Genomic DNA, 51,137 nt, shown 5'->3' with positions numbered 1-51,137 from the left:
AGCCGCGGGCGCCTCGGCGGCCGGGGCAGCCTTGGCTGCGGGCGCGGCCTTCACTTCGGGCGCAGGCGCGGCCGGGCGCGCCGGACCGGGCTTGGCAGCCGGACCGGGCTTGACCGCGGGGCCAGGCTTGGCAGCCGCGGCGCCGGGCGTCGCGGTGGGCCGCGCCGCACCGGGCTTGGCAGCCGGAGCGGCCGGAGCCGCAGCGGACGCGCCGCCGTCGGCTTCGAGCGCCGCGCGCAGCTTGCGCGCGACGGGGGGTTCGATGGTGGACGAGGGGCTCTTGACGTATTCGCCGAGCTCCTTCAGCTTCTCGAGCGCGACCTTGCTGTCGACGCCGAGCTCGGAAGCGATCTCGTGCACGCGTGGTTTGGCAGCCACAAATTCTCCTGTCTGGGGTCTGCCCAGACAGGGCAGACCGTTATCGGCGGACGGGTCTCATTTCGAGCCGTTCACTTTGTTTCCATAGCCGTTCAGCCTTTTCGCTGGATGTGCTCTTCGATGGTCTGCGTGTCAAGCGGGCCTGACACACGCAATGCCCGCACGAAGGCGCGGCGCCGGATGGCGGCATCCACGCACTCGGGCGTCTCGTGCACCCACGCGCCTCTTCCGGGCAACGACGCGCGCTCGTCGACGACGAGGGCGGAATCGATGGAGACCACCCTGAGGAGGGCGGACCGGGGAGCACGCGTGCGGCATCCGACGCACGTTCGTACAGGGACCATCTTACACCGACGTTTCGTCTCGCTCGTTCCTCGTTCGCGGGGCGACCGGGGGCCGAGGCTCAGCTGTCCTCGAGGATCGAGTCAGGCTGGATGTCGATCTTGGCACCCGTGAGCTTCGCCGCGAGGCGGGCGTTCTGCCCCTCTTTGCCGATCGCGAGCGACAGCTGGTAGTCGGGCACGAGCGCGCGCACGGCCTTGTTCGAGGCATCCAGGACGAAGCTCGACGTCACCTTGGCCGGCGACAGCGCGTTCGCGACGAACTTCGCGAGCTCGGGGTCGTAGTCGACGATGTCGATCTTCTCGCCGCCGAGCTCTTCGGTGACGGCGCGCACGCGCCGGCCGAGCTCGCCGATGCACGCCCCCTTGGCGTTGATCGACGGATCGTTGGCCTTCACCGCGATCTTGGTGCGGTGGCCGGCCTCGCGCGCGAGCGAGACGATCTCGACGAGGCCCGCCGGGATCTCGGGGACCTCGAGTGCGAACAGCTTGCGGACCAGCCCCGGGTGGGTGCGCGAGACGGTGATCTGCGGCCCCTTCGTGCCCTTCGCGACCGAGGTCACGTACACGCGCAGTCGGGCGCCGTGGGCGTAGTCCTCGCTCGGCACCTGCTCTTCCGGAGGCAGGATCGCCTCGACCGAGCCGAGGTCGACGTGCACCATGCGCGGGTTCGGGCCCTGCTGCACGATGCCGGCGACGATGTCGCCCTCCTTGCCGCGGAACTCGCCCAGCACGGCGTCGTCGGCGATGTCACGCAGACGCTGGCTGATGACCTGCTTCGCGGCGAACGCGGCGATGCGGCCGAAGTCCTCGGGCGTCGACTCCTCTTCGCCGATGACCGCGCCCTCTTCGTCCAGCAGCGGGATGAACACCGCGACGTGACCGGTCTTGCGGTCGAGCTCTGCGCGCGCGCCCTCGGGCAGCTCGCCGGTGGGCGAGGTGTGCTTGGCGTAGGCGGTCAGGATCGCCTGTTCGATGATGTGCACGAGCTCGTCGAAGGGGATCTCCTTCTCGCGCTCGACGGTCCGCAGAAGTCCGAGATCGATGTCCACAACAGCCTCCGTATTCAGCTCTCACCGGCGCGTCGCGCGCGCCGGAACCCTACAACGTTACCCGATGCCGGAATCGTCCGCCCTGGGAGTCCCCTGACGCGGCACGCGGCCCGCGCTCAGCCGCGGCAGTCGTCCACATGCGTGTCGGCATGACGGAATCGCGCGTCGGTCCAGGTGATCAGCACGGGGACGAAGGCGGACCCCGGCAGGAGCGTGCCGAGATGGTCGTAGCCGACGTACTCCAGGCTGCGCACCTGTTCGCCCTGGCCGCACAGGGTGGCGACGAACTCACGCTGCAGGTGCGGCGGGATGACCTCGTCCTCGCTCCCCCACGCGACGAGGATCGGCGTGCCCCACGGGCCGTTCGGGGTGTTGTCGTCGAGACGCTTGCCGAGCGCTCCCGAGGTCAGGTCGCCGACGTAGAGCGGGCGGTCCTCCGACACGCCCAGCGCGGCGGCGACCGAGACGATCACGCCCGGCTCGGTCGGGCAGCGCTGGGTCATCTCGCGCACGATCGACTCGGCCCCCGGCGCCACATAGTCGCTGAGGTCGATGTCGGAGTACGTCTCGGAGTACGGCACCAGCACCCACGAGATGAGGATCGACAGCAGCGCGTTCGCGTCGCCGGTCATGAGCTCGTGCGCCAGCTTCACCGGCTCGGCGGCGGGCGCGAGCACCGCCGTGCCGCGGATGTCGATGTCGGGGGCGTAGTCGGGGGCGATCTGCGTGGTCCACAGCGCCGCGTGACCGCCCTGCGAGTGCCCCCAGACGACGGTGTGCGCCGAGAGGGTCAGCCCCTCGAGCTCGCGGGCGGCGATGACCGCGTCGAGAGAGGACCGTGCCTCGCCTCGACCGATCAGATACGGGAAGTCGCCCGGTGCGCCCTGACCCGAGTAGTCCGACGCCACGACGACCCAGCCCTTCGCGATCGCCTGGTCGAGTCCCGGGATCGCCCATTTCGTCGCCGACGCGTCGCGCAGGCTCGGTGCGCAGCCGCGCGCGACGCCGGTCGTGCCGTGGTTCCAGACGACCACCGGGCGCGGCCCCGGCGGAAGGTCGTGCGGCGTGATGACGAGGCCGCTCGCGACCGCGGGTTGCCCGTTGGCATCGCGCGTCGTGTAAAGGATGCGCGACACATCGGCATTCGCGGGCTTCTGCCCCGTGAACTCGTCGGAGCGGATCAGCGCGCCGTGCTCGTACGGCACCACGGTGGGCGGGTCGTAGAACGAGTCCACCACCTGCGCGCCGTCCTCGAACCACGAGTTCGCCCACCATCCGCCGGCCACCAGCACCACCAGCAGCATCGACAGCGCGTAGCGTCCCGCAGCGAGCCATGCGGCGCGTGCCCGGCCGTGCCGGGCGGGGAGGACCTCGGTGGATGCCGGCGGCCGGGGTGCGGCATCCCTCTCCGCCTCCTCGCCCGCCGCTTCATCGCCCGGAGCCGGCTCCGCCCTGGCCGGCACCGAGCGGCGGCCCTCGACGAATGCGCGCACGGCCCGGATCAGCAGCGTCAGTCCGAACACGATGGTGCGCAGCCCGAACACCAGGGCGGCGAGCAGCACGGTGACGTCGGGCCATGCGTACGACAGCACGCCGAACGCGAGCTGGGCGCCGCCCCACACCGCCGACAGCACGCGCTGGCTGACGCGGCCGCGGGCGAGCGCGTCGTACAGCGACGCCAGTCCTCCGAGCACCAGCAGCACGGCGATCAGCTCGGGCAGCAGATCGAGGCGGCGTCCGAGACCGACCAGGATCGCGATGCCGAACGCGATCCACACCGAGCCGATCGTGATGCGCGACCACAGCGGGGTCTCGGGCGCCGACAACATGCGCGCGATGCCGGAGAGGATCGCGCTGATCCCGACGTAGATCGTCAGCACGACCAGCGAGGTCAGCGGCCGCGTGACGATCAGCAGGCCGATCAGCAGCGAGAGGGCGCCCACGGCGACGAGCACGACCGGCGGTGCTCCGCGGACCAGCCGCGGCATGATGCTCCATCCGGTCGTGGGCTGGGGCCTGCCCTCACGGATCATCCGCCCCATGCTAGGCGGGGAATCCGAGCGTTCGGTCCGAGCGCGGCGGCGTGTGCGACGAGCTCCGCCTCGGCCGGTGCGCCCGCCGGCGCCGACGAGTCCTCACAGCACAGCGAAGCGGTACCGCGCAAGCCCTCACGACCGCGCCGCACGAGGTCATACCGTGGAGACCATGTCGACTGGGGCTGACTCCGGGGCGCGCGCCGAGGTGCGCCACGCCGCGCACCGCGCGGAGGCGAATCCGGTGTTCGAGACGATCGCGCGCGCCGGGTTCGTCGCGGATGGGATCGTGCACGTGCTGATCGGCGTGCTCGCGGTCGTGGTGGCGTTCGGCGGCGACGGCGAGACCGATCAGTCGGGGGCGCTGCTGACCATCGCCGGCGCGCCCCTGGGGTTCGTCGTGCTCTGGCTCGCGGCGCTCGCGCTCACCGCGCTCGGGGTGTGGCAGCTCCTCGACGGCATTCTGGTGCGACGGGAATCGGCTGCGCAGAAGTGGGGGGCGCGGCTGATCGAGTGGGCCAAGGCGGCCGTCTTCTTCGCCCTGGCACTGGTCGCGGCGGCGGTCGCCGTCGGCGCGCGTCCCGACCCCGACGGCAGCGTGCAGGACGCGAGCCGCGGCGTGCTGTTCGTCCCGGGCGGACCGATCGTGCTCGGACTGATCGGCGTGGCCGTCGGCGCGGGCGGCGTGGGGTTCGCGGTCGTCGGCATCAGGCGCCGATTCGTCCGGCTGCTCTCGCTCCCCTCCGGGCGGGCAGGCGCCGTCGTGACCGGCATCGCCGTCTTCGGCTATATCGCGAAGGGACTCGCCCTGGTGACCGTCGGCGTGCTGCTCGTGGTCGCGGCGGTCAAGGTCGATCCGGAAGACGCCGGCGGGCTCGATGCGGCGCTCGACGGGCTCATCGCGCTCCCCCTCGGCCCTGCGGTGTGCGGCGCGATCGGGGGCGGACTGATCGCGTACGGCGTCTACCTGGTCCTCTCGGCGCGCTACCGCCGGCTCTGACGGCCGACGCGCGGTGCGGCATCCCCCCGCTCTTCACTCCCGCGGGGCGGACTCCAGGGCGTTCACGGCGCGGATGAGGCGGTAGAGCTCGCCCACGCGGAACTGGTTCAGCCGGAGCACGAGGCGGGGCAGGTCGACGACGTCGTCGTCCTCGCGCTCAACGGTCAGCGCGCCGCGGCGCTCGATGCGGCCCTCGGCGACCAGGTGGGCGAAGCGCACGTTGAGCTCGTCGACCTCGGCGTCGGTGGGCTCGGCCTTGAGACGCAGCACGAGCCGCTTGCCGACCCACCGCAGCGAGTCGTAGTTGCGGTAGAACCCCGTGATCTCGTCGACCGCCGCGTCGACCGAGTCGGTCACGAGCACGCGATCGAAGTCGCCCTGCGAGATGACGCCCGACGGCAGCAGGTGGTCGTCGACGAACCGCTGCAGCCCGGCCCAGAACGTGCCGCCCGGCGCGTCGAGCAGGACGATCGGCGTCGGGTCGGCCTTGCCGGTCTGCTGCAGGGTCAGCAGCTCGAACATCTCGTCCAGCGTGCCGAAGCCACCGGGCACGCACACGAATCCGGCGGACTCCTTGACCAGCATGAGCTTGCGCGTGAAGAAGTACTTCATGGCGACGTTGCGGGCGTTCCCGCCGACGATCGCGTTCGGCTTCTCTTCGAAGGGCAGCCGGATCGAGACGCCGAGCGAGTGGTGCGGGCCGGCGCCCTCGGCGGCGGCCTCCATGATCCCGGGCCCGGCGCCGGTCACGACCATCCAGCCGCGTTCGGCGAGGACCGCCGCGGTCTCGGACGCCTGCCGGTACAGCTCATCCTCGGAGCGCGTGCGCGCGGACCCGAAGATCGTGACCTTGGGGATGCCGCGATACGGCGCGAACAGCCGGAACGCGGCACGCATCTCGCTGAGCGCCGCGGAGGTGATCTTGAGATCGAGCCGGTCGGTGTCGTCGAGCCCCAGTCCGATGCCGGTGGCGAGGATCCGCGAGACGAGATCGGCGTCGTGCGTGATGCCCGCGGCGGCCATCGTGGCGCGCAGCTCTTCGGTGACGGGGTGCGGGATGGTTCCGGTGTCGCTCTGGCCCATGACGCCAGCGTGCCACGTCCGGCCGTTGTCCGGTGACCGGAGCGTGAACAGTGGATGCCGCGTCCCTCGCGTCCGCGACGCACCGGCTTGCGGCATCCACCCCATCCTCTGCGCTGTCGAAATCGGCATGCGCGGCACGAACATGCAGCAGCGGATGCCGGAAACGACAGCGCGGGTGTCAGAGCACGCCCTCGAGGAGCTCCGCGGCGCGGGCGGCGCCGCCGAGCGAACGCAGCTGAGCGCCCACCCGCGCCGACGCCTCGCGGAACGACGGCTCTGCAAGCACGCGGTCGACAGCGGCCCCGACGGCCGTGGCCTTCGGCGTGCCGGTGCGCAGATTCACTCCCGCGCCGCTCCAGGCAACCCGCGCGGCCACCTCGGGCTTGTCGAGGTCGCCGCCCGCGACGACGAGCGGGATCCCCTGACCGAGCATCGCGATGGTGCCGCCCCACCCGCCGTTCGTGATCGCGAGGTCGACTTGCGGCAGGAGTGCACCGAACGGGGCGACTCCCGTCACGCGGACGTTCGACGGCACCGCGAACGGGAACGCCTCGCGGCCGGGCACGCCGGTGGTCGCGACGACGAGGAGGTCGCGGTCGGCGAGCGCCGTCAGCGCCGGCCGCACCAGGTCGTCGGGGTCGATGTTCTGCGTGCCCTGCGTCACCAGCACGACCCGGCGCCCGTCGAGGTCGCCCCACCACGGCGGCAGCGCGTCCGGCGAGGCCGGCGCGGACTGCACCGTGAGCTCGCCGACGAAGTGCAGGTGCGCCGGGCGGTCGTCGCGGCCGTAGTCGAGCAGCGGAGAACCGCTCGCGACGATCAGCGTCGAAGAGAACACGATCCCGTCCATGCTGCGACCGCGAGTGGTCAGCCCCACCGCGGCCTGCGCCTCGTCAAGGGCCGCCACGAGAGGCCGCGAGATGAGCGGCACGAGACCGCGCAGCGCCGCGTCCCGCGCGCGGGTGACGGGGTTGGTGCCCGGGCGGATGCCCATGCCGCTCGGCGGACCCGCCGGGCCGAGGAGCTGCAGCGGGATCACTGCCACCGTCGCCCACGGCGTCCCGTTCCGCTCGCTGAACAGCGCGGCGCCGACCGACGTCTCATCGGAGGCGAGCAGGTCCCACGGATCCCGCTCCCACTCCGCGGCCAGATCGGTCACCTGTGCCGGCGCGGTGCGGATGAAGCAGTCGACGACGTTGACGAGCATCTGCTGCATGCCCTTCTTGCCGACCAGGCGCGGGAACGTCGCGGGCAGGTCGTTCTCGTCGAAGTCCGGCGCGTCGTGCCACGGAACGTGCCGTGCGCCGACGGCCTCGACGCGAGACCGGAACCGCGACCCCGTGTAGAAGCGCACGTCGTGGCCGCGACGCACGAGCTCGCGGGCGACCGCGGTCAGCGGCGCGACGTGACCCGTGAACGGCATCGCCGTCAGCAGGAATCGGCCCATGTCCGTCATCCTCCCGTTGTGGGACCCCGGGAATCCAGAGATCGGCGATCCCGGATGGGATACATCCCCTCAACAGGCAGTCTGCTCGGCTTCGCGGCAGCTCCGCATCGGTGCCACCACGGATCCGCTCACCTCGCGCGACGGTGCCGCGATCAGCCGGCGTTGAGGCGCGCGACGACCTCGGCCACCGGCACGGCCTCGCGGTCGCCGGTGCGGCGGTCCCACAGCTCGACCTGGCCGTCGGCGGCACCCCGCCCGACGATCACGATCTTCGGCACGCCGATGAGCTCGGCGTCGCCGAACTTGACGCCCGGCGAGACCTTCGGCCGATCGTCGTAGAGCACGTCGAATCCGGCGGACTCCAGGTCGGCCGACAGCTGCGCGGCCACGTCGAACGCGACGGCGTCGCGGCCGGCGGCCACGACGTGCACGTCGAACGGCGCCACCGAGGCGGGCCAGATGAGCCCCTTGTCGTCGTTGTTGAGCTCGGCGATGTTGGCGAGGATGCGGGTCACGCCGATGCCGTACGAGCCCATCGTGACCGTCACGAGCTTGCCGTTCTCATCGAGCACCTTGAGACCCAGGGTCTCGGCGAAGAAGCGGCCGAGCTGGAAGACGTGGCCGATCTCCATGCCGCGGGCGAGCTCGACCGGGCCCGAGCCGTCCGGAGCCGGGTCGCCCTCGCGCACGTTCGCGACCTCGACGAAGCCGTCGCCCGCGAAGTCGCGCCCGGCGACGAGCGTGTGCACGTGCTTCTGATCGATGTTGGCGCCGGTGACCCATGATGTGCCGTCCACGACGCGCGGGTCGAGCAGGTACCGGATGCCGGTGGCCGACTCCTCGCCGAGGATCGCTCCGGTCTCGGACCAGGGTCCGATGTAGCCCTTGACGAGCAGCGGGTTCTTCTCGAAGTCCTCGGCGGTGGCTGCCTCGACGGCGGCGGGCGCGAACGCGACCTCGGCGCGCTTGTCGTCGACGTCGCGGTCGCCGGGGATGCCGACGACCACGAGCTCGCGCGTGCCGTCGAGGTGCGTGAGGGCGAGCACGACGTTCTTGAGCGTGTGCGCCGCGGTCCACTCCCCCGCGCCGGCGGTCGCGGGACCCGCGATGCCCGGCGCCGGGGCGTCGAGGTGCGCGTTGGCGTGGTCGACGAGCGTCTGGATGGTGGGCGTGTTCGGCGAGTCGAAGATCACCGGGGCTCCGAGGCCGTCGAACGGCAGCGCATCGGGCGCCACGGTCGTGAACGCCTCGACGTTGGCGGCGTAGCCGCCGGCCGAGCGCACGAAGGTGTCTTCGCCGACGGGGGTCGGGTGCAGGAACTCCTCGCTGCGCGCACCGCCCATGAGGCCGTTGTCGGCCGCGACGATGACGTACTCGAGGCCGAGGCGCTGGTAGATGCGCTCATAGGCGTCGCGCTGCGCCTGGTACGAGGCATCCTGCCCCTCGTCCGTGTAGTCGAACGAGTAGGCGTCCTTCATCGTGAACTCGCGGCCGCGCAGCAGGCCGGCGCGCGGACGCGCCTCGTCGCGGTACTTGTCCTGGATCTGGTAGATCGTCAGGGGCAGGTCCTTGTACGACGAGTAGAGGTCCTTGACGAGGAGCGTGAACATCTCTTCGTGCGTCGGCGCGAGCAGGTAGTCGGCGCCGCGGCGGTCCTGCAGGCGGAAGATGCCGTCGCCGTACGACGTCCAGCGGCCGGACTGCTCGTACGGATCGCGGGGCAGCAGCGCCGGGAAGTGCACCTCGAACGCCCCGGCGTTCGCCATCTCGTCGCGGATGATCGCCTCGATCTTCGCCTTGACCCTCAGCCCCAGCGGCAGCCACGTGAAGATACCTGGCGCGGCGCGCCGGATGTAGCCGGCGCGCACGAGGAGCCTGTGGCTCGTGACTTCGGCGTCGGCGGGGTCTTCACGAAGGGTGCGGAGGAAGAAGTTCGACAGACGGGTGACCACGATCGTCAAGTCTAGGGCCCGTGCCTACACTGATCGGGTGCCCGCACGCCGTCCTCGACTCGCCCCTGCCCGGGCCCATGACGAGCTGATCGAGTCGCTGGCGCAGCTGCGCGTCGAGCTCGAGCTTCCGGCGGGCTTTGCGGAAGAGGTGGATGCCGCGGCCCGCGCTGCAGCCAGGTCGGTGCCGACCGATCCGGTGGGGGCAGGGCTCGACGATCTGCGCGAGCTGGAGTTCCTGACGATCGACCCGGCGGGGTCCACGGACCTCGATCAGGCGATGCACCTCGAACGGACCGCCACCGGCGCCACGCTGCACTACGCGATCGCCGACGTCCCCGCGTACGTCGAGCCGGGCGGCCCGGTCGACGACGAGGCCCGCGAGCGCGGGCAGACACTGTACGCGGCGGACGGCCGCATCCCGCTGCATCCGGTCGAGATCAGTGAGGATGCGGCTTCCCTGCTCCCAGATCGCGACCGGCGCGCCTACGTGTGGCGGTTCGAGCTCGACGAGGGCGCCCGGCCGGTCAGCACGACGCTGCGGCGCGCAGTGATCCGTTCGCGTCGGCAGTGGACCTACGTCGACGCGCAAGAGGCGATCGACGCGGGCACGGCGCCGGTCACGCTGCAGGCGCTCGCCTGGTTCGGCACCCAGCGTCTCGCGCGAGAGAGCGAGCGCGGCGGCGCCAGCCTCAACGTGCCCGAGGCGCGCATCGTGCCCGACGACGACGGCGACGGCTACCGGCTGGAGCGCGACGCGCCGCTGCCGGTCGAGGACTGGAACGCGCAGGTGTCGCTGCTGACCGGCATGGCCGCCGCCGAGCTCATGCTGCGCGGCGGCGTCGGCGTCCTGCGCACGATGCCGGCCGCCGACGCCGACGACATCACCGCGTTCCGCGCCCAGACCGTCGCGCTCGGCCTGCCGTGGCGCGAGGACATCGCCTACGGTGACTACCTGCGCGATCTCGACCGCACCGACCCGGCGGCGCTGGCGATCCTGGACGCCGCGACCGGCCTGTTCCGCGGCGCCGGCTACGTCGCGTTCGACGGCACGCCTCCTGCCGACCCGATCCAGTCCGCGATCGGGGCGCCGTACGCGCACACCACGGCGCCGCTGCGGCGACTCGTGGACCGCTGGTCGCTCGTGGTGTGCGACGCGATCGCGAACGGGCACGACGTGCCGCCGTGGGCGCGTGAGAGCCTCGCCGCACTGCCGAAGATCATGGGCCGCAGCGACGCGCTCGCGAACCGGCTCGAAGCCGGCACCCTCGACCGCGTCGAGGCGGCGCAGCTGTCCGGCCGCGAAGGGCACACGTTCGACGCGGTCGTGCTGGGTCGGCGCAACGGCGGCGCACGCGTGCAGTTGGTCGATCCACCGGTCGCGGCGAAGGTGGCCGGCCTGGACGCGCCGGCCGGAACCACCGTGCGGCTGCGGCTGCGGTCGGCCGACATCGCCACCGGCGAGGTCGTGCTCGAGCCCACTGCATAGGCTGGACCGCATGACGACCGTGCTGCTCACCGGATTCGAGCCGTTCGGCGGCGACCCCGCCAACCCCTCCGGCGAGGCGGTGCACCTGGTCGCCTCACGGTGGAACGGCCCCGAGGTGCTGATCACCGACGTGCTGCCGGTCACGTTCGCCGGCGCCGCCGCACGCCTGCGCGAACTGATCGCCGAGCACCGCCCGGATGTCGTGATCGCCGTGGGCCTCGCGGGCGGTCGCGCGGCCGTCGGCGTCGAGCGCGTCGCGGTGAACCTCATCGACGCACGCATCCCCGACAACGACGGCGATCAGCCGGTCGACGTCCCGAGCGTGGCTGGTGCCCCGGCCGCACGGTTCGCGACGCTCCCCGCGAAAGAGATCGCTCGCCGCATCGCCGAGGCCGGCATCCCGGCCGAGGTGTCGTACTCGGCGGGCACGTTCGTGTGCAATCACGTGTTCTTCACGGCGCTCGAGGCTGCGGCATCCACCACCCGCGCCGGATTCATCCACGTCCCCTGGTCAGCGGAGCACGCGCCGTCGGCCGATGCCGCGGCGCTGCCGCTGCGGAAGATCGTCGAGGCGCTCGAGCTCGCGGTGCGCGCCAGCCTCGACGTCGCCGAGGATGCCGCCGTTCCCGCCGGAACCCTGCACTGAGTCCGTCGGTCAGTCCGCGACCGACGCCATCGCGGCAGTCGCGGCGGCCGTCACGGTCGCGACGATCGATGCCCGTCGAGCCGCGATGCGCGCGTCGCGATCGCCGGCGTCGGGGACGATGAGGGCGTCGAGCTGCGGCAGCACCGGCCAGGCGTTGACGAGGCTCACGAGGGTCAGCAGCAACTCCCCCGCCTCGACGCGCCCGATACCCGGCAGCATGCGCTGCATGCGGTCGACCTTCTCCGCGTGGAACGCGGCGCGCACCGGGCTGTCGGCCGCGGCCACGCCGCGTTCCAGTCCCTCCCAGTACACGAGCCGCGGGATCTCGCCGTGCGCGATGTGGTGGTCGAACAGCCGCGCGGCGTAATCGCCCACGGCGGCAGGGCCGGTGCCCTCGGCGTTGACGGCCTGCAGGGCCGCCTGCAGCGCTTCGGCAAGCACGGTGGCGAACAGCTCGTCCTTCTTGCCGAAGTACTGGTAGATGCGCTCCTTGTTCACCCCGGCCGCCGCGGCGATGCGATCGACCCGGGCACCGGCGAGACCGTGCTCGCTGAACTCGGCGGTCGCGGCATCCAGCAGCAGACGTTTGGTGCGTTCGGTGTCCCACGCCATGTCGCCATGATACGCACGTATCCAACTGAACGGTTGCGGAATAGATCGAGCGGTGGTTCACTTGCAACCAGTCAGTTGCAACCGTTCCGTTGGAATATTCGAAGGATGCCGCACATGACCGCTCCCGCCGCCCCTGACTCCCTCTCCGCCGACACATCGGCACCCGCCGCCGACACACCGACGCCGCTCGCCGCCCCACCGTCACCGCCGTCGATCCACGTCCGAGCCGTCATCACGTGGCTCGCGATCTTCCCGCTCGTCTCGGTCGGGATGCTGCTGCTCGCCCCGGTCTCGGAGTCGTGGCACCCCATCCTCCGCGCCCTCGTGCTGACCGCCGTGGTCGTCCCGCTCGCGGTGTACGTGGTCGTCCCGCGCCTGCTGCGGGTGCACGCGGCCATCGTGCGTCGTCGAGCCCGCTGACCGCGTCGGCCCGCCCTCGATTGAGGAGCGGTGGATGCCGCATCCCGGCCCCGTGCGCCGGCTCAGAGCCGCCGGCGCCCGAGATGCAGCACTTCGCGCACCACGAGCCCGGCCACCAGCGCCCAGAAGGCGGCACTGACACCCGCGATCGCGACGCCCGACGCGGCCACGAGGAACGTCACGACGGCCGGCAGCCGCTCGCCCGGATCGTCGATCGCCTGCTGCACCGCGGACCCGAACGCCGCGAACAGCGCGATGCCCGCGACCGCGGGGATGACCGCCTCCGGAGCCACCACCACCAGCGCCACGAGCGCCGCCGACAGCCCGCCGAGCACGATGCCGCTCCCGCCGGTCGAGACGCCTGCCACCCAGCGTCTCTTCGGATCGGGGTCCGCATCGGGCGCCGCGGCGAGCGCGGCGCTGATCGCGGCGAGGTTGATGGCATGGCCGCCCGCGGTCGCACCGAGCGCGGTGCCGATGCCGGTCACGAGCATCGCCGGACGCCACGGCACCTCGTAGCCGAAGCTGCGCATGATCGCGACGCCCGGCACGTTCTGCGACGCCATCGTCACCAGGAACAGCGGCAGCGCGAGCCCGACGACGGCACCGAACGTCAGCGTCGGCGCCGTGAACTCCAGCCGTGGGATCAGCACGGCCGGATCGATCGTCGCGCCGGTGACCGCCAGATCGACGCCGACGACGACGGATGCCGCCACGAACGCCAGCGGCACGGCCCAGCGTGGGGCGAACCGCACGGCGACGAGCCACACGATGACGACCGGTACGACACCCCACGGGTTGGCCACGACACCGGTGACGGGGGCGAGGCACAGCGGCAGCAGGACGCCGGCGAGCATCGCCTGCGCGATCGACGGCGGGATGCGGGCGATCAGTCGTCCGAGCTGCGGCCACAGCGCGGTCAGCAGGATCAGCCCCGCCGTCACCAGGAACGCCCCGACCGCCGCCGGCCAGCCGCCCTCGACGGCGCCCGTCGCGGCGAGCACCGCAGCGCCCGGCGTCGACCACGCCACCGTGATCGGCATGCGGTACCGCCACGCGAGCAGGATCGCCGACGCACCCATCGTGACGCACAGCACGAGCAGGCCGCTCGCGGCCTGGGCGGGCGTCGCGCCCACCGCATCGAGACCCGTCAGCACGACCGCGAACGAGCTGGTCACGCCGACGAGTGCCGTGACGACCCCGGCCACGATCGGACGCGAGAGCGGTGCCCGCGCAACGGGCGCGGCGTCGCCCCCGCCCGGCACCGCGTGCGGTTCCGGCCCGGTCGCCGGTTGCGGCGTCTCCGCGGTCACGACGTCTGCCGTCCGCGGTAGACGGCGGTGCGCAGCTCGACGGCCCACACGCCGGCTTGCGGCATCCCGAGTCCCTCGGCGACGGCGATCTCGGCCTCGACGTCGTAGGGCACGCGTACGAAGCGCACCTCGAACGGCGCGGGACCGTCGGCATCCGGCACGCCTTCGAGGATCACGTAGCTCGGCGTCGGCTCGTCGAGCGGGTTGCCGACGCTGCCGATGTTGAAGAGCGTCCGCCCGTCGCGCGACTCGATGTACGCGTCGTGGATGTCGGCATACCCGACCACAGTGGGCTCAGGTCCGTCGCCGGTCATCGCGGTCGCGCGGAACATGTCGTCGAACTGCGCCTCGGTGTGGTGGAAGTGCACGCGCACGTGCGGGCTCTCGGCCGATGCGTGGAACAGTCGCACACGCCGCCCGCTGAGGGTCAGGTCGTGGCTCAGCGGCAGCGCGCGCAGCCACGCGCGCTGCGGGGGCGACAGCTCGTCGCGCCACCACCGCATCTCTTCGGCGTCGTCGTCGCCGATACCCTCGAGGAAGTCGTCCCAATTGCCGCGGATGTTCACCTCGCACACCTCGCGCACGCGTTCGACGACGGCCGCGCCGCGAGGACCCTTGCCGGCGTTGTCGCCGAGATTGATGATGCGATGGATGCCGCGCCCCGCGATGTCCGCGAGCACCGCTTCGAGCGCGGTCAGGTTGCCGTGGACGTCGGAGATGAGGGCGATCCGTTCGAGGGGCACCCTCGTGATCCTGCCACGTCCCGGGAGCGGGACGCTGCGGAGCCCGCTCCTCTAGGGTCGGGGTGTGCGTCGCGTGCTGCCTGCCCTGGTCTCGATGACGGCGGCCTCCGCCGCCGGTCTGCTGGTGTGGGCAGAGATCGTGCATCGGCGGACGTCGCGTCAGGCGCTCGGCACGTCCACGACATCGCCCGGCGGCTCGGAGGCGGTCGTCGTGCTCGGGTACCGCGACGCGGGTCCGCGCGCGAACTTCGTCAACCGCTACCGCGTGCGCGTGGGACTGCGCTCGCAGGACCCGCGGGCGACAGAGAGCGTGCTGGTGCTGTGCGGCGGCGCCGTCGGCGGCGAGGTGCCCGAGGCCGAGCTGATGGCCCGCTACGCGCGCGAGCGCGGATACACCGGCCCGATCCGGCTCGACGTCGAGAGCCGCACCACGGCGGAGAACATCCGCAACGCCATCCACCTCATCGAGGGCGCCGACGCGATCAAGATCGTGTCGCACGCGCCGCACGCCGTGGTCGGCCGCGAGTACCTGTGGCAGCTGCGCCCCGACCTCGCCGCGCGCCTCGTCCGCGGCGACGACGACCGCATCGGCGAGGCGCCCGTGCTCAAGGTCGCCGCCGCGTTCATCGCGTGGCGGCACGGGGTGCGGCGCAGGCGGGCGTGACCCGGGCCCTGCGCTCGCGCTGTCGTTCCCGGCATCCGCTGTCGAAAGAGGCTGGCGCGCATGCCGGTTTCGACAGCGCGGACGATCGGGGCCGTACCAGAACGACAGCGGACGCCGATGTCGACAGCGCGAAGGGATGCCGGGGGTCGCGACCGCGGCGGCGGGCTCAGCGGGCGTCGAACTCGGCGAGCGCGTCGGCGATCATGCGGTGGCCCTGCGCCTCGAACGCCTCATCGCCGACCTGGTGCGCCCAGCACGCGGTTCCGATCGCCTCGCGCATGCGCATCAGAAGCCAGTGATCGGGATGCCGGGGGTCATCGCCGTAGCCGTCCAGGAACGCCGCCTCGCACGCGGGATTCTCGCGCCACTCCTGTACGGCCAGTCGCACGAAGTCCGACGCCGCGGGCCGGAACGCGAACCGCCCGAAGTCGATGACCCTCACTTCGTCCGAGGCCGCGGGGTCGACGAGCCAGTTGCGCGGCTGCCAGTCGCCGTGCGTGGGCACGAGGTCCGCCTCCCACGGCCCGAGCGCGGCGAGCGCGGCCCGCAGCCGCGCCTCGACGTCGGGCACGATGGCGTGCGGTGAGTCGAGCCACACCAGCGAGCGAGCGGAGGCAGCGGCATCCACTCCGTCCGAGGGGCGCGCCGCCTGCGCGTGCAAGACACGCAGCAGCGCACCGGCGCGACGGTGCACGGCGGGGTCGACGCCCCACGGCGTGCGGTAGGCGAGCTCGCCGGGCAGCCACTGCGTCACGAGCACACGCGCGTCGCGGTCGTGATGACGCATCACCGGCGCATTCCCGCCGTCCGCCCAGACCGACAGCAGCCCGCCGAGGTGCGCATCGAGCTCGCGCGCGAAGTGGTGCCCGTCCGGTCCCGCCGCCTTCACGACGAACTCGTCGCCGTCGTGCCGCACCCGAAGCACGACGGTGTCGACCAGGTTCCAGCTGAGGTCGGCGACGACCTCGGCCGCCGGCATCCATTCCCCGACGAGGGCGCGCTGCGCGGCCGACAGCCGGTCGAAGCCGGGGCCCGCCGAGGGCATCAGGACGTGACGACCTGCGCGGTGCCGACGGGGGCTTCAGGCCCCATCTCGTCGGCGATGCGGTTCGCCTCTTCGATCAGCGTCGCGACGATCTCGGCCTCGGGCACGGTCTTGATGACCTGGCCCTTCACGAAGATCTGTCCTTTGCCATTGCCCGAGGCGACGCCGAGGTCGGCCTCGCGCGCCTCGCCCGGTCCGTTGACGACGCAGCCCATGACGGCGACGCGCAGCGGCACGGTCATGTCTTTCAGGCCCTCGGTCACCGAGTCGGCCAGCGAGTACACGTCGACCTGCGCGCGCCCGCAGGACGGGCACGAGACGATCTCGAGCTTGCGCTCACGGAGGTTCAGCGACTGCAGGATCTGGTGGCCGACCTTGACCTCTTCGGCCGGCGGCGCCGACAGCGACACGCGGATCGTGTCGCCGATGCCTTCGGCGAGCAGGATGCCGAACGCCGTCGCCGACTTGATCGTGCCCTGGAACGCCGGTCCGGCTTCCGTCACGCCGAGGTGCAGGGGCCAGTCGCCCCGCTCGGCGAGCAGGCGGTACGCCTTGACCATGACGATCGGGTCGTTGTGCTTGACCGAGATCTTGAAGTCGTGGAAGTCGTGCTCCTCGAAGAGGGATGCCTCCCACACCGCGCTCTCGACGAGCGCCTCGGGCGTCGCCTTGCCGTACTTCTCGAGCAGGCGCTTGTCGAGCGACCCGGCGTTGACGCCGATGCGCAGCGACACCCCGGCATCCTTCGCGGCTTTCGCGATGGCGCCGACCTGGTCGTCGAACTTGCGGATGTTGCCCGGGTTCACGCGCACCGCGCCGCAGCCGGCGTCGATGGCCTGGAACACGTACTTCGGCTGGAAGTGGATGTCGGCGATCACCGGGATCTGGCTCTTCGCCGCGATGATGTGCAGCACATCGGCGTCGTCCTGCGACGGCACGGCGACGCGCACGATCTCGCAGCCCGAGGCGGTGAGCTCGGCGATCTGCTGCAGGGTCGCGTTGATGTTCGTCGTCGGCGTCGTCGTCATCGACTGCACGCTGACGGGCGCGTCCCCTCCGACCAGCACCTTGCCCACCTTTATCTGGCGGCTCCTGCGGCGGGGGGCGAGCGTTTCGGGGACCTTGGGCATCCCGAGATTCACGGCTGGCACCCGTCCAGCCTACGCGCAGCGAGTGCGGCCCGGCCGCTTGCGGTAACCGGGCACGGGCGGTGGCGCAGTCTCTGCTATCGTGACCGCATGTCCGCGCGACTTCTCTGGTGGCCCACCGCATAGGCGGTGGGTTCGCGCGACCGACGACCGCCCCCGTGGCGGTCTTCTTTTTCGTGAGGGATGCCGCCCCCCGACGAAAGAACTCAGCCATGACCGGCCTAGCCCGACGCTCCCTTCGCGAGATCGCCCAGAGCGGCATCCCGTTCGCCCTCATCGCCCGCGACGGCACCACCGTCGAGGTGCTGACCGGAGACGTGGTCGACGTCGAACTGCTCGGCGACATCCCGCTCGTCGACGCCGCAGGCGCCGCCCGCGAGGTGCTCGCGCTCGTGCCGTTCCGCCAGGTGCGCGAGCGCGGCTTCGAGTGCCACGACGACGGCGCGCCGCTGCGCTGCCTCGTCGTCGCCGAACGGGTCTCGATCCCGCGAGAGGACGCGCTCGCTCAGCTGCCCGCCGAGCCCGTCGCACTCGACGACCCCGGGTTCGACATCGCCGACGAGGACTACGCCGACATCGTCCGCCGCGTGATCGCCGACGAGATCGGCCGCGGCGAGGGCGCGAACTTCGTCATCCGCCGCGACTTCACGGCGGGAGTGTCCACGGATGCCGCCACCGCCGCCCTCACGTGGTTCCGGGCGCTGCTCGAGCACGAGCGGGGCGCCTACTGGACGTTCGCGGTCGTCACGCCCGGCCACGTGGCCGTCGGCGCGAGCCCCGAGGCCCATGTCAGCGCCCGCGACGGCGTCGTCACCATGAACCCGATCTCGGGAACGTTCCGTCACCCGGCCGGCGGGGCGACCGTCGAGACGCTCACGGAGTTCCTGCGCTCGACGAAAGAGACCGAAGAGCTCTTCATGGTCGTCGACGAGGAGCTCAAGATGATGAGCGCCGTGTGCTCCGACGGCGGCCGCATCACCGGCCCTCATCTGAAGGAGATGTCGCGGCTGACCCACACCGAGTACGTGCTGCGCGGCCGCAGCCGCCTCGACCCGCGCGACATCCTGCGCGAGACGATGTTCGCCCCGACGGTCACCGGATCGCCGATGCAGAACGCGTGCACGGTCATCACGCGCCACGAGAGCACGCCGCGCGGGTACTACTCGGGCGTCGCGGCGCTGTTCACGCCGCGCGAGACGCTCGCGGCCGACGAGCCGACGCACGACCTCGACGCCCCCATCCTGATCCGCACGGCCTACCTCGCGGAAGGACGGCTGCGCGTGCCCGTCGGCGCGACGCTCGTCCGCCACTCCGACCCGTACGGCGAGGTCGGCGAGACCCACGGCAAGGCGGCGGGCGTCCTCGGTGCGATCGGCGCCGTCCCCCGTGACGTCGCGGCCGAGCAGGCGGCCGGTGACGCCCCCGAGGCAGGGGGTGCGGCGGTGCTCGACGCCGTCGCCGGCGACGCCGCGGCGATCGACGAGGACGCGGTGATCGACGAGGACGCGCCCGCGGCCGCTCCACGGCGCCTGGCCGACGACCCGGCGGTCGCCGAGCTGCTGGCCTCGCGCAACGCCCGCCTCGCCGAGTTCTGGCTGAAGCCGCAGGGCACCACCGGGCCGGCGCCGTTCGCCGGCCGGTCGGCGCTCGTGGTCGACGCCGAGGACCGCTTCACCACCATGCTCGCCCACCAGCTGCGCCACCTCGGCCTCGACGTCGCGATCACGCCGTGGAACGAGGTCACCGACGCGCAGATCGACGCCGCGGAACTGCTCGTGTCGGGGCCGGGGCCGGGTGACCCGCGGGATGCCGCGAACCCCCGCATCCGTCGCATGCGAGAGGTCGTCGCGCGGCGCCGGGCGGCCGGCGCACCGCTGCTCGCGGTGTGCCTCAGCCACCAGATCCTCGCGGACTCGCTCGGCATCGGACTGGCGCCGCTGGATGCCCCGCACCAGGGCCTGCAGAAGACCGTCGACGTGTTCGGCACTGCGGCCTCCATCGGGTTCTACAACACGTTCACGGCCCGTGTGCCCGCCGGCACGACGCGGGCCGGCGAAGCCGATGTGGCCGCCGACGCCGCCGGGGACGTGTACGCGCTGCGGGGTCCGGCGTTCGCGTCGGTGCAGGGACACCTGGAGTCGATCCTGTCGCGCGACGGCATGACGACGCTGCAGAGGCTGGTGGAGCAGGCGTTCACCTGACGCTGGTCGTCGGGTTCAGCGACCGGGTGCGGCTCCCGCGCGCGACGCGAGGAGGCGGCGCTCGGCCTCGTTGGCGGTGAGCTCCAGGGCCCGCAGATCCGCGGCGAGGGCCTCCTCGTCCCGGCCGAGGTCCCGCAGCAACGACGCCCGCACGGCGTGCCACAGGTGCGAGCGCGAGAGCGAGTCGGCAAGGGCGTCCACCTCGGTCAGCGCGATGTCGGCGCCCTCGACCCGGGCGAGGGCGACGGCGCGGTTCAGGCGCACGACGGGCGTGCGGTCGTAAGCGAGCAGCATGTCGTACAGCGTGAGCACCTGCAGCCAGTCCGTCGTCGCGACATCGGGCGCGTCGGCATGGCAGGCGGCGATCGCGGCATGCAGCTGCCAGCGCCCGGGGCGGCGCAGTCGGGCCGCCCGTTCGAGCTCGTCGCGTGCACCCGCGAGCAGCGCAGGGTCCCAGCGCGAGCGGTCCTGATCGGCGAGCAGCACGAGCTCGCCGTCGACAGCGCGCGCCGACTCCCGCGCCCTGTGGAACCGCAGCAGCGCCAGCAGCCCGTGCGCTTCCGCAGCCCGCGGCAGCGCCTCGGCGATCACCTGGGCCAGCCACAGCGCATCGTCGGCGAGGTCGCGGTCGGCTGAGGCATCCGCCCCCGCGACGAAATGCGCCTCGCTGTACATGACCGACACGATCGCGAGCACGAGGTCGAGTCGCGCTGCGGCGTCCGCGCCGGTGGGGACGCGGAGCGGGATGCCGCTGTCGGCGATCTTGCGTTTCGCGCGCGAGATGCGCTGGCCGGTCGCGGACTCGGTCGAGAACGTCGCACGGGCGATCTGCGCGGTCGTGAGGCCGCACACGGCGCGCAGCGTCAGCGCGAGCTGCGCATCGGGCGCGATCGCGGGGTGACAGCAGCCGAACAGCAGCGGCAGGCGCTCATCAGCGGGCGCCACGCCCTCCGGTACCGCCGGCTCGGACAGCAGCGCCACCTTGTCTCGCAGCACGCGCTCGCGCCGCACCCGATCGAGCGCGTTGTGACGCGCCGCCTGCGTGAGCCAGGCGCCGGGATTCGGCGGGATGCCGCGCCGCCGCCAGTCCCGCAGCGCCTCTTCGACCGCCTCGGCGACGGCCTCCTCCGCGATGTCGAAGCTCCCGAACGACACCGTGAGCGCCGCGGTGATGCGGGCGGACTCCTCGCGCACGACACCCGCGAGAAGGCGATCGGATGCCGCGGCCCCGGCCGACGACGCGCCCCGGGCTGCGGCATCCGATCCGGTCATCACTCGAACTGGCTGTAATCGGTCACCATCGGACGGATCTCGATCGCGATGCCGGGAAGCTCCATCGACGGCCAGGTCTTGACGAGCGCGATCGCCGCGTCGAGATCGGGCACGTCGAGGACGCTGAAGCCGCCGACGACCTCCTTCGCCTCGGAGAACGGACCGTCGACGACGACCGGGCCGTCCGGGCTGTACTTGACCGTGGTGGCGGTGCTCACCGGCAGCAGCTCCGCGCCGCCGTCGGCGATCTGGTCGGAGTTGGTCTGGAACCAGTCCCAGATCCGGCCGTAGACCTCCTTCGCGCGCTCCTCGGGCACCGCCGCATCGAGCTCGGGGGTGGAGGTGAACATGATGACGTACTTCATGGCCCGTGTCCTTTCGTCAGGGGAACCGTTTCATCCCCACAGCGAACGGGCAAGGCCGATTTCGACAGCGCCGCCGAAATCCTCGTCACGGCTGTCAGCCGAGCGTGACCGGGTTGAAGAGGTCGGCGAGCACCAGCACGGCGCCCATCCCGATCAGCGCGATCACGACGACGAAGGTGAGTGGCACGAGCTTCGTCGCGTCGACCGGCTTCGGGGGCGGGCGGCGGAAGAGCTTCGCCCACACCCGCTTGATGCCCTCCCACAGCGCGACCGCGATGTGGCCGCCGTCCAGCGGGAGCAGCGGGATGAGGTTGAACACGAACAGGGCGATGTTCAGCGAGGCCAGCAGCTGCAGGAAGCCCCCGACGCGGTTGAGCACCGGCGCGTCGGCGGCCGCGACCTCTCCTGACAGGCGTCCCGCCCCGACGATGCTGAGCGGCCCGTTCGGGTCGCGCGGCTGACCCGTGACCAGATCGACGGCGGTGTTCCAGACCTTCGCCGGCAGCTGCCAGATGATGCCGGCCACCGCTCCGACCTGCTGCACGGCCGCCTGCGGACCCGCCCAGATCGGCTGCTTCACATACTCGACCGTGGGTCCGATCCCGACGAATCCGGCCTCTGTCGTCGAGGTGGTGCCGTCGGCAGCCGTCACGGTCGTCTCGACGCGGGCCGGGGTGACCTGCAGCGTCTCGGTGGCGCCGTCGCGCTCGATGACGAACGTCAGCTGCTGTCCGGGCGACGACCGGATGATCTCGGACGCTTCGGCGAAGTCCGCGACGGGCTCGCCGTCGATCGACACGATCGTGTCGCCCGGCTCGATGCCGGCCGTCGCCGCAGGTGCGGCGGGATCCGAGGCGGTGCACTCGCTCGTGGCCGTGGCCGACGTCGTCGACGGCACGCACTCCGACAGGCGCGCGACCGTCGTGGTCGCCGTCTGCACGCCGATGCCCGTGAACAGGATCGCGAACAGCACGACCGCGAACAGGAAGTTCATGAGCGGGCCGCCGAGCATCACGATGATGCGCTTGTGGATCGGCAGACGGTAGAACACGCGCGTGTCGTCGTCGCCGCGCAGCGTCTCGTCGTTGGCGTCGCGGGCGTCCTGCACCATCGTCGCGAAGAATCCGCCGGCGGCACGACCGCTGCGGCCCCCCGGTCCCTGAGCCTGTCGAAGGGAGGGCGACGGCGGGTACATGCCCGCCATCGAGATGTAGCCGCCGAGCGGGATCGCCTTGACGCCGTACTGCGTCTCACCGCGACGGCGTGACCACAGGGTGGGGCCGAAGCCGATCATGTACTGCCCGACGCGCACGCCGAACTTCTTCGCCGGCCACAGGTGCCCGAGCTCGTGCAGCGCGATCGACACCGCGAGGCCCACGACCATGAGCACGACGCCGATGACGAACGCAAGGATCTCCACACGCACACGGTACCCGCGCCAGGCTTTGAGTTGGGTGTGACGGCCTCGCGTAGGCTCGTGACGAGCATGCCGGTCGACAGAAGCGAGGAGCCGTGACGCCACGCCACGTCCGCGCGCTGCGCGGCACCGCCGCAGCGGCCGTCGCGACGATCGTGGCCGCGACCGCCCACACGCTGGCCGGCGGCGGAGCTCCCGCCCCCGCGCTCGTGGCCGCGGTGGGCATCCTCGCCGCGCCTCTCGCCGTCGCGCTGGCCGGCCGCCGCCTGTCGGTCTGGCGGGTCGGCGCGATCGTGCTCGCCAGCCAGGCGCTGTTCCACCTGGCGTTCGCGATCACGGCCGGAGCCGACCCGGCCGCACCGCACGCGCATCACACGACCGTGCTCGCGGGCGGGGTCGCGCCGGTCGCCCTCCCCGACGCCCCGATGCTCGTGGCACACGTCCTCGCCGCGATCGCCACGGTCGCCGGGCTGTACGGCGGCGAGCGGATGCTGCGCGCCCTGGGTCGCGGCATCCGCTCGATCCTCGCCCGAGCCCGCGTCCTCGGCACGCTGCCCGCCGTACCTCGCCGGCTCGCCTCGCACCGTGTGCAGGTGACCCGGCCGGCGCAGGCGGTGCTCTCAGGGCTGTCGCGGCGCGGCCCTCCGGTCTTCGTCATCGCGGCGCGCTGAGCGCCGCCACGCACCGGCCGCGCATCCCGCGGGGGCCGGTCCTTCCGCCGTGCGCGGCATCCTTCGCCGTGCCCGGACCAACGACGAAAGACGAAAGACAGATGACCATCTCCCGTACCGCCCGCCGCCGTCTCGCCGTCGGCGCCGCCGCCGGCCTCGCCCTCGCGCTCGGCGTGCCGCTGGCCGCCGCCGCCCACGTGCATGTCGACCCCGAGACCGCTGCGGCGGGTGCCACGCAGACCCTGACGTTCTCGTTCTCGCACGGCTGCGACGGCTCGCCGACGACCGCCCTCGCGATCGACATCCCCGAAGGCGTCGGCAACGCCACCCCCGTCGTGCAGGGCGGCTGGACGATCACCCGCGAACTCGGCACGAACGGTGTTCCCACGCGTGTGGTCTACACCGCCGCCACCCCGGTCGACGACGGTCTCAAGGCGTCCGTGGCGATGGACGTCCTCTTCACCGAGGGGGCCGCGGAGACCTCTCTCGCGTTCCCCGTCACACAGACCTGCGTCGTCGGCGAGACCGCCTGGACGCAGATCGCCGATGACGATCAGGACCCGGAGGAGCTCGACGCCCCCGCCCCGGTCGTGACCGTGGGGGCGGTGAGCGAGGCGGATTCCGACCACCACGGGGGAAAGGTGGATGCCGTAGCCGAGGATGACGCGACGGCCGATCACCACGGCAGCGCAGCGGATGCCGCAGCCGACGATGACGCGGCGGCCGCAGCATCCACCGATCCGGGTGATCCTCTCGCACGTTGGCTGGCCGCCGGCGGTCTGCTGGCGGGCGTCGCCGCGCTGATCGTCGTGCTGGTGCACGTCCGACGCAGCGCCTGACGACGGTTCGAATCGCGCACTCTGCGGCTCCGGACCGGGAGCGACGGCAGAGTGCGCGATTCGAAACGAGGCGGGGCGAGCGACCTGACACGCTGCGGCAAGCGCCGTGCGAAGATGGATGCGCCATGCCGACTGACGCGCCCTCGAACCTTCCCCCGGTACTCCGCCCCGACGCGCCGCCGACCCACACCGTCGCCGATCTCGCGGGGCGATTCGCCGTCGACGTCCGCGGCGATGTCGCCGACGCGACGCTGACGGGACTCACCCTCGCGACCGCCGACCTGCGCCCGGGGGACGTGTTCGTCGCGGTGCAGGGGGTCAACCGCCACGGCGCGGAGTTCGCCGCCGCCGCCGCTGAGAAAGGCGCCGTCGCCATCGTGACCGACGCCGCCGGAGCGGACGTCGCGGCGGCGAGCGGGCTGCCCGTGCTGCTGGTCGAGAACCCGCGGGCGCTGCTCGGCGAGCTGTCGGCCTGGGTGTACAGCACCGGCCGAGACGACGACCTCCCCACGCTCTTCGGCACCACCGGGACCAACGGAAAGACCAGCGTGTCGCACCTGCTCGAGGGGATCCTCGGCCAGCTCGGCGTCACCAGCGGACTCTCGTCGACGGCCGAGCGGCACATCGCCGGCCAGGTCATCGTGTCGCGCCTGACCACCCCCGAGGCGTACGAGATGCACGCGCTGCTGGCTCTCATGCGCGAGCGCGGCGTCGAGGCGGTCGCGGTCGAGGTCAGCGCACAGGCGCTCAGCCGTCGCCGCGTCGACGGCATCGTGTTCGACGTCGCCGGTTTCACGAACCTCACCCACGACCACCTCGACGACTACGCCGACATGCGCGAGTACTTCGAGGCGAAGCTCCCGCTGTTCCGCGCCGATCGGGCCCGCCGCGCCGTCGTGTGCGTGGACTCCGCGCCCGGCGCGGAGGTCGTCGCCCGCAGCGAGGTGCCGACGGTCACGGTCGGCACGCCGGCCCTCGCCTCGGATCCGGATGCCGCAGCCGCCGCCGACTGGGTCGTCGAGATCCTCGACGAGCGCCAGGTCGGCACCGAGTTCCGCCTGACTGCGCGCGACGGTCGCACCCTCACCACGCTCGTCCCGGTGATCGGCCGGCACATGGCCGCCAACGCGGGACTGGCGATCGTGATGATCCTCGAGGGCGGCTACGCGTGGGAGCGCCTCGTCGACGCGCTCGACGGCCAGAGCATCGAGGCCTACCTGCCCGGCCGCACGCAGCGCGTCTCAGGTGACACGGGTCCCGCCGTCTATGTCGACTTCGGCCACTCCCCCGACGCGTTCGAGAAGACGCTCGCCGCCGTGCGACGCGTGACGCCGGGCAAGGTCGTCATGGTCATGGGCGCGGACGGCGATCGCGACTCGACCAAGCGCCACGACATGGGGCGCACGGCCGTCGAAGGCAGCGACATCCTGGTGATCACCGACCACCATCCGCGCTTCGAAGACCCCGACTCGATCCGTGCGACGCTCATCGAGGGCGCCCGTCGTGCCCGGCCGGATGCCGAGATCCTGGAGTTCTCGCCGCCCGAGCGGGCGATCATCGAAGCCGTCGCACTCGTCGACGACGGCGACGCGATCCTGTGGATCGGCCCCGGGCACCAGGACTACCGCGACATCCGCGGCGTCCGCACGCCGTACTCCGCGCGTGAGCTCGCCCGCCGCGCGCTGCGCGATGCGGGCTGGCCCGTCCCCGAGCCGCACTGGCCGGTGCCGTACCCCGAGGACGAGACGCCGGCATCCGATCCGCTCCGGCCGGTCTATCCCGGGGCCTGACGCCCCCGCAGCCCGGCGCGACCGGCCGGCTGACGGCCTGACCTGCCGGTGGCCAGACCTCCTCGCGGCATGACGCGGTGGTGACCCCGAACCCGCCGCTGAATCATTTCACTTGCGCTGAACGTACGCGTTTTCGGCCCTCGGGCGTACAAACAGCGCAAGTGAACATGTTCAGTGCGGGTGCGTCGGCGTCGACCCGCGCGACGGGGAGGGGTCAGGATGCCGCGGCGATCGCCTTGTCGGCGGTCCGGCGTGCCCACACCTCGGCCTCGGCGAGCGCCTCGCGGGTGAGGACGTCGGGCGCCTCGTGGGCGTCGACGACGCGCGCGACGGTGTCGACGATGCCGAGGAAGCCCAGTCGCCCCTCGTGGAACGCATCGACCGCCTGCTCGTTGGCCGCGTTGAACACCGCCGGGTACGTCCCGCCCGCGCGACCGACCTGCTTGGACAGTCGCACCGCGGGGAACGCGGCGTCGTCGAGCGGCTCGAACGTCCACGATGTCGCGGTCGTCCAGTCCAGCGGCACGCCGACGCCCGCGACACGGTTCGGCCAGTCGAGTCCGAGCGAGATGGGCAGGCGCATGTCGGGCGGCGAGGCCTGCGCGATCGTGGATCCGTCGACGAACTCGACCATCGAGTGGACGATCGACTGCGGGTGCACCACGACGTCGATCTCGGCGTACGGCACGCCGAACAGCAGGTGTGCCTCGATCACCTCGAGGCCCTTGTTGACGAGCGTGGCCGAGTTGGTCGTGACGACGCGCCCCATGTCCCACGTGGGGTGCGCGAGGGCCTCGCCCGGCGTGACGTCCTCGAGCGATGCGCGGCTGCGGCCGCGGAAGGGACCCCCGGATGCCGTCAGCACGAGCCGCCGGACCTCGTGGCGCTCTCCCGACCGCAGTGCCTGGGCGAGCGCCGAGTGCTCCGAGTCGACGGGCACGATCTGACCCGGCTGCGCGATGGCGGTGACCAGATCGCCGCCGACGATGAGCGATTCCTTGTTGGCGAGGGCGAGGGTGCGCCCCGTCTCGAGCGCCGCCAGGGTCGGGCCGAGCCCCACCGAGCCGGTGATGCCGTTGAGCACGACGTCGGCCTCGACGTCGCGCACGAGCTGCTCGGCCTCCACCGCGCCCAGCGCCGTGTTCTCCACGCCGAACTCGGCCGCCTGCGCCCCGAGTCCGGCCCGGTCCGAGCCTGCCGCGAGGCCGACGACCTCGAAGCGTCGCGGGTTGGCCCGCACGACGTCGAGCGCCTGCGTTCCGATGGAGCCGGTGGAGCCGAGGATGAGGACGCGCCGCATCCGGCCAGCCTATCGGCGGGCCGGATGAGGACGCCGACTACTGCTGGGGCGTGCGCTGGACGCCGAGGATGTCGACCACGAAGATCAGCGGCGAGTTCGCCGGGATCGAGCCCGACGCCTGGTCGCCGTAGCCCTCGGCCGCCGGGATGACGGCGACCACCTGCGAGCCGACGTTCTGGCCCTCGAGCGCCTTCTGGAAGCCCTGCACGACACCCGTGGTCTCGAACTGGGCGGGCGCGCCACGGCTCCAGCTGGAGTCGAACTCGGTGCCGTCGGGAAGGACGCCTTTGTACTGCACGAACACGGTGTCGCCCGAGTTCACCGTCGGGCCGTCACCCGTCTTGAGGTTCGCGACCTGCGTGGTGTCGGGGGCGACGAAGTCGTCGGCCACGGTGATCGTGGGCTCGCCGTCGTCGGCGAGCGCGACCTCGGGCATGCCCGCGACCGGCTCCTGGGCGGCGCCGGTGGCCGTCGTGGGCAGCTGGGCGACGGACTGCGCCGCGACCACGTAGTTGGGTGCGCTGTCGCCGAGCATGCTGCCCGGGATGGTCAGCGTCGTGGTCGAGCCGAGCGGCGTGCACAGCACGGACGAGCCGAAGATGCTGCTGCCCGAGACGATGATCGGGACGAGGCCCGAGTCGTCAGCAGACGTGGTGGCCGAGTCGAGCGCGACCTCGCCGGTGGTCGGGTCGACGATGACGTACTGGCCGGACACGAGCTGGCCCTCGGCCAGGTCCTCCCCATCACCCTCGGTCACGGTCGTGCGCTGCAGCTCGCTGAAGGCGAGGTCTGTCGGCGACTGCGCCGTCAGCGTGGGTGCGGTGCCCGAGACGGTGACCGCCTCGGAGTCCGCACCGGACTTGGGGTCGAGTCCACACGCCGACGACGTGGCGGTCGGCGTGGGCGTGGAGTCGGTGTCGGGCGTGTCCGACGCGGAGCATCCGGCGAGCAGGACGGCCGACAGCGCGGCGGCGGAAAGAGCGGCGAGCGGACGAATGCGCACGGAACAACCTCTAGTCGGTGAAAGGGGAGCCTCCATCCTTTCGCATCTTTGCTCTGCTCGTGCTGAGAAAGCGCTATGCCGATACCGGAATGCAATGGGGAGTACCCTCTACGGGTGACTTCAGACCTCGTTCCCGGCGCTGACCACACCGCAGACGAGGTCGAGCCGATCGTGCAGCCGGGCGTTCCGGCCCGCCGGATGGGCCTCACCTACTTCTTCGGCCGCATGATCCTGGCACCCTTGGCGCGAGTGGTGTACCGCCCCCGCATCGAAGGCAAGGCGAACGTCCCGAAGTCCGGCGCGGTCATCTTCGCGAGCAACCATCTGTCGTTCATCGACTCGATCGTGATCCCCGTCGCCGCTCCCCGGCCCGTGCATTTCCTGGCGAAGGCGAGCTACTTCGAGAAGCCCGCGTCCCGGTGGTTCTTCACCGCGATCGGCGCCATCCCGGTGCACCGCGGCGCCGGCCAGGCAGCCCTCGACGCCCTCGACCAGCAGCGAGAGCTGCTCGACGAAGGCAGCGCCGTGGCGCTGTACCCCGAAGGAACGCGATCGCTCGACGGGCGCCTCTACAAGGGACGCACCGGGGTGGCCTTCCTCGCGCTGCAGACCGGCGCGCCGGTCGTGCCGGTCGGGCTGATCGGGACCGACAAGGCCATGCCGGTCGGGGCGAAGATGCCGTCTCGCACGCCGCGGGTGACGGTCCGCTTCGGCGCTCCGCTCGATCTCGCCCACCACGGCCCGGCCGCTTCGGGCAAGGCGCGCCGCCTCGCCACCGACGAGATCATGGCCGCCATCCACGCGCTGTCGGGTCAGGAGCTCGCCGGCGCCTACAACGAGGTCCCGGCGCAGAACCCGATCGAACGCATCAAGCAGGTGCTCCCGCACGAGCGCCGCTGACCGCTTCGACAGGCTCAGGGACCGGGTGCGCCGCCCGCCGTCAGGAACCCGCCACGAGGATCGTGGGCTCGTGGCGCACCGCGAAATTCACCGAGTTCGCGATGAAGCACCACTCATGGGCTTGCGCGTGCGCGGTGGTCGCGGCATCCACCATCGCCTCATCGGTCACCGTCACGCGGGGCCGCAGCACGACCTCGCGGAACGCACCGCCGCCCCGGCCGTCCTCGACCATGAGGCCCGAGGCCTCGTCGTCGTACCCGACGACGACGACGCCGGCCTGTACGCACGCGTGCAGATACGACAGCAGGTGGCATTCGCTGAGTGCCGCGAGCAGCAGATCCTCTGGGTTCCATCGCGTCGGATCGCCGCGGAAGGGCTTGTCTGCGGATGCTGCAAGCGCAGGCTTCCCGTCGACCTCGATCGTGACGGCCCGGTCGTAGTCCCGGTACCCCGACGTCCCCGTGCCGCGATCGCCGGTCCACGTGCTCCGGACGGTGTATCGGTGCTCACCCAGCATGCGGACAGTCTGACATGACGGCCGAGCTCCCCGACGGCGGTAGGCTTGCGGGGTGCCGCAGACCTTCGCCGCAGCCGACGCCGTGGAACTCGCCGTCGTCGAACGCAGTGGTTTCGTCGAGTCGCGGCATGCCGGCATTGCGATCGTGCTCGGCGCCGACGGCACGGTCAGCGAGAAGCTCGGCGATCCGACCGCGCTGATCCTCCCCCGTTCCAGCCTCAAGCCCCTGCAGGCGCTCGCATGCCTGTCGGCCGGCGCCCCGCTCGAGGGCGAACGGCTTGGCCTGTCGACGGCGAGCCACTCCGGCACGGACCGCCATGCCGCGGTCGTCCGAGACATCCTCGCCGCCGCCGAGCTCGGCGAGGGCGCCCTGGGCTGCCCGGCCGCGTGGCCGGGCGACGCGGCAGCACGCGACGAGCTCGTGCGCGAGCTCGGTCAGCCGCAGCGCATCCGCATGAACTGCTCGGGCAAGCACGCCACGATGCTGCTCACCAGCGTCGTCAACGGCTGGTCCGCCGAGGACTATCTCGCACCCGAGCACCCCGTGCAGCTGCTGATCCGCGAGACCGTCGAGCGACTCATCGGCGAGAAGGTCGCGGCCACCGCCGTCGACGGCTGCGGCGCGCCGGTCTACGCGATGACCCTGTTCGGGCTGGCCCGCGCGATCCACCGCATCGGCAACTCGTCGACCTCGTCGCCGTTCGCGCTGCACCGCAGCGCCGGCGCCCTCGTCGAGGCCGTGCGCGCGAACCCGTGGACCATCGCCGGTCCCGGTCGCCCCGACACGATCGCCATCGAGAGCCTCGGCGTCTTCGCCAAGGGCGGGGCCGAGGGCGTCATGGTGATGGTCGCGCCGAACGGCACGACAGTGGCCCTCAAGATGCTCGACGGCAGCGGCCGCGCCGCCACCGCCGTCGCACTGCGCCTGCTGGAACGGCACGGCGCACTCGATTCCTCCGACGTCGCCGCGACGATGTCGAGACTTCCGCTGGCCGTCACCGGCGGCGGACAGGATGTCGGGGCCATCCGCCCCGCCTTCTAGAGGCGCTCCCACGAGGAGCCAGGCGCTCCAACGGCGGAGCGGAAAGGATCGCGCGATGAGGATCAGTGTCCCCACCGAGGTCAAGAACAACGAGTATCGGGTCGCCCTCACCCCCGCGGGCGTGCATGACCTGGTCGCCTCCGGGCACGAGGTGTTCGTGCAGCGCGGGGCCGGAGACGGCTCAGCGATGCCGGATGCGGAGTACGAGTCCGCCGGTGCGGTGATGCTCGACGACGCCGCGGAGGTGTGGGCGCGCGCGGAGCTGCTGCTCAAGGTCAAGGAGCCGATCGCCTCGGAGTACGGCTACTTCCGCGACGATCTGGTGATCTTCACGTACCTGCACCTGGCGGCGGACCGGCCCCTGACCGAACGGCTGGTCGCCGACGGCGTCACCGCGATCGCCTACGAGACGGTGCAGCTGCCGAGCGGCGGGCTGCCGCTGCTGGCTCCCATGAGCGAAGTCGCCGGGCGCCTCGCACCGATGGTGGGCGCGTCGACGCTGATGCGCTCGGCAGGGGGGCTCGGCCTGCTGATGTCGGGCGTGCCCGGCACGCGCCCCGCGACCGTGACGGTCATCGGCGGCGGCGTCGCCGGAGCCAACTCCGCCTACATCTCCGCCGGCATGGGCGCCGACGTCACGATCTTCGACACGAACATCCAGCGGCTGCGGTTCCTCGACGACCACTTCCAGGGCCGGGTGAAGACCGCGGCCTCCAACCCGCTCGACCTCGACCGCGCCGTCACCGCCTCCGACCTCGTGATCGGCTCCGTGCTGATCCCCGGCGCCAAGGCGCCCAAGCTCGTCACCAACGACATGGTCTCGCGCATGAGGCCGGGTTCGGTGCTCGTCGACATCGCCGTAGACCAGGGAGGCTGCTTCGAGGACACGCATCCGACGACCCACGACGACCCGACCTTCCGCGTCCACGACACGGTGTTCTACTGCGTCGCGAACATGCCCGGCGCGGTGCCGAACACCTCGACCTCGGCGCTGACGAACACGACGCTCCCCTACGTGCGGCAGATCGCCGGACGAGGGTGGCGCGATGCGCTGCGCGCAGATGCCGCCCTCGCGGCGGGCCTCAACACGCAGGGCGGCCGCGTCGTCAACCCCGGCGTCGCCACCGCGCACGGACTCGAGCTCGTCCCGCTGGAGTCGGCACTCGCCTGACGCGTTCGTTGGTCCCCACACCCTCTCCGCGCGGCGCCGGCGCGTCGCGCGGAGCCTCGGGGCGCGTGGGCCCAGCCGCACCCCGGTGCTCCGCGGAGCACCGGGGTGCGGCATCCGTCCCCTTACGGGGCACGTCGGGTCAGACCAGTCCGCCGTCGATCGAGCGGGTGAACTCTGCGGGGTCCTCGGGCACGAGCACGGGTGTCTCGCGGTTGAGGCTCTCGCCGCGGAAGAAGGGCTTCGCACCTGGGAACATCCACCACACCAGCATGAGGACGACGCCCAGCAGCAGCGAGCCGATGCCGAGGACGAATGTGCCGCCGATGCCGAAGAGCACGGTGTAGCCGTAGTCGACGTCCCACATGTCGATCGCGGACTGGATGAACGCGTACGTCAGCATGAGCGCCCCCAGCAGCGGGAAGATGCCCTTGAACCACAGGTTGCGCGCCGAGGTGAAGAGGTCCTTGCGGAAGTACCAGACGCTCGCATACCCGGTGATGCCGTAGTAGAACGCGATGGCGAGGCCGAGCGAGAGGATCGAGTCCTGCAGGATGTTGTCGCTGATGAGCGTCATGCCGATGTAGTACACGCTGGCGACGATGCCCATGACAATCGTCGAGAACGACGGCGTCTTGTACTTCGGGTGCACGTTCATGAAGCGGCGCGGCAGGGCGCGGTAGGCCGCCATCGCGAGCGTGCCGCGGGCCGTCGGGAGGATCGTCGTCTGCGTCGACGAGACGGCCGAGATGAGCACCGCGACGACGAGCACCCAGCCGAACGGGCCGAGGAGGCCGTCCTTGATGGAGAGGAAGAAGTCGTCGGCGTTCGCCTCGTTGCCCAGGCCCGTCCCGGTGTCGCCGAGCCCGGCGTACATCATCGCCGCGACCGTGACGCCCACGTACGTGACGAGCAGGATCACGCACGTGAGCAGCGCCGCGCGGCCCGGGATGCGCTTGGGATCCTTCGTCTCTTCGTTGAGGGCGAGGCACGTGTCCCAGCCCCAGTAGATGAAGAGCGCCAGCAGGACGGCCTCGGTGAAGCCGTGCCAGTCGGTGAAGGCCGCCGGGTTGAACCACGACCAGTCGACCGGGGTCGGGTTCGGCGCCGTGCCCGTGAAGAACTGCCACACCGCGGCGATGACGAAGATCGCGAGGGCGAGGTACTGGATGCCGAGCAGCACGTTCTGGATGCGCTCGCCGATCTCGACGCCGCGCCAGCTGATCCACGTCATCGCGAGGATGAACACCACTCCGGTGGCGGTGACCAGCGGCACGTTGTCGGACAGCAGCGCATCCTCGGGGCTGCCGATGATGCCGTCGATCAGCGCCCAGAAGTAGATGCCGCCGATCTGAGCGAGGTTGGCGAGCACGACCATGCCGGCCACGGCGACGCCCCAGCCGCCCAGCCATCCGGTGACCGGGCCGAACGCCTTGGTGCCCCACGTGAACGTGGTGCCGCAGTCGGGCACGGCGTTGTTGAGCTCGCGATAGGCGAACGCGATGAACAGCATCGGGATGAACGCGACGATGAACGCGATGGGCGCCTGGGCGCCGACGGCGAGCACCACCCAGCCGAGGGTCGCGACGAGGGAGTAGACCGGTGCGGTGGAGGCGAGGCCGATGACGGTGGAACCCCATAGTCCCAGCGTCCCGGCCGCGAGCCCCTTGCCGTCCGGTCGATCGAGATCGATGGGGGAAGTAGCCACAGAGCGACGTTAGGTGCAGGAAGAGGGCCCGGTCAAAGCACGGTCCTGACGGTTCGGCCGGAATCGGAGGCGGGCAGGACGATGCGGACGGGATCGGCTCCGGCGGCCACCAGCCACGCCCGCCCGCGCCCGGGCTCGCAGTACGGGGCGACGCCTCGGTACCCGACGAGCACGCGCAGTTCGGCCGCACACGACGTGTCCACGACCAGATCGTGGTCGCCGCGGATGTCGGCGAGCAGCCTCCAGTGCCGCTGCCAGTCCTCGGGCTCACCTGCGACGACGACCCGCTCGGCCGCAGCTCCGCCCGCCGTGGGGTCGGCGGCGTACGCGTCGAGTCCGCTCACCGTGATCCCGCGCGCCTCCCAGGCGGCCAGCGCGGCGCGGGAGGCCGGCGAACGCCGGGCGACCAGTCCAGTCAGTCGGCCGGCGGGCTCCCACGGAGGCCGCCGGTCACCCGAGGTGCGCGCATCGATCGGGGCATCGGCGAGGGGTGAGGCGCCACCGGCGTGCGACGGCGCCAGCGCGATCTGGACCGTGCGTCCGTCGAGCCACCCGCGCCCGGCCGGAGCGCCCGGGTCGAACGACGCCGGCTCGCCGCCGGCGGCGGCATGGTCCATGCGGGTCGGATACGGCAGCAGCAGACGCTTCGGGAACAGCTCGGCGAGCCGCGACACCGGGCCGGTCATGCGGTGTGCGCCGGCCACGACGATCGCGCCTTCGTCCGCCGCCCGGCGCACGGCGGCGTCCAGCCGCTCCCACAGGGTCTGCGCATACTCCGCCGGCAGCCGCGCACCGACCGCGTCGAGGTCGTCGACCAGGACGACGGTCCCCGCGGTCGGCGGCTGTTCGGCGAGCGCGGCGACGGCGTCCCAGAGGCCCTCGGCGTCTGCGGGAACGCGCACCGACCGCGTCGCCTGCGCCCCGACGAGCGCGAGGGTGTTCGACACCCCCGAGCCTGGGCCGCCGACCACCAGCAGCGCTCGGTCCGCGGGGCTGAGGGCGAGCGTCGGCTGTCGCTGCCGCTCGGGCTCGTCGGCGACGCCGAGCAGCAGCTCGCCGGCCGCGGTGGATGCGCCGGAGACGGCGGGCGGGCGCCGCTCCAGTTCGTCGAGGGTCACCTGGCGCGGGAGCTCCGGCAGCCAGGGTCGCTGCGGCGCCCGCTCGCCGGTGCGGAGAGCCGTCGCCGCGACGTCGTCCGGTCCCGACAGCGCGATCCGCACCGCGACCGGACGGGAGTCGGATGCGCGGCGCACGAGCGCGCTGCCGCGCCCGCTGACTCCGCCGGGCAGGTGGGCGGCGTCGTCCACACCGAGGATCGCGCGGCTGTCGGACGGATCCGTCACGCGCAGGCTCAGCCGCAGCGGACAGTTGGCGAGGAGGTTCTCACGGATGACGCCTGCGGCGCGCTGCGTGCCCAGCACCAGATGGATGCCGAGCGCGCGCCCGCGCGCGGCGAGGTCCGCGAACACCGCGTGGAGCTCCGGATGATCGGCCAGGAGCGCCGCGAACTCGTCGACGACCACCACCAGGCGCGGCAGCCTGACCCGAGGGTCGAGGATGTCCCGCGCTCCCGCAGCCGCGATGGCCGACTCGCGGCGTCGCAGCTCGGCCCGCAGGCTCTCGATCGCACGGCGGGCGCCGGCGCCGTCGAGGTCGGTGATCACCCCCGTCACGTGCGGGACGCCGGCCAGCGCGTCGAAGGCCGTGCCGCCCTTGAAGTCGGCCAGCAGGAAGGTGACCTCATCGGTCGTCCTGGTGGCGCACAGCGCCAGGACCCACGTGATGAGCAGCTCGCTCTTGCCGGAACCGGTGACCCCCGCCACGATCGCGTGCGGGCCGTCGTGGACGAGGTCCACCGTGAACGGCACGCGGTCAGTGATGCCGATCACCGCCGGGAGTCCGCCGCCGGCGGGTTCCGGCGTCGCGTCACGCAGGTCGGCCAGTGCGATCGGCTCGCCAGCATCGCGCGAGATCCCGAGGCTGTGCTCGGCCCGCGCGGCGAGCACCGCGACGATCGCCTCGGCCTGCGCGAGCGACAGCGCCTCCACCTGCAGGGGCAGGCTCTCACCGGCGTGGTCGAGGTGCGCGGCATCCGGTGACGACACCGAGATCACGGCTGCGCAGCGGGGCGGCAGCGGGTCGCCCGGTCGGCACCGTGCGACCGCGACATCGGCCTCGGCCGGCACGCGCCCGCCGGGCGCGACGATCGCGAGGCGCACAGCAGGCCGGGCGCCGAGGCGGTGCGGCAGCGTCTGCGACCAGTCGAACTCCGGATCGACGGGCTCCAGAATGCCGAGCTCGCCCGGAGCATGCGCGAGGCACAGCTGCAGCACGAGGGCGCGCTGCACGGCCGCGGCGAGGGCGTCGGGTCCGACGACCACGACGCCTGCCGCCGCGGGCACCGCTATCGGAGCCCCGGACACACGGGCCGCCCGGCGACGCAGAGCGGCAGCATCCGGATCGCCGTCGCCCCCCGTCACCCGCATGGCGCTCGCCCGGTCACCCGCGCCCACCACCAGCGCGCCGACCGCGCCCCCGCGCCAGATGTCGTCCTCGCGCACGTCGAACCGCGAGACGTCGGGATGCCGCAGCCACAGCTGCGTACGCTCGGCGTCGTGGCGCACGTCCAGCGCGACGCGGACCCGTTCGCGCGCACGGACGGCAGCAGCGGCGGCACGACGCCCGTCGCGGCGCGCAGCACGACGCGCATCGAAGAGCGTCGCCGCGGCGATCAGCGGGCCGAGCAGCGCGAACCACAGCGCGAACACCGATCCGGTCACGAGCCACAGGGCGACGGCTCCGACGACCGGCACGACCGCGGCCACGACCGGCAGCGGCGGACGCTGCGGAGGCGTCCAGGCCGGCGGCAGCGTGAGCGCCTCATCGTCGAGGATGTCGTCAGCGTCTGCGGCGCTCAGGACGAGGGCACGCGGGGCGAGGCGGGAAGGCGGTGTCGTACGCACGCCGACAGTCCACCCGATCGGCTCCGCGCGTGGGAACGCGAGGACACGATCCGGGGATAACCGGGATCAGGACTTGCCTGTGGAGGAGGGAGTGTCGTCCCTCGCCTCGGCGGTGTCGGCATCCAGGTTCTCGACGGCGGCCGTGTCGACCGTGTCGGCCGGCGGCTCTTCGGCCGAGTCCTCCGCCGGCTCGTCGTCGGACCGCGGCGCGGACGGATCCGTGACGTCGAGGACGACGATGGTGATGTTGTCGCGGCCGCCGTTCTCGAGCGCCGCGTCCATCATCGCCGTCACAGCTTCGGCGGGGTCGGCGTTCTCGTCCAGGAAGTGACGGATGCCGTAGTCGGTGAGCTCTTTCGTCAGCCCGTCCGAGCAGATCACGAAGCGGTCGCCGTCGGCGACGTCGAGGCGCACATAGTCCGGCTTTACGCCGTCGCTCGGGCCGACGGCGCGCGTGATGACATTGCCGTAGGGATGGTTCTCGGCCTCTTCGGGGCTGAGGCGGCCCGCCGCGACGAGTTCCTGCACGACGGAGTGGTCGGTCGTGATCTGCACGATCGCGCCGTCGCGCACGAGATACACGCGCGAGTCGCCGATGTTGAGCGTCACCCAGTGGGCGGCCTCGCCGCTGGTGTCGAGGAAGACCCCGGTCACCGTCGTCCCGGTGCCGTCATCGGTCGCCTCGGGGTGCGAGGCGATGTCCTTCACTGCCCGGGCAAGCGCCTTCTCGATCGTCTTCGGGGTGACGACGCCGGCGTCGGCGACCGCCGTCAGGCGCTCGATGGTGCTGGCGCTGGCGATCTCTCCCCCGACATGCCCGCCCATCCCGTCGGCGACGACGAAGAGCGGGTAGTCCGCGAAGAACGCGTCCTGGTTCACCTCTCGGCGGCGACCGGTGTCGGTCGCAGCGGCCCACGAGAGCTCGAGCACGCCACCGGGAACCGGGACGGTGCGCGATTGGGTGGGTACCTCGGGCACGCCCTGTCCTCCCCGATCGACGGCATCGAGACCGGGCGGCCCCGCGTCCTCACATACTAGTGGGTCACTCCGCCGCCTCTTCGGACTCCGCGAGTGCGTCGACGACGATCTGGGCCGTGGTCGGCGGCGGGCCGAGCGGCACCGTCGGCACCGGCACGGGCTCGTCCTCGTCGATCGCACCCTCGAACTGGGCGTTGTAGAGGCGCCAGTACGCGCCCTTCGCCGCGAGCAGCTCATCGTGCGAGCCCTGCTCGACGATCGCGCCGTTCTCCATCACCAGGATGAGGTCGGCGTCACGGATCGTCGACAGCCGGTGGGCGATGACGAACGCCGTCCGGTCCTCACGCAGCCGCGACATCGCTCGCTGGATGAGCAGCTCGGTGCGCGTGTCGACCGAGGATGTCGCCTCGTCGAGGATCAGGATCCGCGGATCGGCGAGGAACGCACGTGCGATCGTCACGAGCTGCCGCTCGCCGACGCTGAGGTTGGTGGCCTCGTCGTCGAGCACGGTGTCATAGCCGTCGGGCAGCGCGTGGACGAACCGGTCCACGTACGCGGCCGTGGCCGCCGCGACCAGTTCCTCATCGCTCGCGTCGGGCCGGCCGTAGAGGATGTTCTCTCGGATCGTGCCGGCGAACAGCCACGTATCCTGCAGGACCATGCCGGTGCGGGCACGCAGGTCGTCGCGCGTCATGTGCAGCGTATCGACGCCGTCCAGTGTGATGCGGCCCGAATCCACGTCGTAGAAGCGCATGATGAGGTTGACGAGCGTCGTCTTGCCGGCGCCAGTCGGTCCGACGATCGCGACCGTGCTGCCCGGCCGGGCGGCGAGCGTCAGGTCCTCGATCAGCGGCTTGTCCTCGACGTACCGGAAGGACACGCCGTCGAACTCCAGGCGGCTCGCCGTGTCGGGCGCGGTCTGCGGCTCGGCGTCGTCGGGCGTCTGCTCCTTCTCGTCCAGCAGCTCGAACACGCGCTCGGCGCTCGCGACGCCCGACTGCAGCAGGTTCGCCATGGAACCCAGCTGGCTGAGAGGCTGCGTGAACTGTCGCGAGTACTGGATGAAGGCCTGCACATCGCCGATGCTCATGAGGCCGGCGGCCACCTGCAGGCCGCCGACGACGGCGATCGCCACGTAGACGAGATTGCCGATGAACATCATCGCCGGCATGATCACGCCCGACAGGAACTGCGCCCCGAAGCTCGCGCGGTAGAGCTGGTCGTTCTCGCGGCGGAAGTCGGTCTCGACCTCGTCCTGATGGCCGAACACCTTGACGATCGAATGACCCGAGAACGTCTCTTCCACCCGCGCGTTGAGCACGCCGGTGTGCGCCCACTGCTGGACGAACAGCTTCTGCGAACGACGCGCGACGAGCACCGTGATGAGCAGCGTGAGCGGGATGGTGACGAGCGCGATCACGGCCAGCAGCGGCGAGATGAGGAACATCATGACGAGCACGCCGATGACGGTCAGGAGCGAGACGACCAGCTGCGAGAGCGTCTGCTGCATCGTCTGCCCGATGTTGTCGACGTCGTTGGTCACACGGCTGAGCAGCTCGCCGCGCTGCACCCGGTCGAAGTAGGACAGCGGCAGGCGGTGGATCTTGTCTTCGACCTGCAGGCGCAGCCGGTGCATGGCCCGCTGCACGATGCCGTTGAGGACCCGCGCCTGGATCCAGCCGAAGATGCTCGAGAACAGGTAGACGGCCAGCACCGCCGACAGGATCCAGGCCAGTTGTTGGAAGTCGATGCCCGCACCGGGGACGAAGTCCATGGCGGCGATCATGTTCGCCTGGTCCTGGTTGCCGGACGCGACGAGCTGGTCGACGACCTGCTGCTGCGTGACCCCCGCCGGGACCTGAAGCGAGATGAACCCGGCGAACACCACGTTCGTGCCCTCGCCGAGCAGCTTGGGGCCGATGACAGAGAGCGTGACCGACAGGATGCCGAGCACGAGCACGAGGATCAGCCGCGGCGTGTCCGAGCGCAGCGTGCCCAGCAGGCGCTTCGCACTCGGGCCGAAGTTCTGCGCCTTGCCACCGGGCGCTCCCCCGCCGCCGCCGAAGGGACCGCGGCCGCCCCCACCCATCGGCCGCGCGGGGGCCGAGCTGCGTGCGCCGCTCATGCCGCCGCCTCCGCCGCGAGCTGGGACTCCACGATCTCTCGGTAGGTCTCGCACGTCTCGACGAGGTCGTCATGCGCTCCGATGCCCACGATGCGGCCGTGGTCCAGCACGACGATCTGGTCGGCGTGCTGGATGGTCGAGACCCGTTGCGCGACGACGAGCCGTGTCGCATCCGGCAGGTGGGTGTCGAGGGCGCGCCGGAGGGCGGCATCCGTCCTCAGATCCAATGCCGAGAACGAGTCGTCGAAGATGTAGACCTCGGGCCGCTTGACCAGGGCGCGCGCGATCGCGAGCCGCTGTCGCTGACCGCCCGACACGTTCGTGCCGCCCTGCGCGATCTGCGACTGCAGGCCGTCGGGCATGGCGCGCACGAAGTCGGCGCCCTGTGCGAGCTCGAGAGCCTGCCACAGCTGTTCGTCGGTCGCGTCGTGATCGCCGTAGCGCAGGTTCGACGCGACGGTGCCCGAGAACAGGAACGCGCGCTGCGGCACGAGGCCGACGCGGGTCCACAGCTCGTCGGGGTCGTACTCACGCACGTCGACGCCGTCGACGCGCACCGCGCCCGCGGTCACGTCGAACAGGCGCGGCACCAGGCTCACCAGCGTCGTCTTGCCGGATCCGGTCGAGCCGATGACGGCGGTCGTCGTGCCCGGCTCGACGGTGAAGGTCAGCTCGTGCAGCACGGCCTCTTCGGCGCCCGGGTAGGCGAAGTCGACGTGGTCGAACTCGATCCGGCCCGCCGGCGCGGGAGCGGAGGCCGCCACCGCGGGAGCCGAGACGGACGGCTGGGTGTCGAGCACCTCGCCGACCCGGTTCGCGCAGACCGCGGCGCGCGGGATCATGACGAACATGAAGGTCGCCATCATGACGCCCATGAGGATCTGCATGAGGTAGTTGAGGAAGGCGAACAGCGTGCCGATCTGCACCCCGTCGTCCTGCACCTGGAAGGCGCCGAACCAGATGACGGCGACGCTCGACAGGTTCATCACCAGCATGACCGCCGGGAACATCAGGGCCATCAGGTTGCCGGCCCGCAGCGCGGTGTCCTTCACGTCGTCGCTCGCCTTCGCGAAGCGCTCCCGCTCCTGCCGCTCGCGCACGAAGGCGCGCACGACGCGGATGCCCGACAGCTGCTCGCGCATGATCTGGTTGACCCGGTCGATGCGCGTCTGCATCTGCGTGAAGGCCGGCACCATGCGCGTCACGATCAGCCCGACGATGATCAGCAGCACCGGGATCGACACGGCCATCAGCCAGGAAAGACCGACATCCTGCCGGATCGCCATGATGACGCCGCCGATCGCCAGGATCGGTGCCGAGACCATGAGCGTCGCCGACACCTGGACCAGCATCTGCACCTGCTGCACGTCGTTGGTGTTGCGCGTGATGAGCGACGGCGCCCCGAACTGACCCACCTCGCGCTGCGAGAAGGCGACGACGCGGTGGAACAGGTCACCGCGCAGGTCACGTCCCATGCCCATCGCCAGTCGCGAGCCGAAGTACACCGCGATGATCGAACAGATCACCTGCGCGAGGCTCACCAGCAGCATCACGCCGCCCGTCTGCCAGATGTACGGGATGTCGCCCTTGACGACGCCCTCGTCGATGATGTCGGCGTTCAGCGTCGGCAGCCACAGCGATGCGATCGACTGGGCCAGCTGGAACACCACGACGGCCACGATGAGCGGCCAGGCAGGGCGCAGATATCGCCACAGGAGCTTCCCGAGCACGGCGGATCCTTTCCGTGGCGCGGGCCCCGGGCATAGCGGACCGCGCACGAGAAGCGACGCTACGCCTGCCCGCGCGCCGTCGACAACCCGGCGCGTACGCCGTCGGCGAACTGTGCCCGCGATGACCGCAGGAGCCGCGGTCGACCGCGTCTCGGCCGCGTCTCGGCCGCGTCTCGGCCGACGGCGGGCAGCTCAGGCGGCGGCTTCGGGCGGCGGGAAGAGGCCGTCCAGGATCTGCAGGTCCGCCGGCGTCGGCGTCCACGCGGTGGCCGCGTCGGCGTTCGCGCGCACCTGCTCCGGGGTGGTCGCTCCGGCGATCACGCTCGAGAGCGCCGGATGCGACAGCAACCAGCCGAACGTCGCCTGCAGCATCGTGATGCCGCGGTCGTCGCAGAACGCCTGGTAGGCCTCCAGCGCGTCCCAGGGCGCCTGGTAGTACAGGTTCGCGCGCTGCCGCATGATGCGCGAGTCGGCCGGAGCGTCGTCGCGGGTGAACTTGCCGGTGAGCAGTCCGTTGTGAAGCGGGAAGTACGGGAAGAAGCCGAGGCCGTACCGTTCGACGGCGCGCAGCACATTGCGCTCCGAGCCGCGCGACAGCAGACTGTACTGGTTCTGCGCCGAGATGTACGGCACCCCGCGACGCATCAGCGCCGTGAAGTGGGCCTCGGCGATCTGCCAGCCCGAGAAGTTCGAGTGCCCGATGTAGCGCACCTTGCCCTCGCGCACGAGGTCGCCGAGCGTGTCGAGCGTCTCCTCCATCGGCGTGGCGTTGTCGGGGACGTGAAGCTGGTAGAGATCGATCCAGTCCGTCCGCAGGCGGGTGAGGGATGCCTCGACCGCTCGCCGGATGTACGACCTCGAGCCCTTCGCGCCCGACGCCGGGTACCCCATGTCGCGACCGGGGTGCCCGAACTTCGTCGCCAGGATCACCTGGTCGCGCCGACCCTCCAGCGCTTCGCCCATCAGCATCTCGGAGAGTCCCGGGTCGCCGCCGTACATGTCGGCGGTGTCGAGGAACGTGAGGCCGGCATCGATCGCCGCGTCGAGCACATCACGGGTGCCCTGCAGCGTCTCGGTGCGGGTGCCCTCGCGACCGAAGTTGTTGCAGCCCAGGCCGACGGCGGACACGAGCAGGCCGGAGGCGCCCACACGGCGCAGCGGAACAGAGGAGGTCATGCCCCCACGCTAGTCGCGCGGCCGGACACCCCTTCCACGCGAGCACGGTGCGCGGACACGCAGCAGCCCCTCGCCGGGCAGGCGAGGGGCTGCGGTGCCGTCACTGCCTGGGGGCCTCGGGAGGCTCCGGCGCGGCCGGCGGCTCGGTCGTGGGCGGCTCCGTCGCGGGCGGCGCGGCCGGCGGCTCGGTCGCCGGAGGGGCAGGCGGTGCCGGAGGCGTCACGGGGGGCTCGGCGGCCGCAGGCCCGGGTGCGGCCGGCGGAACCGGAGCCGGCGGCGGGACCGGAGCGCCCGGCGCGGCGGGCGGGGCGGTGTAGCCGGCAGGCGGAGCGGGCGGAGCCGGATACCCGGCGGGCGGGGCAGGCGGCGCCGCGTAGCCCGCGGGCGGCTGGTAGCCGGCGGGCGCGCCGGGTGCGCCCGGCGTTCCGGGCGGCACGGGGGCACCCGGCTGCACCGGCACGCCCTGCCACACGGTGTTGTCGGCGAGGAACGAGTTGCGCCACGGGGCCGGGGCGACGTTCGGGTTCCAGCGCGAGCTGTCGAAAGCCAGGATGCCGACCCAGATGATCGTGCCGATGCCCGGGATCAGCCACAGCAGCAGCAGCGGCCAGTCCTTCCCGAGCTTGACCCCGATCCGCCAGCCCGCGAGAACCCAGGCTGCCACGCCGACGAGGCTGAGGATCCAGCCGATGACCGGGATCTGCCCGAGCAGGCCGGCCGCCACCATGGCACCCAGCATCACCCACGGCGACAGGTCGCCGAGCTTGGCCGCGACCATCGAGTTGTACACGGGAACCCACGCCCGCCAGCGGCCCTGCACGCCGGCCTTGTCGAAGACCTTCATCAGGAACCACGAGCCGATCACGTAGCCGGCGATCGCGAGCAGGAACAGGAAGGGGGCGATGATCAGCCACGCGATGAGCGCGCCGAAACCGCTGCCGTCGTCATAACCCATGAGTCGTCCTCCGCAGAGTCGATGGAAATGTGGGGCGCTGCCGCGGAGCCCGGCTCCGCTCGACACATGCTATCGACGCTCACAGCGTCCTGTCAGCATTCGCGCCGCAACGGGGGGATGGCCCCCGTCGGCGGCGGTGGATAACCTGAGCACAATTCCCCGACCGAAGGGCCACCCATGACCGACCCGACACCGTCCGCACCCACACCCCCACCGCTGCCCGATCAGACGGCGGCTGCCGCTGCCGCGAACGCCGCAGCATCCGCCCCCTCCACGACAGACCCGGACGACACCGGAGTCCCGCCCGTCGTCGGCGAAGTGGCCGACGTCGGCAAGGGGTTCTTCGGCGCCCTGTTCGACCTGTCCTTCCGCACGTTCATCACGCGCCGACTGGCGAGCGTCTTCTACCTGGTCGGCCTCATCGCCATCGGCATCGGGTTCGTGGTCTACTTCGTGGGCGGCATCCTGAGCGGCATCTCGATGCTGTGGTTCAACCCGGGAGCCGGCATCAGCGCGCTCATCGCGACGATCATCGTGGTGCCGGTGCTGACGTTCCTCGCGGTCATCCTGCTCAGGTTCATCATCGAAGGCGTCGTCGCCCTGATCGCGATCGCCGAGAACACCGAGCGCACCGCGCAGCACACGAAGCGCTGAGACCGGCCTTCGTCCGCGGACGCCGACGGGTCAGGCGAACAGCTCGAGCTCGCCGGCCGCCGACTCCCGCACTCGCAGGCCGGCCGCATCCGCCCACCGCACGAGCCCCGCGGCCGACGAGATCCGCGGGCGTTCGTCGGCGAGGCGCCGAACCAACGCGCCCTTGGCGTGCTTGTTGAAGTGGTTGAGGGCGCGCACAGCCCCGTCGGGCCCCTCGTCGACGACGCGCAGGTAGCGGCTCGCGATACCGTCAGGCACGGGTCCGAGCGCGACATAGGCCTCGGACCGCAGGTCGAGAACGAAACGCGGGTCGAGCGCCTCGAGCGCCGCCGACACGGCCTCGGCCCACACCCGCCGCAACGGGGGCGAGCCGGGGAGGGAGGCGCCTGCACCCAGCCGGTACGCGGGGATCGCATCGAGCGCGCCCACCGGTCCGAACGGGGCCGAGTGGATGAGCACGTGCGCTCCCAGCCACCGTCGGGATGCGGAAGGGAGGGATGCCGCACCCAGCGCGTCGTAGAGCACGCCGGTGTAGCGGTCCACGGCCGGCATGGTCGGCGCGTCGCGCAGCGCCGCGTTCACGGCGATCTCGCCACGCTGCTTCGGCCCGAGCTTGAGGACGCGAGCAGCGGCGTCGTCGTCGGCCGAGAGGGCGACGAGAGCGGTGACGACCGCTTCGCGCCGGCCGGCGAGCTCGGGCAGCGCGAGCCGTGAAGCGTCGAGCGGACGGGCCGCTCCCCCGGCGCGCTTGGTCTCGGACGGCGGCAGCAGGATCAGCATGACGAGCCTTCCGGGTCGAGGACGAACAGAGGAGGAACGAAGAGGTGGCGCAGGCGAAGAAACGCCCCGAGCCGATGAACGGCTCGGGGCGTTTCAGACGAAGACAGGCGTCAGGAGATCAGCGCGGCGTTGCCCGCCACGATGGTGAGCACGTCGCCCTCCATCGAGAGGAAGCCGTCCTGCGCGTTCGCAACGATCTTGGTTCCCGAGGTCTCGGTGATGCGCACCTGACCCTCGGCGAGGATCGCGAGCACCGGCTCGTGACCGCTCATGAAGCCGATCTCGCCCTCGACGGTCTTGGCGACCACGAGCGAGGCCTCACCCGACCAGACCTCCGCGTCCGCGGAGACGAGGCTGACGTTGAGCGGCATGTCAGCCGTTCTCCTTCTGGATGCGCGCCCATGCCTCTTCGACGTCGGAGATGCCGCCGACGTTGAAGAACGCCTGCTCGGCGACGTGGTCGAACTCGCCCTTGACGATCGCGTCGAACGACTCGATGGTCTCCTTGATCGGAACCGTCGAACCCTCGACACCCGTGAACTTCTTCGCCATGTAGGTGTTCTGCGAGAGGAACTGCTGGATGCGGCGCGCGCGGGCGACGACGATCTTGTCCTCTTCCGAGAGCTCGTCGACACCGAGGATGGCGATGATCTCCTGCAGTTCCTTGTTCTTCTGGAGGATCTGCTTCACGGCGGTGGCCACGCGGTAGTGGTCCTCACCGATGTAGCGCGGGTCCAGGATGCGGCTCGTCGAGGTCAGCGGGTCGATGGCCGGGTACAGACCCTTCGACGCGATCTCACGCGAGAGTTCGGTGGTCGCGTCGAGGTGGGCGAACGTGGTCGCCGGCGCCGGGTCGGTGTAGTCGTCGGCGGGGACGTAGATCGCCTGGAGCGAGGTGATCGAGTGACCGCGCGTCGAGGTGATGCGCTCCTGGAGCACACCCATCTCGTCGGCGAGGTTGGGCTGGTAGCCCACGGCCGAGGGCATACGGCCCAGCAGCGTCGAGACCTCGGAGCCGGCCTGCGTGAAGCGGAAGATGTTGTCGATGAACAGCAGCACGTCCTGCTTCTGCACGTCGCGGAAGTACTCCGCCATCGTCAGGGCCGACAGGGCGACGCGCAGACGCGTCCCCGGCGGCTCGTCCATCTGGCCGAAGACGAGCGCGGTCTTGTCGAAGACGCCCGCCTCCTCCATCTCGCCGATGAGGTCGTTGCCCTCACGGGTGCGCTCGCCGACACCGGCGAACACCGACACACCGCCGTGGTCCTGCGCGACGCGCTGGATCATCTCCTGGATGAGGACGGTCTTGCCGACGCCGGCACCACCGAAGAGGCCGATCTTGCCGCCCTGCACGTAGGGGGTCAGCAGGTCGATCGATTTGATGCCGGTCTCGAACATCTCGGTCTTGGACTCGAGCTGGTCGAACGAGGGCGCCTGGCGGTGGATGCCCCAGCGCTCGGTGATCTCGATCTTTTCGCCCGGCTCGCCGTTCAGCACGTCGCCGGTCACGTTGAAGACCTTGCCCTTGGTCACGTCGCCGACGGGCACCGTGATGGGGCCGCCGGTGTCGCGCACCTCCTGGCCGCGGACCATGCCGTCCGTGGGCTTCAGCGAGATGGCGCGGACGAGGTCGTCGCCGAGGTGCTGGGCGACCTCGAGCGTGATCTCGCTCGAGTCGTCGCCGATCGTGATGGTGGTCTTCAGCGCGTTGTAGATGTCGGGGATCGCGTCGTGCGGGAACTCGATGTCGACGACCGGGCCGGTGACGCGCGCGACGCGTCCGACCGCGGTCGCGGTCTTCTCAGCGGTGAGGCTCATGGCTTCTTCTCTTTCGTGTGGTCTCGTGCGCAGCAGGTCACTTGCCGGACGACAGGGCGTCGGCGCCGCCGACGATCTCGGCGATCTGCTGGGTGATCTCGGCCTGGCGCGCGTTGTTGCGCAGGCGCGTGTAGTCGGTGATGAGCTTGTCGGCGTTGTCGCTCGCGGACTTCATCGCCTTCTGCGTCGCGGCGTGCTTGGCGGCCGACGACTGCAGCAGGGCGTTGAACACGCGGCTCTGGATGTACACCGGCAGGAGCGCGTCGAGCACCGTCGCGGCATCCGGCTCGAACTCGTAGAGCGGGTAGACCTGGGCCGACGAGTCCTCTTCGGCCTCGACGACCTCGAGCGGCAGCATGCGGACCGTCTCGGGAGACTGCGTCATCATGCTCACGAAGCGGTTGTAGACGAGGTGGATCTCATCGACGCCGCCGCTGTCGCCGCCACGGTCGTACGCGTCGAGCAGTGCCGCCGCGATCTCTTCCGCGGTCGAGAAGTGCGGCGTGTCGGTGTCGCCCGTCCACTCCCCCGCGCTCTCCATGCGGCGGAACTGGAAGTACCCGACGGCCTTGCGGCCCACCAGGTAGAACACCGGCTCCTTGCCCTGCTCGCGCAGCAGCTGCGCGAGCTCGAGCCCCTCACGGAGGATCTGCGAGTTGAACGCGCCCGCCAGGCCCCGGTCGGACGAGAAGATCACGACGGCAGAGCGGCGGATCGTCTCGCGTTCGACGGTCAGCGGGTGGTCGACGTTGGAGTGCGTCGCCACGGCGGAGACGGCCCTCGTCACGGCACGCGCGAAGGGCGACGACGCGCGCACACGCGCCATCGCCTTCTGGATGCGCGAAGCCGCGATGAGTTCCATCGCCTTCGTGATCTTCTTGGTCGTCTGAGCAGAGCTGATCTTCTGCTTGTAGACCCGGAGTTGTGCGCCCATTGTGTTAGCCCCGGCCCGCCTTAGCGGCGGCCCTTGACGATCTTCTCCTGGTTCACGTCTTCGGCCTCGGCCGCCGCGACCTCTTCGTGGCCGGGCTTGCCGATCGCCTGGCCCTTGCCCGCGCGGAACTCGAGGATGAACTCGTCCGTCTTCTTGCCGAGCTCGGCGACCGTGTCGTCGTCCAGGACGTTCGTCTCACGCAGGGTGTCGAGGATCGTCGTGTTGCGACGGAGGTAGTCCAGCAGCTCGCGCTCGAACGACAGGACGTCCTCGACCTCGATCGAGTCCAGCTTGCCGTTCGTGCCGGCCCAGATCGAGACGACCTGCTCCTCGACGGGGTACGGCGAGTACTGCGGCTGCTTGAGCAGCTCGGTCAGGCGCGCGCCACGGGCCAGCTGACGACGCGACGCGGCGTCGAGATCCGAAGCGAACATCGCGAACGCCTCGAGCGAGCGGTACTGGGCGAGCTCCAGCTTGAGCGTGCCCGAGACCTTCTTGATCGACTTGACCTGTGCGTCACCGCCGACTCGCGAGACCGAGATGCCGACGTCGACAGCGGGACGCTGGTTGGCGTTGAACAGGTCGGACTGCAGGAAGATCTGGCCGTCGGTGATCGAGATCACGTTGGTCGGGATGTACGCCGAGACGTCGTTGGCCTTCGTCTCGATGATCGGCAGACCCGTCATCGAACCGGCGCCCAGCTCGTCCGACAGCTTCGCGCAGCGCTCGAGCAGACGCGAGTGCAGGTAGAAGACGTCGCCGGGGTACGCCTCGCGGCCCGGCGGGCGGCGGAGGAGCAGCGAGACGGCGCGGTAGGCCTCGGCCTGCTTCGACAGGTCGTCGAAGATGATCAGGACGTGCTTGCCCTCGTACATCCAGTGCTGGCCGATGGCCGATCCGGTGTACGGAGCGAGGTACTTGAAGCCGGCGGGGTCGGAGGCCGGGGCGGCGACGATGGTGGTGTACTCCAGCGCGCCGGCGTCCTCGAGGGCGCCCTTCACGGCCGCGATCGTCGAGCCCTTCTGGCCGATGGCGACGTAGATGCAGCGGACCTGCTTGTTGACGTCGCCCGACTCCCAGTTGGCCTTCTGGTTGATGATCGTGTCGATCGCGATCGCCGTCTTGCCGGTCTGGCGGTCGCCGATGATGAGCTGGCGCTGGCCGCGGCCGACGGGGATCATCGCGTCGATCGCCTTGATGCCGGTCTGCAGCGGCTCGTGCACCGACTTGCGCTGCATGACGCCGGGCGCCTGCAGCTCGAGGGCACGGCGGCCCGTCGTCGCGATCTCGCCGAGACCGTCGATCGGGTTGCCCAGGGGGTCGACGACGCGGCCCAGGTAGCCGTCGCCGACGGCGACCGAGAGCACCTCGCCGGTGCGGGTGACCTGCTGGCCGGCCTCGATGCCGGCGAAGTCGCCGAGGACGACCACACCGATCTCGTGCTCGTCGAGGTTCAGTGCGAGGCCCTGAGTGCCGTCCGCGAACGTCACGAGCTCGTTCGCCATGACACCCGGCAGGCCCTCGACGTGCGCGATGCCGTCCGCGGCGTCGATGACGGTGCCGACCTCGGTGGCCGCAGCCCCCGTGGGCTCGTAGGCGGCGACGAAGTCCTTCAGCGCGTCACGGATGACGTCGGGGCTGATAGAGAGATCTGCCATTGTTTTCCTTCGTTCATGGGGCCTCGGCCCCGAAATCTCCGCGCGTGGCGGGAAGTCTGTGTCAGCCGGCGAGCCGCTGACGGAGGTCGGCCAGACGCGACGAGACGCTCGCGTCGATCACGTCGTCCGCGATCTGCACGCGCAGGCCGCCCACGACCGTCGGGTCGACGATCGTGTTGAGCGACACCCTCGTGCCGTAGCGCTTGCTCAGCGCGGCGGTGAGCCGGTCGCGCTGCGCATCGCTCAAAGGGGTCGCTGCCACGACCGTCGCGACCGCACGGCCGCGCTGGTCGGAGACCAGCCGGGTCGCACGCGACAGCAGCTGGCGCACGCGACGCTCCCGGGGCTGACGGATGAGGGATGCCGCGATCAGCGTCGCTCCCTCGCTCGCGCGGCCCTTCAGCAGCGACTCGACGAGCGTGCCCTTGGCTGCGGCGTCGCCGAGGCGGCTGCCGAGCGCGAGCTCGAGCTCGGGGTTGTCTGCGACTGTCCGAGAGAACGAGAACAGTTCCGCCTCGACGTCCGCGTCGGCGTCCGCGACGGCCGCCGCGCGCACCGCCAGCTCTTCGATGGCGTCGACCAGGTCGTCGGGCGTCGACCAGCGCTGCGCGACGGCGGTCGTCAGCAGCGACGCCGTCGTGGGCTTCACAGCAGCGCCGAAGACGGCGGCGACGACCTGCCGGCGAGCCTCCGCCGGCGCGGCGGAGTCGGCCAGCGCGCCGCTCAGCTGCGACGAGTCGCCCACGGCGCGTGCCGCGGCGAAGAGCTCGCGGGCGACGTCGAGGTCGACGCCGGTCGCGGCGCCGAGCGCCGCGGTCGTCGCCGCGAGGGCCTGAGTGGTCGCGCTGCCCATTACGCCTTGGCCCCTTCGGACTCTTCGAGCTCGGCGAGGAAGCGGTCGACGACGGCCTGCGCCTTCGCGTCGTCCGAGAGGGTCTCGCCGATGACGCCGCCCGCGAGGTCGAGGGCGAGCGTGCCCACCTCGCTGCGCAGCGACACGAGCGCGGTCTGGCGCTCGGCCTCGATCTGGGCGTGCGCGGTGGCGGTCAGGCGTGCGGCCTCCGCCGAAGCGGTGTCCTTCGCCTCGGCGACGATCTTCTTGCCGTCCTCACGGGCGGCATCGCGGATCTCACCGGCCTCCTTGCGGGCCTCGGCGAGCTGCGAGGTGTACTCCTCGAGCGCGGCCTCGGCCTTGCGCTGGGCCTCGTCGGCCTTGGCGATGTTGCCCTCGATCGCCGCGGAGCGCTCGTCGAGCATCTTCTTCATGCGGGGAAGGGCGACCTTCCAGAACACGAAGAGGATGATGACGAAGCACACCGCCGACCAGATGATGTCGTACCACGCGGGGATCAGAGGGTTGTGAGCCTCTGCCTCCTCGGCGGCGTACGTGACAAGAGCGTTCAGCATCCTGTCTCCTTATGACTGGTTGGGCGGATCAGTAGCCGAAGATGAAGGCGGTCGCGATGCCGATGAAGGCGAGCGCCTCGGTGAAGGCGATACCGATCCACATGAGGACCTGCAGGCGACCGGCCAGCTCGGGCTGACGGGCGACGCCCTCGATCGTCTTGCCGACGACGATGCCGACGCCGATGGCGGGGCCGATGGCAGCGAGGCCGTAGCCGACCGTCGCGATCGAACCCTGAACTTCAGCGAGAACCGTAGTTGCGTCCACGGGGTGTTTCCTTTCGGTTGGGTGGGAGGGCGAGAGCCCGCCCGCTCAGTGCTCTTCTGCCACCGCGAGCTGGATGTAGACCGCGGTGAGGATGGTGAAGACGTAGGCCTGGAGGACGGCCACCAGGATCTCGAACAC

At 71.3% G+C, this 51,137-nt stretch carries 47 protein-coding genes (1 of these 47 cut by a window edge); 13 read left to right on the top strand and 34 right to left on the bottom strand.

Features of this window, described 5'->3' with window-relative positions:
- The 4 genes from IF188_RS17100 to IF188_RS17085 form a co-directional block, all read right to left on the bottom strand.
- The coding region (locus tag IF188_RS17100) for a translation initiation factor IF-2 N-terminal domain-containing protein (protein ID WP_318152919.1) at window positions 1–378 on the bottom strand (378 nt) is incomplete at its 3' end.
- A 92-nt stretch (window positions 379–470) separates the two neighbouring features.
- Window positions 471–722 carry a YlxR family protein gene (locus IF188_RS17095; protein ID WP_191173004.1) on the bottom strand — a complete coding sequence of 84 codons (252 nt, stop codon included), beginning with the start codon at window positions 720–722 and terminating at the stop codon, window positions 471–473.
- Between the two features lie 59 nt (window positions 723–781).
- The gene (gene nusA, locus IF188_RS17090; RefSeq protein ID WP_191173003.1) at window positions 782–1,771 is read right to left on the bottom strand and encodes a transcription termination factor NusA; all 990 of its coding nucleotides are present in this window, start codon (window positions 1,769–1,771) and stop codon (window positions 782–784) included.
- A 116-nt stretch (window positions 1,772–1,887) separates the two neighbouring features.
- Complete coding sequence (locus tag IF188_RS17085) at window positions 1,888–3,804, bottom strand: lipase family protein (protein WP_191173002.1); 1,917 nt, start codon at window positions 3,802–3,804, stop codon at window positions 1,888–1,890.
- Between the two features lie 172 nt (window positions 3,805–3,976).
- Here IF188_RS17085 and IF188_RS17080 point away from each other — a divergent pair, with 172 nt between their 5' ends.
- Window positions 3,977–4,804 carry a DUF1206 domain-containing protein gene (locus IF188_RS17080; RefSeq protein WP_191173001.1) on the top strand — a complete coding sequence of 276 codons (828 nt, stop codon included), beginning with the start codon at window positions 3,977–3,979 and terminating at the stop codon, window positions 4,802–4,804.
- Window positions 4,805–4,837: 33 nt separating this feature from the next.
- Here IF188_RS17080 and IF188_RS17075 read toward each other — a convergent pair whose 3' ends face one another.
- The 3 genes from IF188_RS17075 to IF188_RS17065 form a co-directional block, all read right to left on the bottom strand.
- Complete coding sequence (locus IF188_RS17075) at window positions 4,838–5,887, bottom strand: LOG family protein (RefSeq protein ID WP_191173000.1); 1,050 nt, start codon at window positions 5,885–5,887, stop codon at window positions 4,838–4,840.
- A gap of 178 nt (window positions 5,888–6,065) precedes the next feature.
- On the bottom strand, window positions 6,066–7,334 hold the full coding sequence (locus IF188_RS17070) for a glycosyltransferase (protein WP_191172999.1): 1,269 nt from the start codon (window positions 7,332–7,334) through the stop codon (window positions 6,066–6,068).
- A 152-nt stretch (window positions 7,335–7,486) separates the two neighbouring features.
- Window positions 7,487–9,286, bottom strand: coding sequence for a proline--tRNA ligase (locus IF188_RS17065; RefSeq protein ID WP_191172998.1), 1,800 nt, complete (start codon window positions 9,284–9,286; stop codon window positions 7,487–7,489).
- A 37-nt stretch (window positions 9,287–9,323) separates the two neighbouring features.
- Between IF188_RS17065 and IF188_RS17060 the strand changes: the two genes are divergently transcribed.
- Window positions 9,324–10,772, top strand: coding sequence for an RNB domain-containing ribonuclease (locus IF188_RS17060; RefSeq protein ID WP_191172997.1), 1,449 nt, complete (start codon window positions 9,324–9,326; stop codon window positions 10,770–10,772).
- A gap of 10 nt (window positions 10,773–10,782) precedes the next feature.
- Window positions 10,783–11,418, top strand: coding sequence for a pyroglutamyl-peptidase I (gene pcp, locus IF188_RS17055; RefSeq protein WP_191172996.1), 636 nt, complete (start codon window positions 10,783–10,785; stop codon window positions 11,416–11,418).
- A gap of 9 nt (window positions 11,419–11,427) precedes the next feature.
- Here the strand turns inward: pcp and IF188_RS17050 are convergent, their stop codons facing one another.
- A complete protein-coding gene (locus IF188_RS17050; RefSeq protein WP_191172995.1) occupies window positions 11,428–12,030 on the bottom strand; it encodes a TetR/AcrR family transcriptional regulator in 603 nt (200 codons plus the stop codon).
- A 114-nt stretch (window positions 12,031–12,144) separates the two neighbouring features.
- Here IF188_RS17050 and IF188_RS17045 point away from each other — a divergent pair, with 114 nt between their 5' ends.
- Entirely contained in the window at window positions 12,145–12,450 is a 306-nt protein-coding gene (locus IF188_RS17045) for a hypothetical protein (RefSeq protein ID WP_224752035.1), read from the top strand.
- 62 nt (window positions 12,451–12,512) lie between these two features.
- Here IF188_RS17045 and IF188_RS17040 read toward each other — a convergent pair whose 3' ends face one another.
- Window positions 12,513–13,661: a benzoate/H(+) symporter BenE family transporter gene (locus tag IF188_RS17040; RefSeq protein WP_318152920.1), complete on the bottom strand. Its 1,149-nt coding sequence runs from the start codon at window positions 13,659–13,661 to the stop codon at window positions 12,513–12,515.
- 98 nt (window positions 13,662–13,759) lie between these two features.
- Window positions 13,760–14,506: a metallophosphoesterase family protein gene (locus IF188_RS17035; protein WP_191172993.1), complete on the bottom strand. Its 747-nt coding sequence runs from the start codon at window positions 14,504–14,506 to the stop codon at window positions 13,760–13,762.
- 64 nt (window positions 14,507–14,570) lie between these two features.
- Between IF188_RS17035 and IF188_RS17030 the strand changes: the two genes are divergently transcribed.
- Window positions 14,571–15,170 carry a YdcF family protein gene (locus IF188_RS17030; protein ID WP_318152918.1) on the top strand — a complete coding sequence of 200 codons (600 nt, stop codon included), beginning with the start codon at window positions 14,571–14,573 and terminating at the stop codon, window positions 15,168–15,170.
- Between the two features lie 166 nt (window positions 15,171–15,336).
- Here IF188_RS17030 and IF188_RS17025 read toward each other — a convergent pair whose 3' ends face one another.
- Together IF188_RS17025 and ispG are read right to left on the bottom strand one after the other, a co-directional pair.
- Window positions 15,337–16,215, bottom strand: a complete 879-nt coding sequence (locus IF188_RS17025; protein ID WP_191172992.1) for a phosphotransferase — start codon at window positions 16,213–16,215, stop codon at window positions 15,337–15,339.
- A complete protein-coding gene (gene ispG, locus IF188_RS17020) occupies window positions 16,215–17,345 on the bottom strand; it encodes a flavodoxin-dependent (E)-4-hydroxy-3-methylbut-2-enyl-diphosphate synthase (protein WP_191173015.1) in 1,131 nt (376 codons plus the stop codon). The genes IF188_RS17025 and ispG overlap by 1 nt, the downstream gene beginning before the upstream one ends.
- A gap of 230 nt (window positions 17,346–17,575) precedes the next feature.
- Here ispG and IF188_RS17015 point away from each other — a divergent pair, with 230 nt between their 5' ends.
- On the top strand, window positions 17,576–19,564 hold the full coding sequence (locus IF188_RS17015) for an anthranilate synthase family protein (RefSeq protein ID WP_191172991.1): 1,989 nt from the start codon (window positions 17,576–17,578) through the stop codon (window positions 19,562–19,564).
- Between the two features lie 15 nt (window positions 19,565–19,579).
- On the opposite strand, the gene IF188_RS17010 is transcribed toward IF188_RS17015, so the two are convergent.
- The 3 genes from IF188_RS17010 to IF188_RS17000 all read right to left on the bottom strand — a co-directional run bounded on the left by IF188_RS17010 (window position 19,580) and on the right by IF188_RS17000 (window position 22,621).
- A complete protein-coding gene (locus IF188_RS17010) occupies window positions 19,580–20,836 on the bottom strand; it encodes an RNA polymerase sigma factor (protein ID WP_191172990.1) in 1,257 nt (418 codons plus the stop codon).
- Complete coding sequence (locus tag IF188_RS17005) at window positions 20,836–21,201, bottom strand: YciI family protein (protein ID WP_191172989.1); 366 nt, start codon at window positions 21,199–21,201, stop codon at window positions 20,836–20,838. Before IF188_RS17005 ends, IF188_RS17010 begins: the two co-directional genes overlap by 1 nt.
- Before the next feature lie 94 nt (window positions 21,202–21,295).
- Window positions 21,296–22,621: a M50 family metallopeptidase gene (locus tag IF188_RS17000; protein WP_191172988.1), complete on the bottom strand. Its 1,326-nt coding sequence runs from the start codon at window positions 22,619–22,621 to the stop codon at window positions 21,296–21,298.
- Window positions 22,622–22,713: 92 nt separating this feature from the next.
- On the opposite strand from IF188_RS17000, the gene IF188_RS16995 reads away from it, so the two are divergent.
- From IF188_RS16995 to IF188_RS16985, 3 genes are all read left to right on the top strand, one after another.
- Window positions 22,714–23,289 carry a hypothetical protein gene (locus tag IF188_RS16995; protein ID WP_191172987.1) on the top strand — a complete coding sequence of 192 codons (576 nt, stop codon included), beginning with the start codon at window positions 22,714–22,716 and terminating at the stop codon, window positions 23,287–23,289.
- Between the two features lie 101 nt (window positions 23,290–23,390).
- The gene (locus tag IF188_RS16990; protein WP_191172986.1) at window positions 23,391–24,128 is read left to right on the top strand and encodes a YcnI family protein; all 738 of its coding nucleotides are present in this window, start codon (window positions 23,391–23,393) and stop codon (window positions 24,126–24,128) included.
- A 125-nt stretch (window positions 24,129–24,253) separates the two neighbouring features.
- Complete coding sequence (locus tag IF188_RS16985; RefSeq protein ID WP_191172985.1) at window positions 24,254–25,918, top strand: Mur ligase family protein; 1,665 nt, start codon at window positions 24,254–24,256, stop codon at window positions 25,916–25,918.
- A gap of 214 nt (window positions 25,919–26,132) precedes the next feature.
- Here IF188_RS16985 and dxr read toward each other — a convergent pair whose 3' ends face one another.
- Both dxr and IF188_RS16975 read right to left on the bottom strand, forming a co-directional pair.
- The gene (dxr, locus tag IF188_RS16980) at window positions 26,133–27,218 is read right to left on the bottom strand and encodes a 1-deoxy-D-xylulose-5-phosphate reductoisomerase (RefSeq protein WP_191172984.1); all 1,086 of its coding nucleotides are present in this window, start codon (window positions 27,216–27,218) and stop codon (window positions 26,133–26,135) included.
- Window positions 27,219–27,255: 37 nt separating this feature from the next.
- On the bottom strand, window positions 27,256–28,221 hold the full coding sequence (locus IF188_RS16975; RefSeq protein WP_191172983.1) for an FKBP-type peptidyl-prolyl cis-trans isomerase: 966 nt from the start codon (window positions 28,219–28,221) through the stop codon (window positions 27,256–27,258).
- Between the two features lie 198 nt (window positions 28,222–28,419).
- Here IF188_RS16975 and IF188_RS16970 point away from each other — a divergent pair, with 198 nt between their 5' ends.
- Entirely contained in the window at window positions 28,420–29,121 is a 702-nt protein-coding gene (locus IF188_RS16970; RefSeq protein WP_191173014.1) for a lysophospholipid acyltransferase family protein, read from the top strand.
- A 40-nt stretch (window positions 29,122–29,161) separates the two neighbouring features.
- On the opposite strand, the gene IF188_RS16965 is transcribed toward IF188_RS16970, so the two are convergent.
- Window positions 29,162–29,638, bottom strand: a complete 477-nt coding sequence (locus tag IF188_RS16965) for an OsmC family protein (RefSeq protein ID WP_191172982.1) — start codon at window positions 29,636–29,638, stop codon at window positions 29,162–29,164.
- Between the two features lie 52 nt (window positions 29,639–29,690).
- Here IF188_RS16965 and IF188_RS16960 point away from each other — a divergent pair, with 52 nt between their 5' ends.
- Both IF188_RS16960 and ald read left to right on the top strand, forming a co-directional pair.
- Window positions 29,691–30,680: an asparaginase gene (locus tag IF188_RS16960; protein WP_191172981.1), complete on the top strand. Its 990-nt coding sequence runs from the start codon at window positions 29,691–29,693 to the stop codon at window positions 30,678–30,680.
- A gap of 55 nt (window positions 30,681–30,735) precedes the next feature.
- A complete protein-coding gene (gene ald, locus IF188_RS16955) occupies window positions 30,736–31,851 on the top strand; it encodes an alanine dehydrogenase (RefSeq protein WP_191172980.1) in 1,116 nt (371 codons plus the stop codon).
- A 139-nt stretch (window positions 31,852–31,990) separates the two neighbouring features.
- Here the strand turns inward: ald and IF188_RS16950 are convergent, their stop codons facing one another.
- The 7 genes from IF188_RS16950 to IF188_RS16920 all read right to left on the bottom strand — a co-directional run bounded on the left by IF188_RS16950 (window position 31,991) and on the right by IF188_RS16920 (window position 43,483).
- Window positions 31,991–33,556, bottom strand: coding sequence for an APC family permease (locus IF188_RS16950; protein WP_191172979.1), 1,566 nt, complete (start codon window positions 33,554–33,556; stop codon window positions 31,991–31,993).
- A 32-nt stretch (window positions 33,557–33,588) separates the two neighbouring features.
- The gene (locus IF188_RS16945) at window positions 33,589–36,519 is read right to left on the bottom strand and encodes an FtsK/SpoIIIE domain-containing protein (RefSeq protein ID WP_191172978.1); all 2,931 of its coding nucleotides are present in this window, start codon (window positions 36,517–36,519) and stop codon (window positions 33,589–33,591) included.
- 66 nt (window positions 36,520–36,585) lie between these two features.
- Window positions 36,586–37,497 carry a PP2C family protein-serine/threonine phosphatase gene (locus IF188_RS16940; RefSeq protein ID WP_318152917.1) on the bottom strand — a complete coding sequence of 304 codons (912 nt, stop codon included), beginning with the start codon at window positions 37,495–37,497 and terminating at the stop codon, window positions 36,586–36,588.
- Between the two features lie 64 nt (window positions 37,498–37,561).
- Window positions 37,562–39,622 (bottom strand): ABC transporter ATP-binding protein, encoded by a 2,061-nt coding sequence (locus IF188_RS16935; RefSeq protein ID WP_191172977.1) that lies wholly within the window; start codon window positions 39,620–39,622, stop codon window positions 37,562–37,564.
- Window positions 39,619–41,352, bottom strand: coding sequence for an ABC transporter ATP-binding protein (locus tag IF188_RS16930; RefSeq protein WP_191172976.1), 1,734 nt, complete (start codon window positions 41,350–41,352; stop codon window positions 39,619–39,621). The genes IF188_RS16935 and IF188_RS16930 overlap by 4 nt, the downstream gene beginning before the upstream one ends.
- Window positions 41,353–41,544: 192 nt before the next feature.
- Window positions 41,545–42,528, bottom strand: a complete 984-nt coding sequence (locus IF188_RS16925) for an aldo/keto reductase (protein ID WP_191172975.1) — start codon at window positions 42,526–42,528, stop codon at window positions 41,545–41,547.
- 100 nt (window positions 42,529–42,628) lie between these two features.
- On the bottom strand, window positions 42,629–43,483 hold the full coding sequence (locus IF188_RS16920; protein WP_191172974.1) for a large exoprotein: 855 nt from the start codon (window positions 43,481–43,483) through the stop codon (window positions 42,629–42,631).
- 177 nt (window positions 43,484–43,660) lie between these two features.
- On the opposite strand from IF188_RS16920, the gene IF188_RS16915 reads away from it, so the two are divergent.
- Window positions 43,661–44,137: a DUF4282 domain-containing protein gene (locus IF188_RS16915; protein WP_191172973.1), complete on the top strand. Its 477-nt coding sequence runs from the start codon at window positions 43,661–43,663 to the stop codon at window positions 44,135–44,137.
- A gap of 30 nt (window positions 44,138–44,167) precedes the next feature.
- Here the strand turns inward: IF188_RS16915 and IF188_RS16910 are convergent, their stop codons facing one another.
- The 9 genes from IF188_RS16910 to atpB form a co-directional block, all read right to left on the bottom strand.
- On the bottom strand, window positions 44,168–44,917 hold the full coding sequence (locus IF188_RS16910) for a YaaA family protein (protein WP_191172972.1): 750 nt from the start codon (window positions 44,915–44,917) through the stop codon (window positions 44,168–44,170).
- Window positions 44,918–45,027: 110 nt separating this feature from the next.
- The gene (locus tag IF188_RS16905) at window positions 45,028–45,288 is read right to left on the bottom strand and encodes a F0F1 ATP synthase subunit epsilon (RefSeq protein ID WP_141893092.1); all 261 of its coding nucleotides are present in this window, start codon (window positions 45,286–45,288) and stop codon (window positions 45,028–45,030) included.
- Between the two features lies 1 nt (window position 45,289).
- The gene (atpD, locus tag IF188_RS16900) at window positions 45,290–46,735 is read right to left on the bottom strand and encodes a F0F1 ATP synthase subunit beta (RefSeq protein ID WP_191172971.1); all 1,446 of its coding nucleotides are present in this window, start codon (window positions 46,733–46,735) and stop codon (window positions 45,290–45,292) included.
- A 37-nt stretch (window positions 46,736–46,772) separates the two neighbouring features.
- Window positions 46,773–47,669, bottom strand: coding sequence for a F0F1 ATP synthase subunit gamma (locus tag IF188_RS16895; protein WP_018172095.1), 897 nt, complete (start codon window positions 47,667–47,669; stop codon window positions 46,773–46,775).
- A 20-nt stretch (window positions 47,670–47,689) separates the two neighbouring features.
- A complete protein-coding gene (atpA, locus tag IF188_RS16890) occupies window positions 47,690–49,327 on the bottom strand; it encodes a F0F1 ATP synthase subunit alpha (RefSeq protein ID WP_191172970.1) in 1,638 nt (545 codons plus the stop codon).
- Between the two features lie 61 nt (window positions 49,328–49,388).
- On the bottom strand, window positions 49,389–50,180 hold the full coding sequence (locus IF188_RS16885; RefSeq protein ID WP_191172969.1) for a F0F1 ATP synthase subunit delta: 792 nt from the start codon (window positions 50,178–50,180) through the stop codon (window positions 49,389–49,391).
- The gene (locus IF188_RS16880) at window positions 50,180–50,734 is read right to left on the bottom strand and encodes a F0F1 ATP synthase subunit B (protein ID WP_141893087.1); all 555 of its coding nucleotides are present in this window, start codon (window positions 50,732–50,734) and stop codon (window positions 50,180–50,182) included. The genes IF188_RS16885 and IF188_RS16880 overlap by 1 nt, the downstream gene beginning before the upstream one ends.
- 28 nt (window positions 50,735–50,762) lie before the next feature.
- Window positions 50,763–50,999, bottom strand: coding sequence for an ATP synthase F0 subunit C (gene atpE, locus IF188_RS16875; RefSeq protein ID WP_141893086.1), 237 nt, complete (start codon window positions 50,997–50,999; stop codon window positions 50,763–50,765).
- A 45-nt stretch (window positions 51,000–51,044) separates the two neighbouring features.
- On the bottom strand, window positions 51,045–51,137 hold the end of the coding sequence (gene atpB / locus IF188_RS16870; protein ID WP_318152916.1) for a F0F1 ATP synthase subunit A. Its footprint extends 669 nt past the window's final position; only the last 93 of its 762 coding nucleotides appear in the window; the start codon falls outside the window, past its right edge; the stop codon is at window positions 51,045–51,047.

The sequence above is a fragment of the Microbacterium helvum genome (assembly GCF_014779795.1).
GTDB classification, from domain to species: Bacteria; Actinomycetota; Actinomycetes; order Actinomycetales; family Microbacteriaceae; genus Microbacterium; species Microbacterium helvum.
The sequence above is the reverse complement of the archived record's forward strand: the minus strand, read 5'-3'. Positions and strand labels throughout refer to the sequence as shown.

Coding starts and splice junctions, on each gene's coding strand:
- IF188_RS17095 (WP_191173004.1), bottom strand. CDS start 722: ATGGTCCCTGTACGAACGTGCGTCGGATGCCGCACGCGTGCTCCCCGG.
- IF188_RS17085 (WP_191173002.1), bottom strand. CDS start 3,804: ATGATCCGTGAGGGCAGGCCCCAGCCCACGACCGGATGGAGCATCATG.
- IF188_RS17080 (WP_191173001.1), top strand. CDS start 3,977: ATGTCGACTGGGGCTGACTCCGGGGCGCGCGCCGAGGTGCGCCACGCC.
- IF188_RS17075 (WP_191173000.1), bottom strand. CDS start 5,887: ATGGGCCAGAGCGACACCGGAACCATCCCGCACCCCGTCACCGAAGAG.
- IF188_RS17070 (WP_191172999.1), bottom strand. CDS start 7,334: ATGGGCCGATTCCTGCTGACGGCGATGCCGTTCACGGGTCACGTCGCG.
- pcp (WP_191172996.1), top strand. CDS start 10,783: ATGACGACCGTGCTGCTCACCGGATTCGAGCCGTTCGGCGGCGACCCC.
- IF188_RS17050 (WP_191172995.1), bottom strand. CDS start 12,030: ATGGCGTGGGACACCGAACGCACCAAACGTCTGCTGCTGGATGCCGCG.
- IF188_RS17045 (WP_224752035.1), top strand. CDS start 12,145: ATGACCGCTCCCGCCGCCCCTGACTCCCTCTCCGCCGACACATCGGCA.
- IF188_RS17025 (WP_191172992.1), bottom strand. CDS start 16,215: ATGCCCTCGGCGGGCCCCGGCTTCGACCGGCTGTCGGCCGCGCAGCGC.
- ispG (WP_191173015.1), bottom strand. CDS start 17,345: ATGCCCAAGGTCCCCGAAACGCTCGCCCCCCGCCGCAGGAGCCGCCAG.
- IF188_RS17015 (WP_191172991.1), top strand. CDS start 17,576: ATGACCGGCCTAGCCCGACGCTCCCTTCGCGAGATCGCCCAGAGCGGC.
- IF188_RS17010 (WP_191172990.1), bottom strand. CDS start 20,836: ATGACCGGATCGGATGCCGCAGCCCGGGGCGCGTCGTCGGCCGGGGCC.
- IF188_RS17005 (WP_191172989.1), bottom strand. CDS start 21,201: ATGAAGTACGTCATCATGTTCACCTCCACCCCCGAGCTCGATGCGGCG.
- IF188_RS16990 (WP_191172986.1), top strand. CDS start 23,391: ATGACCATCTCCCGTACCGCCCGCCGCCGTCTCGCCGTCGGCGCCGCC.
- IF188_RS16985 (WP_191172985.1), top strand. CDS start 24,254: ATGCCGACTGACGCGCCCTCGAACCTTCCCCCGGTACTCCGCCCCGAC.
- dxr (WP_191172984.1), bottom strand. CDS start 27,218: ATGCGGCGCGTCCTCATCCTCGGCTCCACCGGCTCCATCGGAACGCAG.
- IF188_RS16970 (WP_191173014.1), top strand. CDS start 28,420: ATGGGCCTCACCTACTTCTTCGGCCGCATGATCCTGGCACCCTTGGCG.
- IF188_RS16965 (WP_191172982.1), bottom strand. CDS start 29,638: ATGCTGGGTGAGCACCGATACACCGTCCGGAGCACGTGGACCGGCGAT.
- ald (WP_191172980.1), top strand. CDS start 30,736: ATGAGGATCAGTGTCCCCACCGAGGTCAAGAACAACGAGTATCGGGTC.
- IF188_RS16935 (WP_191172977.1), bottom strand. CDS start 39,622: ATGAGCGGCGCACGCAGCTCGGCCCCCGCGCGGCCGATGGGTGGGGGC.
- IF188_RS16925 (WP_191172975.1), bottom strand. CDS start 42,528: ATGACCTCCTCTGTTCCGCTGCGCCGTGTGGGCGCCTCCGGCCTGCTC.
- IF188_RS16920 (WP_191172974.1), bottom strand. CDS start 43,483: ATGGGTTATGACGACGGCAGCGGTTTCGGCGCGCTCATCGCGTGGCTG.
- IF188_RS16915 (WP_191172973.1), top strand. CDS start 43,661: ATGACCGACCCGACACCGTCCGCACCCACACCCCCACCGCTGCCCGAT.
- IF188_RS16910 (WP_191172972.1), bottom strand. CDS start 44,917: ATGCTGATCCTGCTGCCGCCGTCCGAGACCAAGCGCGCCGGGGGAGCG.
- IF188_RS16905 (WP_141893092.1), bottom strand. CDS start 45,288: ATGCCGCTCAACGTCAGCCTCGTCTCCGCGGACGCGGAGGTCTGGTCG.
- atpD (WP_191172971.1), bottom strand. CDS start 46,735: ATGAGCCTCACCGCTGAGAAGACCGCGACCGCGGTCGGACGCGTCGCG.
- IF188_RS16895 (WP_018172095.1), bottom strand. CDS start 47,669: ATGGGCGCACAACTCCGGGTCTACAAGCAGAAGATCAGCTCTGCTCAG.
- atpA (WP_191172970.1), bottom strand. CDS start 49,327: ATGGCAGATCTCTCTATCAGCCCCGACGTCATCCGTGACGCGCTGAAG.
- IF188_RS16885 (WP_191172969.1), bottom strand. CDS start 50,180: ATGGGCAGCGCGACCACTCAGGCCCTCGCGGCGACGACCGCGGCGCTC.
- IF188_RS16880 (WP_141893087.1), bottom strand. CDS start 50,734: ATGCTGAACGCTCTTGTCACGTACGCCGCCGAGGAGGCAGAGGCTCAC.